General features: G+C 70.2%; 45 protein-coding genes (2 of these 45 running past the window's edge). 25 read left to right on the top strand and 20 right to left on the bottom strand.

The features are described from left to right. Window positions 1-68, bottom strand: the 5' portion of a protein-coding gene (locus tag M3M27_RS05025) for an acetyl-CoA hydrolase/transferase C-terminal domain-containing protein (RefSeq protein WP_434027354.1). The gene continues 1,888 nt to the left of window position 1, outside the view; the window shows 68 of its 1,956 coding nt (coding positions 1-68); the start codon lies at window positions 66-68; its stop codon lies beyond the left edge, outside the window. A gap of 172 nt (window positions 69-240) precedes the next feature. On the opposite strand from M3M27_RS05025, the gene M3M27_RS05030 reads away from it, so the two are divergent. From M3M27_RS05030 to M3M27_RS05040, 3 genes are read left to right on the top strand one after another with little or no spacing between them, the layout of a single operon-like run. Further along, window positions 241-609: a BlaI/MecI/CopY family transcriptional regulator gene (locus M3M27_RS05030; RefSeq protein ID WP_140719450.1), complete on the top strand. Its 369-nt coding sequence runs from the start codon at window positions 241-243 to the stop codon at window positions 607-609. Further along, window positions 599-1,987, top strand: a complete 1,389-nt coding sequence (locus tag M3M27_RS05035) for a TonB family protein (protein WP_434027355.1) — start codon at window positions 599-601, stop codon at window positions 1,985-1,987. Before M3M27_RS05030 ends, M3M27_RS05035 begins: the two co-directional genes overlap by 11 nt. After that, a complete protein-coding gene (locus M3M27_RS05040; protein ID WP_434027356.1) occupies window positions 1,984-2,565 on the top strand; it encodes a hypothetical protein in 582 nt (193 codons plus the stop codon). Before M3M27_RS05035 ends, M3M27_RS05040 begins: the two co-directional genes overlap by 4 nt. A gap of 38 nt (window positions 2,566-2,603) precedes the next feature. On the opposite strand, the gene modC is transcribed toward M3M27_RS05040, so the two are convergent. The 6 genes from modC to M3M27_RS05070 form a co-directional block, all read right to left on the bottom strand. Beyond that, window positions 2,604-3,218: a molybdenum ABC transporter ATP-binding protein gene (modC, locus tag M3M27_RS05045; protein WP_434027357.1), complete on the bottom strand. Its 615-nt coding sequence runs from the start codon at window positions 3,216-3,218 to the stop codon at window positions 2,604-2,606. Next, window positions 3,218-3,904 carry a molybdate ABC transporter permease subunit gene (gene modB / locus M3M27_RS05050; protein WP_177497575.1) on the bottom strand — a complete coding sequence of 229 codons (687 nt, stop codon included), beginning with the start codon at window positions 3,902-3,904 and terminating at the stop codon, window positions 3,218-3,220. Before modB ends, modC begins: the two co-directional genes overlap by 1 nt. Before the next feature lie 9 nt (window positions 3,905-3,913). Continuing rightward, complete coding sequence (gene modA, locus M3M27_RS05055; RefSeq protein ID WP_434027358.1) at window positions 3,914-4,678, bottom strand: molybdate ABC transporter substrate-binding protein; 765 nt, start codon at window positions 4,676-4,678, stop codon at window positions 3,914-3,916. A 64-nt stretch (window positions 4,679-4,742) separates the two neighbouring features. Next, the gene (locus tag M3M27_RS05060) at window positions 4,743-5,567 is read right to left on the bottom strand and encodes an MBL fold metallo-hydrolase (RefSeq protein ID WP_140719437.1); all 825 of its coding nucleotides are present in this window, start codon (window positions 5,565-5,567) and stop codon (window positions 4,743-4,745) included. A gap of 11 nt (window positions 5,568-5,578) precedes the next feature. Then, the gene (locus M3M27_RS05065; protein WP_434027956.1) at window positions 5,579-6,388 is read right to left on the bottom strand and encodes a S1/P1 nuclease; all 810 of its coding nucleotides are present in this window, start codon (window positions 6,386-6,388) and stop codon (window positions 5,579-5,581) included. Window positions 6,389-6,493: 105 nt separating this feature from the next. Continuing rightward, window positions 6,494-7,135, bottom strand: coding sequence for an OmpW/AlkL family protein (locus M3M27_RS05070; RefSeq protein ID WP_434027359.1), 642 nt, complete (start codon window positions 7,133-7,135; stop codon window positions 6,494-6,496). A gap of 196 nt (window positions 7,136-7,331) precedes the next feature. Between M3M27_RS05070 and gap the strand changes: the two genes are divergently transcribed. The 7 genes from gap (at window position 7,332) to M3M27_RS05105 (ending at window position 17,531) form a co-directional block, all read left to right on the top strand. After that, a complete protein-coding gene (gene gap / locus M3M27_RS05075) occupies window positions 7,332-8,336 on the top strand; it encodes a type I glyceraldehyde-3-phosphate dehydrogenase (RefSeq protein ID WP_140719431.1) in 1,005 nt (334 codons plus the stop codon). A gap of 209 nt (window positions 8,337-8,545) precedes the next feature. Beyond that, window positions 8,546-11,176 (top strand): DUF2339 domain-containing protein, encoded by a 2,631-nt coding sequence (locus M3M27_RS05080; RefSeq protein ID WP_434027360.1) that lies wholly within the window; start codon window positions 8,546-8,548, stop codon window positions 11,174-11,176. Next, window positions 11,173-12,495: a DUF3999 domain-containing protein gene (locus M3M27_RS05085; protein WP_434027361.1), complete on the top strand. Its 1,323-nt coding sequence runs from the start codon at window positions 11,173-11,175 to the stop codon at window positions 12,493-12,495. Before M3M27_RS05080 ends, M3M27_RS05085 begins: the two co-directional genes overlap by 4 nt. Window positions 12,496-12,589: 94 nt before the next feature. Then, a complete protein-coding gene (locus M3M27_RS05090; RefSeq protein ID WP_434027362.1) occupies window positions 12,590-13,762 on the top strand; it encodes a phosphoglycerate kinase in 1,173 nt (390 codons plus the stop codon). Window positions 13,763-14,012: 250 nt separating this feature from the next. Continuing rightward, complete coding sequence (locus tag M3M27_RS05095; RefSeq protein ID WP_140719423.1) at window positions 14,013-14,651, top strand: HAD family hydrolase; 639 nt, start codon at window positions 14,013-14,015, stop codon at window positions 14,649-14,651. Window positions 14,652-14,852: 201 nt separating this feature from the next. Further along, on the top strand, window positions 14,853-16,319 hold the full coding sequence (gene pyk, locus M3M27_RS05100; RefSeq protein WP_140719421.1) for a pyruvate kinase: 1,467 nt from the start codon (window positions 14,853-14,855) through the stop codon (window positions 16,317-16,319). Window positions 16,320-16,526: 207 nt separating this feature from the next. Then, window positions 16,527-17,531, top strand: coding sequence for a class I fructose-bisphosphate aldolase (locus M3M27_RS05105; protein ID WP_140719419.1), 1,005 nt, complete (start codon window positions 16,527-16,529; stop codon window positions 17,529-17,531). Between the two features lie 199 nt (window positions 17,532-17,730). Here the strand turns inward: M3M27_RS05105 and M3M27_RS05110 are convergent, their stop codons facing one another. After that, window positions 17,731-18,276: an O-acetyl-ADP-ribose deacetylase gene (locus M3M27_RS05110; RefSeq protein WP_434027363.1), complete on the bottom strand. Its 546-nt coding sequence runs from the start codon at window positions 18,274-18,276 to the stop codon at window positions 17,731-17,733. 584 nt (window positions 18,277-18,860) lie between these two features. Between M3M27_RS05110 and M3M27_RS05115 the strand changes: the two genes are divergently transcribed. Then, window positions 18,861-19,046, top strand: coding sequence for a DUF6624 domain-containing protein (locus M3M27_RS05115; protein ID WP_434027364.1), 186 nt, complete (start codon window positions 18,861-18,863; stop codon window positions 19,044-19,046). A gap of 58 nt (window positions 19,047-19,104) precedes the next feature. On the opposite strand, the gene cysK is transcribed toward M3M27_RS05115, so the two are convergent. Both cysK and cobA read right to left on the bottom strand, forming a co-directional pair. Beyond that, a complete protein-coding gene (cysK, locus tag M3M27_RS05120) occupies window positions 19,105-20,064 on the bottom strand; it encodes a cysteine synthase A (protein WP_140719412.1) in 960 nt (319 codons plus the stop codon). 21 nt (window positions 20,065-20,085) lie between these two features. Continuing rightward, a complete protein-coding gene (gene cobA, locus M3M27_RS05125; RefSeq protein WP_434027365.1) occupies window positions 20,086-21,315 on the bottom strand; it encodes a uroporphyrinogen-III C-methyltransferase in 1,230 nt (409 codons plus the stop codon). Between the two features lie 169 nt (window positions 21,316-21,484). On the opposite strand from cobA, the gene M3M27_RS05130 reads away from it, so the two are divergent. From M3M27_RS05130 to M3M27_RS05150, 5 genes are all read left to right on the top strand, one after another. Then, window positions 21,485-22,465, top strand: a complete 981-nt coding sequence (locus tag M3M27_RS05130) for a LysR family transcriptional regulator (protein WP_140719408.1) — start codon at window positions 21,485-21,487, stop codon at window positions 22,463-22,465. A 258-nt stretch (window positions 22,466-22,723) separates the two neighbouring features. Next, window positions 22,724-23,170 carry a DUF2946 family protein gene (locus M3M27_RS05135; RefSeq protein ID WP_434027366.1) on the top strand — a complete coding sequence of 149 codons (447 nt, stop codon included), beginning with the start codon at window positions 22,724-22,726 and terminating at the stop codon, window positions 23,168-23,170. A 73-nt stretch (window positions 23,171-23,243) separates the two neighbouring features. Then, complete coding sequence (locus tag M3M27_RS05140) at window positions 23,244-25,295, top strand: TonB-dependent copper receptor (RefSeq protein ID WP_434027367.1); 2,052 nt, start codon at window positions 23,244-23,246, stop codon at window positions 25,293-25,295. A gap of 54 nt (window positions 25,296-25,349) precedes the next feature. Further along, a complete protein-coding gene (locus M3M27_RS05145; RefSeq protein ID WP_434027368.1) occupies window positions 25,350-27,392 on the top strand; it encodes a TonB-dependent receptor in 2,043 nt (680 codons plus the stop codon). Then, window positions 27,374-28,813 (top strand): PepSY-associated TM helix domain-containing protein, encoded by a 1,440-nt coding sequence (locus M3M27_RS05150; RefSeq protein WP_434027957.1) that lies wholly within the window; start codon window positions 27,374-27,376, stop codon window positions 28,811-28,813. The genes M3M27_RS05145 and M3M27_RS05150 overlap by 19 nt, the downstream gene beginning before the upstream one ends. Window positions 28,814-29,173: 360 nt before the next feature. Here M3M27_RS05150 and M3M27_RS05155 read toward each other — a convergent pair whose 3' ends face one another. The 3 genes from M3M27_RS05155 to M3M27_RS05165 form a co-directional block, all read right to left on the bottom strand. Continuing rightward, on the bottom strand, window positions 29,174-29,896 hold the full coding sequence (locus tag M3M27_RS05155) for a phosphoadenylyl-sulfate reductase (RefSeq protein WP_140719399.1): 723 nt from the start codon (window positions 29,894-29,896) through the stop codon (window positions 29,174-29,176). Beyond that, window positions 29,893-31,599, bottom strand: a complete 1,707-nt coding sequence (gene cysI, locus M3M27_RS05160) for an assimilatory sulfite reductase (NADPH) hemoprotein subunit (protein ID WP_434027369.1) — start codon at window positions 31,597-31,599, stop codon at window positions 29,893-29,895. The genes M3M27_RS05155 and cysI overlap by 4 nt, the downstream gene beginning before the upstream one ends. An 84-nt stretch (window positions 31,600-31,683) precedes the next feature. Further along, entirely contained in the window at window positions 31,684-33,534 is a 1,851-nt protein-coding gene (locus tag M3M27_RS05165) for an assimilatory sulfite reductase (NADPH) flavoprotein subunit (protein ID WP_434027370.1), read from the bottom strand. A 201-nt stretch (window positions 33,535-33,735) separates the two neighbouring features. Here M3M27_RS05165 and cysD point away from each other — a divergent pair, with 201 nt between their 5' ends. The 5 genes from cysD (at window position 33,736) to M3M27_RS05190 (ending at window position 44,219) form a co-directional block, all read left to right on the top strand. Then, entirely contained in the window at window positions 33,736-34,644 is a 909-nt protein-coding gene (gene cysD, locus M3M27_RS05170) for a sulfate adenylyltransferase subunit CysD (RefSeq protein ID WP_140719393.1), read from the top strand. Continuing rightward, the gene (cysN, locus tag M3M27_RS05175) at window positions 34,644-36,620 is read left to right on the top strand and encodes a sulfate adenylyltransferase subunit CysN (RefSeq protein ID WP_434027371.1); all 1,977 of its coding nucleotides are present in this window, start codon (window positions 34,644-34,646) and stop codon (window positions 36,618-36,620) included. Before cysD ends, cysN begins: the two co-directional genes overlap by 1 nt. Before the next feature lie 430 nt (window positions 36,621-37,050). Continuing rightward, window positions 37,051-38,118, top strand: coding sequence for an efflux RND transporter periplasmic adaptor subunit (locus tag M3M27_RS05180; RefSeq protein WP_434027372.1), 1,068 nt, complete (start codon window positions 37,051-37,053; stop codon window positions 38,116-38,118). Next, on the top strand, window positions 38,115-41,240 hold the full coding sequence (locus M3M27_RS05185; protein WP_434027373.1) for an efflux RND transporter permease subunit: 3,126 nt from the start codon (window positions 38,115-38,117) through the stop codon (window positions 41,238-41,240). Before M3M27_RS05180 ends, M3M27_RS05185 begins: the two co-directional genes overlap by 4 nt. A 300-nt stretch (window positions 41,241-41,540) precedes the next feature. Next, window positions 41,541-44,219, top strand: a complete 2,679-nt coding sequence (locus tag M3M27_RS05190) for a M1 family metallopeptidase (protein ID WP_434027374.1) — start codon at window positions 41,541-41,543, stop codon at window positions 44,217-44,219. Between the two features lie 76 nt (window positions 44,220-44,295). Here the strand turns inward: M3M27_RS05190 and M3M27_RS05195 are convergent, their stop codons facing one another. Then, on the bottom strand, window positions 44,296-46,779 hold the full coding sequence (locus tag M3M27_RS05195) for a glycogen/starch/alpha-glucan phosphorylase (protein ID WP_434027375.1): 2,484 nt from the start codon (window positions 46,777-46,779) through the stop codon (window positions 44,296-44,298). Between the two features lie 120 nt (window positions 46,780-46,899). On the opposite strand from M3M27_RS05195, the gene M3M27_RS05200 reads away from it, so the two are divergent. The 3 genes from M3M27_RS05200 (at window position 46,900) to M3M27_RS05210 (ending at window position 49,990) form a co-directional block, all read left to right on the top strand. Continuing rightward, complete coding sequence (locus M3M27_RS05200) at window positions 46,900-47,448, top strand: GNAT family N-acetyltransferase (RefSeq protein WP_434027376.1); 549 nt, start codon at window positions 46,900-46,902, stop codon at window positions 47,446-47,448. Window positions 47,449-47,613: 165 nt separating this feature from the next. After that, the gene (locus M3M27_RS05205; RefSeq protein WP_434027378.1) at window positions 47,614-49,107 is read left to right on the top strand and encodes an alanine/glycine:cation symporter family protein; all 1,494 of its coding nucleotides are present in this window, start codon (window positions 47,614-47,616) and stop codon (window positions 49,105-49,107) included. Between the two features lies 1 nt (window position 49,108). Continuing rightward, on the top strand, window positions 49,109-49,990 hold the full coding sequence (locus M3M27_RS05210; RefSeq protein ID WP_140719377.1) for a TrmH family RNA methyltransferase: 882 nt from the start codon (window positions 49,109-49,111) through the stop codon (window positions 49,988-49,990). A gap of 112 nt (window positions 49,991-50,102) precedes the next feature. Here the strand turns inward: M3M27_RS05210 and M3M27_RS05215 are convergent, their stop codons facing one another. The 5 genes from M3M27_RS05215 to M3M27_RS05235 form a co-directional block, all read right to left on the bottom strand. Further along, window positions 50,103-51,155, bottom strand: a complete 1,053-nt coding sequence (locus tag M3M27_RS05215; RefSeq protein WP_434027379.1) for a LacI family DNA-binding transcriptional regulator — start codon at window positions 51,153-51,155, stop codon at window positions 50,103-50,105. Window positions 51,156-51,201: 46 nt separating this feature from the next. After that, window positions 51,202-52,623: a M28 family peptidase gene (locus tag M3M27_RS05220; protein WP_434027380.1), complete on the bottom strand. Its 1,422-nt coding sequence runs from the start codon at window positions 52,621-52,623 to the stop codon at window positions 51,202-51,204. A 224-nt stretch (window positions 52,624-52,847) separates the two neighbouring features. Beyond that, a complete protein-coding gene (gene mscL / locus M3M27_RS05225) occupies window positions 52,848-53,261 on the bottom strand; it encodes a large-conductance mechanosensitive channel protein MscL (protein ID WP_434027381.1) in 414 nt (137 codons plus the stop codon). Window positions 53,262-53,323: 62 nt separating this feature from the next. Next, window positions 53,324-54,037 carry a fumarylacetoacetate hydrolase family protein gene (locus M3M27_RS05230; protein ID WP_434027382.1) on the bottom strand — a complete coding sequence of 238 codons (714 nt, stop codon included), beginning with the start codon at window positions 54,035-54,037 and terminating at the stop codon, window positions 53,324-53,326. 112 nt (window positions 54,038-54,149) lie between these two features. After that, window positions 54,150-54,431 carry a hypothetical protein gene (locus tag M3M27_RS05235; RefSeq protein WP_434027383.1) on the bottom strand — a complete coding sequence of 94 codons (282 nt, stop codon included), beginning with the start codon at window positions 54,429-54,431 and terminating at the stop codon, window positions 54,150-54,152. 173 nt (window positions 54,432-54,604) lie between these two features. On the opposite strand from M3M27_RS05235, the gene M3M27_RS05240 reads away from it, so the two are divergent. Then, entirely contained in the window at window positions 54,605-54,946 is a 342-nt protein-coding gene (locus tag M3M27_RS05240; protein ID WP_140719961.1) for a Rieske (2Fe-2S) protein, read from the top strand. Window positions 54,947-55,290: 344 nt separating this feature from the next. On the opposite strand, the gene M3M27_RS05245 is transcribed toward M3M27_RS05240, so the two are convergent. Further along, window positions 55,291-57,097, bottom strand: the 3' portion of a protein-coding gene (locus M3M27_RS05245; protein WP_140719365.1) for an SLC13 family permease. Its footprint extends 56 nt past the window's final position; 1,807 of the gene's 1,863 nt are visible here — the last part of the coding sequence; the start codon falls outside the window, past its right edge — the gene reads right to left on this strand; it ends in the stop codon at window positions 55,291-55,293.

Here is a 57,097-nt window from a genome sequence, read left to right on the forward strand (position 1 = left end):
AATTCGCCGGGACGCCGTTCGAGGATGCGGCTGGCGGCGGCGTCGAGATCGGTCGTCAGGTCGGTCATGCATCCAGCCCGGGCTTCGTGTCCTGCGGGAACTCTAAGCGGTCGTTCCGTGAAGCGGTAATCCACGCGAGGCCGGGACCGGGCATCTTCGGCGTCCCGGGCGGACGCGGGCAGGGGGTTGACAGGGCGAATATTTACGCGCGTAATCATTAAAAATTACGAGCGTAATCGTATGGCCATCAGCGAAGCCGAAGCCGTGGTGATGCAGGTGCTGTGGGAGCGCCACCCGTTGGGTGCGGACGAGGTGGTCGCGGTGCTGGCCGAGCGCAGCGATTGGGCGGAGCCGACGATCAAGACCCTGCTCAATCGACTGCTCAACAAAGGGGCCGTCCGCGCGGCCAAGCAGGGACGCCGCTACCTGTACTCGCCGGTGCTGCAGCAGGCGCAATGGGTGGCGCAGCAGAGCGAAGGCCTGCTCGAACGCCTGTTCGGCGGCCGCGTGACCCCGCTGGTCGCGCACTTCAGCGAGCGAGGCAAGCTGTCGCGCGAGGACATCGCCGAACTCAAGCGCCTGGTCTCGGAGCTGGACGATGAACCCTGATCCGATCATCGCCGCATTGGCGAAGTCCATGCTTGCCGCGGGCGCGGCGGTACTGATGGTATTGCCGCTGCGCTGGCCGGTCCGCCGCGTGTTCGGTGCAGGAGCGGCGTATGCCTTGTGGTGGTGCGTGCCGGCGGCGATGCTCGCCGTGCTGTTGCCGGCGCGGCGCATCGTGGCCGCGGCGGTACGCCCGGAGCTGGCGGTTCCCATCCACGACGCGGCGTTTCCTGCCGGAAGCGCCGGCATCGCCGGCGCATGGGGGCTGTTGGCGCTCTGGCTGTCCGGCGCGCTGCTCGCGGCGGTGGCGCTCGCGCGCCGCCAGCGCCGTTTCGTGCGCGGGCTTGGAGCCTTGCACGCATGGGAAGGAAGCCGGGTGTTCCGCGCCGAACGTGGCGACGGACTGCCGGCGCTGGTGGGATTGCTGCGCCCGCGCATCGTGGTGCCGCACGATTTCGCCGAACGCTACACCGCGGACGAACGGCGGCTGGTGCTTGCGCACGAGTGGGCGCACCTGCGCCGTGGCCACGGCTGGGCCAATGCCGCCGCATCGCTGCTGCTCTGCGTCCATTGGTTCAATCCGCTGCTGCACCTGGCCATGCGTCGCTTCCGCCTCGACCAGGAACTGGCCTGCGATGCGCTCGTGGTCGCAAGCCATCCCACGGCACGCAAGGCCTACGGCAGCGCGCTGCTCAAGACCCAGGTCGCGGGCCCGCTCGCGCCGGTCGCATGCCAGTGGGCGCCCCGCCATCCGCTGAAGGAGCGTATCGCCATGTTGAAAAGGAAAACCCCCTCGCGTGCGAACCGGATGTCCGCCCGCGCGCTGGTGCTGGGATTGTGGGTCGCCAGCGGTTATGCGGCGTGGGCGCAACAGCCGGCGCGGGTCGTCGGCCCGCCACCGGGCAACGCGATGGCCGGGCCTGCCTCGAACGAAGCAGGCGCATCCTCCCGGGGGGCGCCACCGCAGCCGTCCCAGCCGCCCAGGTATCCCGCCGCCGCGCTCAAGCAGGCGCAGAGCGGCAAGGTCATGCTGCTGATCGACATCGACGCGCAGGGCGTGCCGACGAATGTGCGGGTGGAGAGCAGCCAGCCCAAGGGCGTATTCGATGCCGCGGCCATCGAAGCGGCATACAAGTGGCGCTTGCGGCCGGAGACCAGGGACGGACAGCCCGTTGCCGGCCGCGTACGCGTGCCGGTGTCGTTCGACGCCCAGATGCAGCCGGTGGCGGCGCCTGCCGGTCATGCGGGCGACGCATACGCCTGGTACCGGGTGAACTGGGATCCCTCGGGCAAGCAGATATGCGACCTGGTGTTGTCCGAGCCGGGCGGCGGTCCCGATGCGCCGCCGCTGTGCGGCATCCGCAAGGTGGCGAAGAAATGAGCCTGCGGCTGCCGTGGCCGATACTCGCGACATGCTTGCTGGCGGCCTGTGCCGGCCGGCCCGTGCGCGAGGCCGAACAGGCGGTGTACCGGCAGGACGTGGCCATGCAGATGCTGCCGCCGTCGTCCGGCGGGATGGGTACGGGAGCGGCGCAGAGTTATTCGTTGCAGCCGGGCGAACGTTTCCGCATGCCGGAGCCGTTGGTGGATACGGCGCCGGTGCTGCCGGAACCGGTGTTGACTCGCGAGCTGGCCCCGACCCGGATCTGCGCGCGGGTGGCGATCGGCGCGGATGGCGCGGTGATGTTCGCCGACAGCCTCACGGCACGCGAGGCGTGTACCGCCGGTGACGATCCGGCCAATGCGGCCCTGGTCGAGGCGGCCTTGGCCGCGGTGCGCAGCTGGCGGTTCCGTCCGGCGGCGCTATGCCGGTTTGCGGCCGGTGCGCCGCTGCCGGACGGTGACGGTTGCGACGGCGCGCGGGAGGTCGAGCCGGTGCCGGTGACGCTGCAGTTCGCCTTCACCTTCGCGGTGCACGCGGGGCGCGCCGAGGTGCATCGCGACGGCATGGCACGCTGAAGGCCTTGGGCCCGGGGCAGCAGCCTGCGAGGGAAGCGTCATTCCAATCGATGCACCGTCTCGGCGATGCGCTCCACCTCGTCGATGTGGTGGCTGACGTAGAGCATCGGCAGCCGTACTTCGTCGCGCACGCGCTGCAGGTAGGGGATCAGTTCCTCGCGGCGCGCGCGGTCCAGCGCGGACAGCGGCTCGTCGAACAGCAGCAGCGCCGGCTGCGCGAGCAGGGCGCGGCCGATCGCCACCCGCTGCGCCTCGCCGCCGGAGAGGTTGCGTGGCCGCCGTGCCAGCAGCGCGCCGATGCCCAGCAGCGCCACCACGTCGTCGAAACGGAAGCCAGCGTCGCGGTTGCCGTGGCGGCCGTAGCGCAGGTTGCCGCGCACGTCCAGGTGCGGGAACAGCCGTGCGTCCTGGAACACGTAGCCGACCCGGCGCCGGTGCGCGGGCAGGTCGATGCGCGCGGCGCTGTCGTACAGCACGCGCCCGTCCACCGCGATGCGGCCGCGCTGCGGGCGCACCAGCCCGGCGATCGCGTTGAGCACGCTGGTCTTGCCGGCGCCGGAAGGACCCACCAGCGCCAGCACGCGCGAGTCGCCGCGGATGGCGACGTGCCGCCGGAAGCTGCCGCGCTGCAGTTCGACGTCGATCTCGAGCATCAGTCCTCCCGCCGGGCGGGGTGCCGTCGGACCAGCCATTCGGAAAGTAGCAGCGCGGCCAGCGAGATCGCCAGCGCGACGCAGGCCAGGCGCCAGATCCCGGATTCCATCCCCGGCACCTGCATCAGGCCGTAGATCGCCGCCGACAGCGTCTGGGTCTCGCCGGGGATGTTGGAGACGAAGGTGATGGTCGCGCCGAACTCGCCCAGCGCCTTGGCGAAGGCGAGCACGGTGCCCGCGACCAGTCCCGGCCAGGCCAGCGGCAGGGTGATGGTGAGGAACACGCGCCATGGCGCGGCGCCCAGCGTGGCCGCGGCCTGTTCCAGGCGGCGGTCGGTGGCCTCGATGGACAGCCGGATCGCGCGCACCATCAGCGGGAATCCCATCACCGCGCACGCCAGGGCGGCGCCGGTCCAGCGGAACGCGAACTGGATGCCCAGGTGCTCCAGCAGCCAGCGCCCGACCGGCCCTTGCGTGCCCAGCGTCACCAGCAGCACGTAGCCGGTCACCACCGGCGGCATCACCAGCGGCAGGTGCAGCAAGGCGTCGAACAGCGCCTTGCCGGGAAAACGCTTGCGCGCCAGCAGCCAGCCGCAGGCGATGCCGGCCGGCAGGCTGGCCAGGGCCGCCGCCACCGCCACTTTCAGGCTCAGCGCGATGGCGGTGGCTTCTTCCGGCGTGAACAGGGCCAATCGTCAATCCTGCAGCGAAAAGCCGCGGCGCACGAAGATCGGCTTCGCCGCCGGCGTCGCCAGCCATTGCACGAATGCGCGCGCCGCCGGGTTGCGGGCGTTCCTCAACGGCGCCACCGGGTAGACGATCGGCGCATGCGAACTGGCCGGGAAGGTGGCGACCACGCGCACCTTCGGCTCGGCCTTCGCATCGGAGCCGTAGACGATGCCGAGGGGGGCTTCGCCGCGGGCCACCAGCATCAGCGCCGCGCGCACGCTTTCGCTCTCGGCGAGGCGACCACCCAGCGCATCCCATTGGCCGAGCTTCTGCAGCGCTTCCTTGGCGTACTTGCCGGCCGGCACGCTGGCGGTCTGGCCGACCGCCAGCCGGCCGGAGGCGCCGAGCGCGGCGGCCAGCGACCCGGCCTTGGCCAGATCGACCCGTGCGGTGCTCGCGGCCGGCGCGACCAGCACCAGCGTATTGCCGAGCAGGTTGCGGCGCTGCGTCGCATCGACCTGGCCGCGCTGCTGCAGGTAGTCCATCCATTCCAGGTCGGCGGAGAAGAACACGTCGGCCGGCGCGCCCTGTTCGATCTGGCGGGCGAGCGCGGAACTGGCCGCATACGAGACGCGCACCGGCGTGCCGGTCGCCTGCTGGTAGGCCGCGGCGGCCTCGTCCATCGATTCCTTCAGGCTGGCGGCGGCGAACACCGTCAGCGGGGATTGCGCATGCGCCAGCATCGGCAGCGCGATGGCCAGCATGCACGACAGGCGCTTGGACCAGGACATGGCGTGGGCTCCTCGGTGGGGATTGCCGGGATGATGACAGGGCCGGCCCCGGCGTGCATGTGGATCAATCTCCCAGGGAAGGATGGCGCCCGCCCTGCAGGTTGGCGCGCAGCGCCGGGCGCATCAGGCGCGGTTGCGGCAGCGTGGCGTCGCGTGCGCGGCGCCGCGCGACGAAGGCGGCCTCGTCGCTGCCGTCGTGCACGTGCACGTTGCCGCGGCGTTGTTCGCCGATGCTGGTCTCGCAGGCCACCGCGCGCCCGCCCGGGCCGTAGTCGTGGCAGACGAACACGCGGGTGGCGTCCGGCAGGGCGAACAGGCGCTGGATCGAGCGATACAGCTGGCCGGCATCGCCGCCGGGGAAATCGCAGCGCGCGGTACCGCCGTCGGGCATGAAGATCGAGTCGCCCGGGAACAGCGCATCGCCGATGAGGTAGGCGATGCTGTCCGGCGTGTGCCCGGGTACCGCGATCACGCGCGCCTGCAGCGTGCCCAGCTGGAACGCCTCGCCGTCGGCGAACAGGCGGTCGAACTGCGCGCCGTCGGGCTCGAAGCCGTCCGGCAGCGCATGCTGCGCGGCGAACGTGCGTTGCACGTGGCGGATGCCTGCGCCGATCGCCAGGCGCGCCTGCGGGCGCTGGCGCCGCAACCAATGGCCGGCGGAAAGATGGTCGGCGTGCGCATGCGTCTCCAGCAGCCAGCGCAATTGCCAGCCCCGTGCATCGAGCGCGTCCAGCAAGGCCTGCGCGGACGCGGTCGAAGCCTGGTCGCGCTCGGCGTCGTAGTCCAGTGCAGGATCGACGAGGGCCGCCTCGCCGGTGGCGGGATCGGCGACGAGATAGCTGAAGGTGTTGCTCTCGGCATGGAAGAACGGCAGGACCTCGGGCGACATGGCGGGCTCCGTCAAGGCGCGCCGAGCGCGGCATCGAGGATCGCGGCGAGGCGGTCGCCGGCCAGGCGCAACTGGGTTTCGGCGACCGGCCGCCAGGTCGCCACGTAGCCGTCGGGCAGCACGTGGCGCGCAGGGTACACGCCTGGCGTGACCGCGATGCGGCACGAGGCCCGTGCCCAGTCGGCGGCCGGCGGCGGCAGCGCGGGCCTATTGCCGGGGGCAGGGCGCGGCAGCGCGAGCAGTCGCGCCAGGTAGGCGTCGTCGTCCACATGGCGGTCGTAGAGCATGCCGCTGTCCCACAGGGCGTGCAGGTTGGTGCCCTTGCCATCGAACTGCAACTGGAAATCGTTGCCGCCCTTGTCGTGCGCGTAGCCGGCGTGCATGGGCTGGTGGATGTCGCCGACGAGATGGACGACGAACTTCAGCGCTTGCCGGCGCACGGCGAGCGGCTGGCTGCGGTCGGCGAGGAGGGCGGTCTGGGTCCTGAGCGCCTCCACCACGCAGTTGCCGTCCGGGCAGTCGCGCGCCGGCTCGTAGGCGCAATCGTGCTCGCCGAGATTGACGTAGTGCCAGGACGCACTGCGCTTGCCCAGATCGGGATCGGACTTGCGCAGCTCGTCGGCCCAGGAGGCGATGCCGGCCAGCGTCGGGTCGGGTTCGCCGGCGAGCAGGCGGGCGACTTCGGCATGCGCCTGCGGCGTCAGCTCGCGGTCGGCGATGCGCGCGACCAGGCGATGGCCCTGGCCGCCCCAGGCGTGCGCCTGCGGCGAGGGGAAGGAAAGCGCCAGGACGGCGCCGAGCGAAACGATGGCTGAGAACATGTTCATCGTTTCGATTCTAAAGGGCGCGGGAAGACCGGCGCGGGAGGAACCGAAGTCCCTCCCATCGCAACGAGCCCGTAGCGGGCTCGCACGGGATGTCGAACGTCAGAACCGGAAGACGTAGGACGCGCCATAGATCAGCGGGTCGATCCTGGCGGTGCCCAGGCGCGCGCCGTCGACCTTGACCTGTGTGTCGATGTCGGCCCAGCGCAGGTCCACGCGCAGCGCGCCCTTGCCGGGCAGCGCGAAGTCCAGGCCGGCATGCGCGGCGATGCCCCAGGAATCGCCAAGGTCCAGCTTGGCGCCTTGCAGCGCGCCCTTGCCGTCGGTGTCGAAGAACCGGGTGTAGTTCACGCCCAGGCCGAGGAACGGCGTGATCTTGCTGCGGTTGGCGAAGTGGTACTGCAGCGACACGACCGGCGGCAACTGCCTGGTACGGCCGATCTTGCCGAGGCCCTGGATGCCGACCTCGTGCTCGAACGGCAGCGCGCCCAGCACTTCGAGGCCGATGTTGTCGGCGATGAAGTATTCGAACGTGATGGTGGGCTTGGCGTCGCTGTCGACCTTGGCCGGCAGCGCGCCCAGCCCGAGCGCGGAACCGTCGAGGTCGCCGGCGCCGGACCTGGGATCGACCACGCCCATGCCCACGCCGAGCGTCCAGTCGCCCTTGGACTGGGCCATGGCGGGCGCGGCGGCGAGCAGGGCGGCAGCCAGGGAGGCGGCCAACAGGGAGGAAGACTTGCGCATTGCGGTGCTCTCTTGGGGATGAACCAGGGACGGGCACAGCTTTCGGCTTCCTTAACGCCGCCGCCATGATCCTGATCAAGGCGGCGGCCGGGCGGTTTCCGGCCGACGCGGTCCGGACCTTGCCGGGGGCGGCCTGCTAGAATCGAGATCCCTTTCCATCCCGCCGCGACGGTCGCGGCCGCAGGAGCTCGTGAACATGGCTATCAAGGTCGGCATCAATGGTTTCGGTCGCATCGGTCGCAACGTGCTGCGTTCGGCGGTGCAGAACTTCGGCAACGACATCGAGATCGTGGCCATCAACGACCTGCTGGAGCCGGATTACCTGGCCTACATGCTGCAGTACGACTCGGTGCACGGCCGCTTCAAGGGCGAGGTGTCGGTCGAGGGCAGCACGCTGGTCGTCAACGGCAAGAAGATCCGCCTGACCCAGGAGCGCGACCCGGCCAACCTGAAGTGGGACGAGGTCGGCGCCGAGGTGGTGATCGAGTCCACCGGCCTGTTCCTGACCAAGGAGACCGCCGAGAAGCACCTGGCCGCCGGCGCCAAGAAGGTGATCATGTCGGCCCCGTCCAAGGACGACACGCCGATGTTCGTCTATGGCGTGAACCATGAGACCTATGCCGGCGAGGCGATCGTCTCCAACGCCTCGTGCACCACCAACTGCCTGGCGCCGCTGGCCAAGGTCGTCCACGACAAGTGGGGCATCAAGCGCGGCCTGATGACCACCGTGCACGCCGCCACCGCGACCCAGAAGACCGTCGACGGCCCGTCCAACAAGGACTGGCGCGGCGGCCGCGGCATCCTGGAGAACATCATCCCGTCCACGACCGGCGCGGCGAAGGCGGTCGGCAAGGTGATCCCGGCGCTCAACAAGAAGCTGACCGGCGCGAGCTTCCGCGTGCCGACCTCGGACGTGTCGGTGGTCGACCTGACCGTCGAGCTGGAGAAGCCGGCCAGCTACGAGGAAATCTGCGCGGAGATGAAAGCCCAGAGCGAGGGCGCGCTGAAGGGCATCCTCGGCTACACCGAGGACAAGGTGGTCGCCACCGACTTCCGCGGCGATGCGCGCACCTCGATCTTCGACGCCGAGGCCGGCATCGCGCTGGACAGCACCTTCGTCAAGCTGGTGTCGTGGTACGACAACGAGTGGGGCTATTCGAACAAGTGCCTGGAACTGGCCAAGGTCGTGATGGCGAAGTAAGCGCTGCCACCGTCGTTGTACTCCGAAGACCCCGGCCTTGGCCGGGGTCTTCGCGTTCGTGGGAGGGACTCCGGTCCCGACGGGCATTGCCGGTGCTTCTTGGGGCCGATGCGCCCGTCGCGGGCAAGCCCCCGGGAAACCGCATCCCGGCGGCGCTCGCGGTAGCATGGCCGCATACAAGGGAAGGCGCCTGGCGGCGTGGGGTACGTTTGGAAACGATCATCGTGGCGGTGGTATTGGCCGTGCTGGCGGTGCCGGTGCTGTTGCTGGTGGCGCTGGTCTCGATATCGGGCCTGAAACGCCGCGTTTCCGAACTGGAGCGGCAATTGGCCGAACTCCGGCAGGCAGCGCCTCGGCCGGTGTCCGCGCCGGTACCGCCAGCGCCTGTCCCGGTATGGGACGGGCCGGCCCCGGTTTCGCCGCGGCCCGCGGAAGCCGGGTCCGAAGCGGCGGCCGAGTCCCCGGAACCACCCGCCCCCGAACCTGTCGCGCCGCCTCCGCTGCCTTCGCGCCCTGCCATGGACGTACCGCCCAGCGGTCCTGGCTTGCTGGAACGGGCGGCGAGTGCGCTCAAGCGCTGGTTCACCGAAGGCAACGTGCCGGTCAAGGTCGGCATGCTGGTACTGCTGGCCGGCGTGGCGGCGCTGCTCAAGTACGCCGGCGACCAGGGCTGGCTGGCGCTGCCGCTGGAATTGCGCTACGCCGCGATCGCCGCGGCGGCCCTGGGCGGGTTGGTGTTCGGCTGGCGCCAGCGCGAGCGGCGGCGCGGCTTCGCCCTGGCGTTGCAGGGTGGGGCGATCGGCGTGCTGCTGCTGGTGGTGTTCGCGGCGTTCAAGTTGAGCGGCCTGCTGCCCGCGCCGGCCGCGTTCGCGCTGAGCGTGGCGCTGGTGGCCGGCCTGTGCGTGCTGGCGGTGTTGCAGGAATCGCGAACGCTGGCGCTGCTCGGCATCCTGGCCGGTTTCCTCGCGCCGATCTGGCTGTCCACCGGCCAGGGCAGCCACGTCGCGCTGTTCTCGTACTACGCGGTGCTCAACGCCGCGGTGTTCGCGATCGCGTGGTTCCGTTCCTGGCGCGTGCTGAACCTGGTCGGCTTCGGTTTCACCTTCGGCATCGGCACGTTGTGGGGCGTGCTCGCCTACCGGCCGGAACACTTCGCCACCACCGAACCGTTCCTGCTGCTGTTCTTCGCGTTCTACCTGCTGATCCCGGTGCTGCATGCGCGGCGCGGCGACGGGCAGGCCCGGGCGATCGACGGCAGCCTGCTGTTCGGCACGCCGCTGGTGGCGTTCTCGCTGCAGGCCGGGTTGCTGCATGGCGACCGGCTGGCATTGGCGCTGTGCGCGCTTGGCCTGGCGGCGATCCATGCCGCGCTCGCGGCGTGGCTGCTGCGCGGCGAACGCACGCGGTTGCTGGGACAGGGGCATGCGGTACTCGCGGTCGCGTTCGCCACGCTGGCGGTGCCGCTGGCGTTGTCGGCACGCGCGACCGCCAGCGTGTTCGCGCTGGAAGGCGCCGGCTTGCTGTGGCTGGGCCTGCGCCAGCGGCGCCTGTTGCCGCAGGTCGCCGGGCCGTTGCTGCAGCTGGCGGCGGCGGTCGGTTTCCTGTGGGGCGTGGCTGCCGGACCGGACGACCTGCACGCCATCGCCAACCCGACCTTCATGAGCGCGCTGTTGCTCGCGGCCGGCGGTCTTGCGAGCGCGTGGTGCCTGCGCGACCACGCTCGTTCCTCCCTTGCCCTGGTCGCCTATCTGTGGGGACTGGGGTGGTGGACGTGCGCTTGGCTGGCCGACATCGGCCGTTTCGCGCCCGGGCGCGTCGCGCCGGACCTGGTGCTGGCCTGGCTGGCGGCGAGCGCGTGGCTGGCGGCGGAGGCGCACCGCCGGCGGCCGGCCGGCGCACTGGCCTGGACCTCGATGGTCGCGCTGGCGCTGGCCTTGCCGGTAACCGGGTGGCAGACGCTGGCGCATTCGCAGCCCTTCGGCGATTACGGCGTTTGGGCGTGGCTGGCGTTCGCGCTGCTGGGCGTGCGTACGTTGGCCTGCCTGCGCGACACCCTCGGCGCGGCCCGTGGCGCGGCGCAGTTCGCCTGGCTGTTGCTGTGGCCCGCGGCGCTTTCGTTGGCCGGCGCATGGCTGGCCGATCGCCACGGCCTCGCCGGAGGTTGGCAATGGGCCTTGCTCGGCTGGCCGTGGTTGCTGCTGGCCGCGCTCGCGCTGCTGCGCTGGGCATGGCTGCGCTGGCCGCAGGGTCGGAGTTTCGACGGGCTGCGCGTCGCGTTCGCCTGCGTGGTGTTCGGCGTGATCGCGCTGGGCTGGTTGCTGGCGCTGTCCGCACCGGTGCCGCCGGCGCCCCTGCCGTGGTTGCCGCTGCTCAATCCGGCCGAACTGGCGCAGTTGGCGGCGCTGGTCTTGCTGGCGTATTGGTTGCGCTCGCCGCATGCGCCGGCGGCGTTGCGGGGCCGGCGCGCGTTCGTGCTGGCCGGTGCCGGCCTGGTGCTGGTGACCGTGACGGTATTGCGCAGCGTCCACCACTGGGGCGGCATCGCCTGGAACGGCGCGCTGCTGTCGTCCAGCCTGGCCCAGACCAGCCTTACCGTGACCTGGAGCATCCTGGGCGTGATCGGCTGGGTGCTCGGTTCGCGGCGCGGCCAACGTGGCGTATGGCTGGCCGGCGCGTTGCTGATGGCGCTGGTGCTGGCCAAGCTGGTGCTGGTCGATCGCCAGCACCTGGGCAACCTGCTCGGCATCGGCTCGTTCATCGCGTACGGCCTGCTGTGCACGGCCGTAGGCTACCTGGCGCCGGCACCGCCGCGCCAGGGCAATCGGGAGGAGGTGGCATGAAGCGCCTGGGATGGTTGTTGCTGGTGCCGCTGGCGGCATGGGCGGACGTGCGCGGCGACTATGTGCGGCAGTGGCCGCTGCAACTCGACGACCCGGATGCGGGCGCCTATCGGGTGGCCTTGACCGGGCCGGTCTATCGCACGGTCCGCCAGGCGACGCTGGCCGACCTGCAACCCCTGGACATGGCCGGCAATCCGCTGCCGTCGGCGCTGTTGCCGGCGGACGCGCCATCGCAGGCGCCGCGCCTGCGGGCGTTGCCGTTGTTCGCCTTGCCGCCGGTGCCGGCCGGGGGCGGCGAACTGCAGGTGATCGCCGAGCGCGACGCCAGCGGCGCGGTGCGACGGATCGAGACGCGCACGGGGCAGGCCGCGCGCGAGGGCCTGCCGGCCTGGTTGCTCGATGCCAGCGCCTTGCGCGAGCCGTTGCAGGCGATCCGGCTGGACTGGCCCGCCCAGCAGCGGTTGCAGGCCGAGCTGCGCATCGAGGGCAGCGACGATCTGAACACCTGGCACCTGCTCGATCCGCACGCCACGCTGGTGGAACTGGACAACGGCAGCGAACGCCTGCGGCAACGCCGCATCCCGCTCGATACGCGTTCCCGCTACCTGCGCATCACCGCGTTGTCGCCGCAGGCGCCGGCACTGACCGCGGCCGAGGCCGAACTGGCGCCGGAGCACCGGAGCGCGCCGCTGCAATGGCTGACGCTGGGCGGGCGATCGCGCGAGGGCGGGTTCGAGTTCGAGATGGATGGCCGGTTCCCGATATCGCGGGCCGATGTCGCCAGCGACGGCAACGACGCCGTGGAATGGCGGCTGCAGAGCCGCGACGCCCGCGACGGCACCTGGATCACGCGGGCCGGCCCCTGGCTGGCCTACCGGGTGGGGGCTGGCGCAGGCGGACGTTCCGAGCCGCAGGTGCTGGCCACGACGCGCGACCGCTACTGGCGGCTGGTGCCCGCCGCAGGCACGACGGTCTCCACGCCGCCGCGGTTGCGCCTGGGCTGGCAGCCGGAGGCGCTCGTGTTCGTCGCCCGCGGACAGGCGCCGTACGCGCTGGCCGCAGGCAGCACGCGGGCGTTCCGCAGCGATGCGCCGCTGCAGCCCTTGCTCGATGGCTTGCGGCGCGAACGGGGGCCGCAATGGCAGCCGGCACGGGCCGCGGTGGGCGAACCGGCGCGCGAGCTGGCCGGCGATGCCGCGCTGGCGCCGGTCCGCGACTGGAAGACGTGGATCCTGTGGGGACTGCTGGTGCTGGGCGCGCTGGTGGTCGGCGGTTTCGCGCTGAGCCTGTTGCGACGATCCGGGCCGTCCGGGCATTGAGTCCCGCCGGCAGGGCGTCGCGAGTCGCCCGTGCGTTTGCCGCTCGGCCGCCGAGGCCGGACAATAGCGGTCTGTCTCCGCCACGGGAAAACGCATGTCCATCCTCCGCATGACCGACCTCGACCTCGCCGGCAAGCGCGTATTGATCCGGCAGGACCTGAACGTGCCGATCGAGAACGGCCGCATCACCTCCGAGCAGCGCATCCTCGCCTCGGTGCCGACGATCAAGGCGGCGTTGGAGAAGGGCGCGGCGGTGATGGTGACCTCGCACCTGGGCCGCCCGAAGGAAGGCACCTGGACCGAGGAGGACTCGCTGGCGCCGGTGGCCGCGCGGCTGTCCGAACTGCTCAAGACCGAGGTGCCGCTGGTGCGCGACTGGGTGGAGGGCGTGCAGGTCCAACCGGGCCAGGTGGTGCTGCTGGAGAACTGCCGCATGAACGTCGGCGAGGGCAAGGACGACGAGGCGCTGGCGAAGAAGTACGCCGCGCTGTGCGACGTGTTCGTGATGGACGCCTTCGGCACCGCGCATCGCGCCCAGGCCTCCACGCACGGCGTGATCCGCTTCGCGCCGGTGGCGGCCGGCGGCCCGTTGCTGATGGCCGAGCTGGACGCGCTGGCCAAGGCGCTGCAGCACCCGGCCAAGCCGTTGCTGGCGATCGTCGCCGGCAGCAAGGTCTCGACCAAGCTGGAGCTGCTGACCAACCTCGTCGAGAAGGTCGACCAGCTGATCGTCGGCGGCGGCATCGCCAACACCTTCATCGCCGCGGCCGGCTACGGCGTCGGCAAGTCGCTGTGCGAACCGGACCTGATCGACACCGCGAAGAAGATCGTCGCCCAGGCCAAGGCGCACGGCGCCGACATCCCGCTGCCGACCGACGTGGTGGTGGCCAAGCAGTTCATGCCGGACGCGGAGGCGACGGTGAAGGCGGTCGACGCGGTGGCCGAGGACGACCTGATCCTCGACATCGGCCCGCAGACCGCGGCGGCGTACGCGGCGCTGATCGCCAAGGCCGGCACCGTGGTGTGGAACGGCCCGGTCGGCGTGTTCGAGTTCGAGGCGTTCGGCAAGGGCACCGAGACGCTGGCGAAGGCGATCGCCGAATCGCCGGCGTTCTCCATCGCCGGCGGCGGCGACACGCTGGCGGCGGTGGACAAGTACGGCATCGCCGACCGGGTGAGCTACATCTCCACCGGCGGCGGCGCGTTCCTGGAGTTCCTGGAAGGCAAGACCCTGCCGGCCGTCGCGGCGCTGGAAGCGCGCGGCTGACGCCGCTTTGGCGTCTCCGTTGGATTTGGCCCCTCTCCCGGTGGAGAGGGGTGAGGGTACGGACGAAGCTTCGCGCACTTGAGTTGCTCAAGCCCCATGCCCGGATCGTTTTCCTATCGGGCGCGTGGCGGCGCGTCCATCGTTGCTCCACTGCAAGTTCCGTGCGGCGCGACTCCGCCCGTACCCCCATCCGGCGCTTCGCGCCACCTTCTCCCGCCGGGAGAAGGGAACAGCCTGGATCTCGTTCCCCATGCAAACCCTCTTCTTCGACCTCGACGGCACCTTGATCGATTCCGAGCCCGGGATCATCGGCGGGCTCGTCCATACCTTCGGCGAGCTGGGCCATGCCCTGCCGTCCATGCAGCAGCTGCGCAGCTGGATCGGTCCGCCGCTGCGCGACAGCTTCCACCAGCATTTCGCCGGCGACGCGGCGCTGGTGGGGCAGGCGCTGGCGCTGTATCGCGACCGCTACGACAGCGTCGGCTGGACCGAGCACAGCGTGTTCGACGGCATCCCCGAAACCATCGCGGCGCTGCGCGCGGCGGGCCATCGCATGGCGGTGGTCACCTCGAAGAACGAGCGTTTCGCCCGCCGCATCGTCGAGCACCTGCCGTTCGGCGACTGCTTCGAGGACGTGATCGGTACCAGCGACGACGGCAGCCGCCGCTTCAAGGTGGACCTGATCGCCGAGGCGCTGCGCCGGTTGTCGCTGCAGCCGGCGCAGTGCGTGATGATCGGCGACCGCCGGATGGACATCGAAGGCGCGAACGCACACGGCATGCGCAGCATCGGCGTGCTGTGGGGCTTCGGCGACGAGGCCGAACTGCGCACGGCCGGTGCCGGGGCGCTCGCGACCGTTCCGTCCGAGCTGCGCGCACTGGTGGCATAGAGGGCGCCTGCGGCAGGCCGGCGTGCCGGGGCGGGCACTTCGCCATCGGCGCCAGGCGCGGGTGTCGCGCGATGTCTCCATGCGGTCCCGCATGGCATGCAAGACATGCCGCATTCGCGTCGGGGCTATTCCGCAATGCCATCCTGCAAAGCGTGCAGCTGTGCTACTTTTCCGGACTTTTCCGGGGGAGCCCACACCGCCATGATCGAACGCCAGCGCCGCACCAGAATTCTCGCCACCCTCGGCCCGGCCACCGATCCCCCGGGCGTGCTCGAGGAGCTGTTCCGCGCCGGTGTCAACGTGGTGCGCCTGAACTTCAGCCACGGCGATCCGTCCGGGCAGGCCAAGCGTGCCGCGGAAGTCCGCGCCGCCGCCGCGCGCGTCGGCGCCGAGGTCGGCATCCTGGCCGACCTGCCGGGCCCCAAGATCCGCATCGAGCGCTTCGCCGAAGGCAAGGTCGTGCTGAAGGCGGGCGACCGCTTCGACCTGGTCGCCGACGCCAACGCCGCTCCCGGCGACGCCACCCAGGTCGGCGTGAGCTACCTGGGCCTGCCGAAGGACGTCGGCCCCGGCGACGTGCTGCTGCTCGACGACGGGCTGATGCAACTGCGCGTGGTCGAGGTACAGGGCGAGCGCATCGTCACCACGGTGCTCAACGACGGCGTGCTGTCCGATCGCAAGGGCCTGAACAAGCAGGGCGGCGGCCTGTCGCTGGGCGCGCTGACCGAGCGCGACAAGGAGCTGATCGGCATCGTCGCCAAGATCGGCGTGGACTTCATCGCGGTGTCGTTCTGCCGCAACGCCGACGACATGAACGAGGCGCGCCGCATCGCCCAGTCGCACGGCAGCGATGCCTGGCTGGTGTCGAAGATCGAGCGCACCGAGGCGATCGAGAACCTCAGCGAGATCGTCGAGGCCTCCGACGTGGTGATGGTCGCGCGCGGCGACCTCGGCGTGGAGATCGGCGACGCCGAGCTGCCGGGCCTGCAGAAGAAGATCATCAAGGAGTCGCTGGCGCGCAACAAGATCGTCATCACCGCGACCCAGATGCTGCAGTCGATGGTGGAGAGCCCGATCCCGACCCGCGCCGAGGTGCTCGACGTGGCCAACGCGGTGATCGACGGCACCGACGCAGTGATGCTGTCGGCCGAGTCCGCCGCCGGCGCCTATCCGGTCAAGGCGGTGGAGGCGCTGGCGCGCATCTGCCTGGGCGCCGAGCGCCAGTTCGAGATGGACACCGACTTCGAGGCCGCCCAGCGCAACCTGGAGCGTGCCGACCAGGCGATCGCGATGGCGACGATGTTCCTGTCCGAGCACATCAACCTGGGCGGCGTGGTCGCGCTGACCGAGAACGGCGGCACCCCGCGCTTCCTGTCGCGGTTCCGCTCCAACGTGCCGATCTACGCGTTCACCCGCCACGACGGCGCGCGCCGGCGCATGGCGCTGATGCGCGGCGTGTTCCCGATCAGCTTCGACAGCCGCGGCCTGACCCCGCGCGAGGCCGCGCGCGCGGCGATCCGCCTGCTGGTCGACGGCGGCCGCATGGGGCCGGGCGACCGCGTGGTGTTCACCAGCGGCGAGCACATGGAAACCCACGGCGCGACCAATACCCTGCGCCTGCTCGAGGTCGGCCCGGACGGCCGCGCCAGCGGCCTCGGCGAGCTGTAATCCGAGGCGGGGCCATCCGCGGGAGCGGCTCGTAGAGCGGCTCCTGCGGAACCCTGCCTATCCTTGTGCGGTGATTGCGGGTGCAGACAGCGCAGCCGCTCACATATCCAATTGAGCTGTAATCGTTTGCACGCCATTCCATGACGGAATGTGTACGTTCCGCCCGGCTATAATTGCGGTCTCCCCCGCTGCTGCCACAGGAACTACATGAGCATCGAACAGCTTGCCGAAACCGCACAGGCCATGGTTGCCCCTGGCAAGGGCATCATCGCCATCGACGAGTCCACCAGCACCATCGCCAAGCGCTTCGCCGGGGTGGGCATCGAGAACATCGAGGAGAACCGCCGCGCCTACCGCGAGCTGCTGCTGACCACGCCGAAGCTGAGCGACTACATCTCCGGCGCGATCCTGTTCGACGAAACCATCCGCCAGTCCACCAAGGACGGCGTGCCGTTCCCGAAGTACATGGCCGAGCACGGCATCATCCCGGGCATCAAGGTCGACAAGGGCGCCCATCCGCTGGCCGGCTGCCCGGGCGAATTGGTGACCGAGGGCCTGGACGGCCTGCGCGCGCGCCTGGAGGAGTACTACAAGCTCGGCGCGCGTTTCGCCAAGTGGCGCGCGGTGATCAACATCGGCGAGGACATCCCGTCGGGCACCTGCATCGAGGCCAACGCCCATGCGCTGGCGCGCTACGCTGCGCTGTGCCAGGAGCAGGGCCTGGTGCCGATGGTGGAGCCCGAGGTGATCATGGACGGCGACCACGACATCGAGACCTGCTACGAGGTCACCGAGGCCACGCTGCGTTCGCTGTTCGGCGCGCTGTACGAGCAGAACGTCGTGCTCGAGGGCACCATCCTGAAGGCCTCGATGGTGATCTCCGGCAAGGACTGCCCCGAGCAGGCCGGCGTCGAGGAAGTGGCCGAGTCCACCGTGATGTGCCTGAAGTCGACCGTGCCGGCGATCCTGCCGGGCATCGTGTTCCTGTCCGGCGGTCAGACCGACGAGCAGTCCACCGCGCACCTCAACGCGATGAACAAGCTCGGCAACCTGCCGTGGCCGCTGAGCTTCTCCTACGGCCGCGCGATGCAGCAGGCCGCGCTGAAGCTGTGGTCGCAGGACATGAAGGGCAACTTCGCCAAGGCCCAGCAGATCGTCTACGAACGCGCCAAGGAGAACGGCCTGGCTGCCCAGGGGCAGTGGAAGGGCTGATCCAGCAAGAACAGGAACGCCGGCGCAAGCCGGCGTTCTCGTATGTGTCCCGCGCTGGCGGGAATCTCGTGGAGGGCCCCTCGCAGAACGGCGCTCGACGGGGACATCGCCCCGCGTGGCGACGCGGCGGGTGCCACGGCTCACTGACCCTGCGGGGCGGACTGAAGCCCCCTTCCATACACAACGGAAAGCCGCGGCCTCAGGCCGCGTTGCTCTCGCGCTGGGCCATCAGCACGGCCTGTTGCAATGCCTTGGCGGTGGCCTCGTTGTAGGCGACCAGCAGGATGCGCTTCGGCACCGCGTGCGACTTCTGCCAGGCCAACGTTTCGGTGGCGGCGATCCTGGCCGCCTGGTGCAGCGGATAGCCGAACACGCCGCAACTGATCGCGGGAAAGGCGATCGAATGCAGGCCCATCTGTTCGGCCAGCTTCAGCGACTGCCAGTAGCAATTGGCCAGCAACGCGGGCTCGTCGTGGTGGCCGTCGCGCCACACCGGCCCGACCGTGTGCAGGACATGGCGCGCCTTGAGCCGGTGCCCGCCGGTCGCGCGCACCTCGCCGGTGGGGCAACGCACGCCCGGCCGGAGTTCCGGCAACTGGCGGCATTCCTCCAGCAGGCCCGGGCCGGCCGCGCGATGGATCGCGCCGTCCACGCCGCCGCCGCCGAGCAGGGACTCGTTGGCGGCGTTGACGATGGCGTCCACGTCCAGGTCGGTGATGTCGCCCTGCCAGACTTCGACGTTCATGCGGCGATCTTCATGCGATGAGGATGAGCGAACCGTGAGCGGAAGCCGGCCAGCATGAGCCGAAGCTGTCTCCCGGAGTGAGACGCCGGGAGAGGCGAGCGGGGGAACTTGCATGGGTCGCGGTGGTCCGTCGTCCCGGGCCCGGCGCCGCTGCCGCCCAGGCCGCTTCGTTCACAAGGACCGAGACCGATGAAGCACCGCACCGTTTTCCTTCGCCCTGCCGCCATGGCCCTGTTGCTGTCGTGCGCTTTCCCGGCCGCGCATGCCGGCGAGCGAGCCGACGCATCCTACGCGGCGGCGCTGCTGGAGCTGGGCAGGACCGACCAGGACGCCCGCGAGGCATGGCGGGCGCGCCATACCCCGGCCGAACTGCAGCGGGATCCCGCGCTCGCCAGGCAGGCCGCGCAGGAGCTTGCGCAGGTGCAGCGGCGGAACGAACAGGCCCTGCGCACGCTGGTCGAACGGCGGGGTTTTCCGGACCGGGACACGGTCGGGGCCGAGGCGGCCGGGGCGGCGTTCCTGGTCGCCAGCATTCGACCGATCGCGCGTACCGCGCCTGGTTCCTCGAAGGGATGCAGGCCGCGGTGGACGCGGGACACTACGACCGGGCCGACTGGGCGATGTTCGTGGACCGCGACCGCGTCCTGGCAGGACAGCCGCAGCGTTTCGGCACCCAGCGCCGGGCCGACGGGACGCTGTTCCCGGTCGAGGCGCCGGAAGCGCTGGCCGGACGCCGCGCGGAAGTCGGCCTGCCGCCGCTCGAACGATGACCCATGCGCAGACGCCGCCCGAGGGCGGCGTCTGGCGGGGCGGGACGTTGCGGCGCGCTCAGGGCAGGCCGGCCAGCCACTCGTCGTCGCTGCCCTCGTTGATGTCGGCGAACAACGGGGTGGAGAAGTAGCGCTCGCCGGTGTCGGGCAGCACGGCCAGCAGCACCGAGCCCTCCGGCGCCTTTTCCGCCACTTCCAGCGCGGTGGCGACGGTCGCGCCGGCGGAGATGCCGACGAAGATGCCTTCCTCGGCGGCGAGCCGGCGCGAGGTCTCGATCGCACGCTCGTCGCTGATGCTGTACAGCTCGTCGTAGACCTCGCGGTCGAGCACGTCCGGCACGAAGTCCGGGGTCCAGCCCTGGATCTTGTGGGGTTTCCATTCGTCGCCCTTCAGCAGCGCGGCGCCGGCTGGTTCGGTGGCGACGATCTTCACCTCGGGGCGGGCGACCTTGAGCACCTGGCCGACGCCGGTGAGGGTGCCGCCGGTGCCCCAGCCGGTGACGAAGTAGTCCAAGCGCTGGCCGGCGAAGTCGCGCAGGATTTCCGGCGCGGTGGTGTTGCGGTGGTACGCCGGGTTGGCGGGATTCGCGAACTGGCTGGCGAGGAACCAGCCATGCTTCTCGGCCAGTTCCCTGGCCTTGCGGACCATGCCGCTGCCGCGTTCGGCGGCCGGGGTCAGGATCACCTTGGCGCCGTAGGCGCGCATCAGCTTGCGGCGTTCGATCGAGAACGTCTCCACCATCGTGGCGACGAACTTGTAGCCGCGCGCGGCGGCGACCATCGCCAGCGCCACGCCGGTGTTGCCCGAGGTGGCCTCGACGATGGTGTCGCCGGGCTTGAGCAGGCCGCGCTGCTCGGCGTCGAGGATGATCGCCAGGGCCAGGCGGTCCTTGACCGAGCCGCCGGGGTTGAACGACTCGACCTTGGCGTAGAGGGTCTTGCCCGTGGGCGCGATGCGGTTGAGCTTGACCACCGGAGTGCGGCCGATGGTGTCGAGGATGCTGTCGTAGATGGGCATGCGAGGGTCTCCGTGGACAGGTCAGGCGGCGTTCGCCAGCGTGGGCGAGGCGGGCTTTGCGGAAGGTGAGGACGAGGCGGCGAGCGGGGCAGGGCCGAACCAGTGCAGGCGGCCGGCCAGCGCGGCGACTTCGCCGACCACCAGCAGGGCGGGCGAGCGCACCGCGTGCAGGCGTGCGGTGCCGGGCAGGTCGGCGAGCGTCCCGGTGACGACGCGCTGCTCGGGCCGCGAGCCGTTCTCGACGATCGCGAACGGCGTGGCGGCGCTGCGGCCGGCCTGCAGCAGGCGCTGCTGGATCGTGTCCAGCCCGGCCACTCCCATGTAGAACGCCAGGGTCTGCCGGTCCTGGCCCAGCGCCTGCCAATCCAACGTGTCCAGCGAGTCCTTGCAGTGCGCGGTGACCAGGCGCAGCGATTGCGCGTGGTCGCGGTGGGTGAGCGGGATTCCGGCGTAGGCGCCGCAGGCCAGCGCGGCGGTGATGCCGGGCACGACCTCGAAGGCGATGTCGTGGTCGTGCAGGAATTCCAGTTCCTCGCCGCCGCGGCCGAACACGAACGGGTCGCCGCCCTTGAGCCGCACCACACGCCGGCCGCGCCTGGCGTGTTCGAGCATCAGTGCGTGGATGTGTTCCTGGCGGGTGCTGTGGCCCTGCGCCGACTTGCCGACCTCGATGCGCTCGGCGCCAGGCCGGGCCAGGCGCAGTACCGCCTCGCTGACCAGCCGGTCGTGCAGGATCACGTCGGCCTCGCCGAGCGCGCGCAACGCATTGAGCGTAAGCAGCCCGGGATCGCCGGGGCCGGCGCCGACCAGCGTCACCGAACCGGGACGGGCGCGGCGCGACGGGGCGGCGGCCGGGGTATCCGTGCTCCTTTCGACCAGCAGCCGGCGGGGCTCGGCGGCGGCGGCGACCGCGCCGGCGAGCCGGGCATCGGCATCGGCGAGGACCACCAGCCAGACCGGCTCGTCCAGCCATGCTTCGTCGAACTCGCCGGCCAGCCAGCGTACGCGACCGGCCTCGGCCCAGCGCCCCAGCGCCGGGGTGAGCGCCGGCGCGCCGACCAGCGGACGCGCGCCTGCCTGCAACAGCGCCTCGGTCCGGCGCTCGGCCACTGCGCCGCCGCCGACTACCAGCACCGGGCGATCACGCAGGTCGGCGAACAGGGGGAACGGGGCGGCGGTCACAGGGGCGAATGGCGGGAAGGGAAGGCCGTGACCGTAAACCCCGCTTATAGCCGTCGGAAATGACTTCATGAATGCAGTAAATAGCTTTCGGTTATAAGCTGCACGAGCGAACTCCACTACAGTCTCTGGAGCGAATTCCCCACAAGAACCCGGCATATCCACGTACCGGGTCCTGGTGCGACTCCCTCACGAAGCACGGCACCTCCGCGTGCCGGTCTCTGGACTCCGAACCACGCCGATGACGCTGACCCAACTTCGCTACCTGGTGGCCATCGCCGATGCCGAGCTGAACATCACGCTCGCCGCCGCGCGCGTGCATGCCACCCAGCCCGGCCTGTCCAAGCAACTCAAGCAGCTCGAGGACGAGCTGGGCTTCCTGCTGTTCGTGCGCAAGGGGCGCAGCCTGGAGTCGGTGACCCCGGCCGGCGTGGAGGTGATCGAGCGTGCCCGCGCGGTGCTGGCCGAGGCCAACAACATCCGCACCTACGCCGCCAACCAGCGGCGCGAGGCCCAGGGCCAGCTGACCCTGACCACCACCCATACCCAGGCGCGCTTCGTGCTGCCGCCGGCGGTGGCGCAGATCAAGCACGCCTATCCGCAGGTCAGCGTGCACCTGCAGCAGGCGGCCGAGAGCGATGCGCTGGACCTGCTCAGCCAGGGCGACGCCGACATCGCGGTGGTCAGCACCGCCGGCGGCGAGCCGAGCGCCGGCGTCGCGGTACCGCTGTACCGTTGGCGGCGACTGGTGATCGTGCCGCGCGGGCACGCGCTGGACCGCAAGTCCGCGCCGGACATGCAGGCGCTGGCGGAGCAGCCGTTGATCAGCTACGAATCCTCGACGCGGCCGGGGTCGTCCCTGCAGCGCGCCTTCGCCCAGGTCGGGCTGGAGCCGCGGCTGGCGCTGACCGCGCTCGATGCCGACCTGATCAAGACCTACGTGCGCGCCGGGCTGGGGGTCGGCCTGGTCGCCGAGATGGCGATCACCGCCAACGACACCGACCTGCGCGCGTGGGCGGCACCGGCGCCGATCGCCGAGTGCATCGCGTGGGCGGTGCTGCCGCGCGATCGCGTGCTGCGCGACTACGCGCTGGAACTGGTGCACGTGCTGGCGCCGCAGATCGACAAGCGCGACCTGCGGCGGGTGCTCGACGGCAACCAGGAAGCGAACTGGCCGGAGCCGCCGAGCTGGGAATCGCTGACCCAGACGATCACCAGCTAGTCGCGGGTTCCGCGCGGCGGCGCCATGATTCGTGCCCGGAACCGGGAGGGAGTCCGATCCGCGCCGCGGAAGCGCCGATGCGCCAGGGGCCCAGCAAAGCCTTGTGGGAGGGACTCCGGTCCCGAGGGGCATTGCCGAGGTATTGCACCAGGCGGGATGACCCCTTCGACGCAGGGTCGTGAAGCACGCCCACGACCGCCGGGAACCTGCGACCGTTCGTCGCATCGGACGCACGGACCGGATGGCTATCATGCCGGGATGATCCGCTCCCGGCCGTTCCTCGCCGCCATGCACCGGTTCGCGTTCGTCGCGACGCTGCTGATGGTGTGCGCGCCGCTGGTGAGCCGATGGCTGCAAGCGGCGCCTCCCGATCCGCAGGCGCTGTGCACCACCGAGGGCTTGCGGGTGGCCGCGCTCGCGTCGCCCGCGATGGACAGCGCGCATGCCGGCCACGCGATGGCAACGGCCGCCGGCGAGGCGCACGGCGGCGGGCATGCGCCGGACGACGGGTCCGGCCATGCCGAGCATGGCTTCGCCTGCGATTACTGCGTACTCGCCGCGCGGTTGTTGCTGTGGCTCGCGGTGGCCCCGCTGGTGCTGCCGCTGCTGCGTGCGATGGCGCCCGGGTTGCGCTTCGCCGCGATCGCCCCTGCTTCGACGTACTGGCCGGCGGCGGTGCCGCGCGGTCCTCCGCTGCACGCCTGACGACACGCCTGCATTTTCCGCGCGGTGCCCGCAGGGCGCCGTGCGCATCCGCGTTCTTCCGGAGTGCATCGCAATGATTGCCCGTTTCCAAGCGCCAGCGCCGGTGGCGTTGTCCTGTTGCATCCTGCTTTCCCTGGGTTCGCCGCCGGCGCGTGCGGACGACCCGGCCAAGACCCTCGATACGCTGGTGGTCACCCACAGCGCGCCGTCCACGCCGTTGACCTGGACCACCGACCCGAAGCTGCCGCGCCAGCCGGTGCCGGCCAGCGATGGCGCCGACTACCTGAAGACCGTCCCCGGCTTCGCGATCGTCCGCAACGGCGGCACCAACGGCGATCCGGTGCTGCGCGGGATGTTCGGCTCGCGGCTCAACGTGCTCAGCAACGACGGCAGTCTCGTCGGTGCCTGCCCGGCGCGCATGGACAACCCGTTGTCCTACATCGCGCCGGAAACCTACGACCGGCTGACCATCGTCAAGGGGCCGCAGACCGTGCGTTGGGGCCCGGGTGCCTCGGCGGGAACGGTGCGCTTCGAACGCGATGCGCCGCATTTCGAAACCGCCGCGCTGGAAGGCAACGCCAGTGCGCTGGCCGGCTCGCGCGACCGCAACGACCAGGCACTCGGGGCGACCGCCGGCGGCCCGCTCGGTTACGTGCGCCTGGACGGGAACCGTTCCGAGTCCGACGACTACACCGATGGACGCGGCGACGTGGTGCCGTCGCGCTGGCGCAAGTGGAACAGCGACGTCGCCGTGGGATGGACGCCCGATGCCGATACGGTGCTGGAACTGTCGGCCGGTACCGGCGATGCGCTGGCGCGCTATGCCGGGCGCGGCATGGACGGGGCCCGGTTCCGCCGCACCAGCTACGGCGCGCGCTTCGAGAAACGGCACTTGTCGGAAACCTGGCAATCGCTGTCGGCCAACGCCTACTACAACGAGGCCGACCACGTGATGGATAACTACACGCTGCGCAGGCCCAACCCGGATTCGTCGATGCCGATGGCGATGGCCGCGAACGTGGATCGCCGCACGACCGGAGGACGCATCGCGTCCGAGTGGCGCTGGGGCGATGTCGAGCTGGTCGCCGGCATCGACGTCCAGGACAGCCGCCATCGCGACCGCAGCGCGATGGGGCGCGGCGCCTACCGGGCGATGCCCTGGCGCGTGGACGCGCGCCTGGCCAACCTGGGAGCGTTCTCGGAGATCACCTTCGGCGCCGGTACCGCCGCGCGCTGGGTGGCGGGTTTGCGCGTCGACCGCGCGGAGGCGAGGGACGAGCGCGCCACCATCGGCATGATGGCGATGCCCAATCCCACCGCCGGGCAGGCCCGCAAGGAGCGCCTGGGCAGCGGCTTCCTGCGCCGCGAAGGAGATCTTGGCGGTGGCATCGGCTGGTATGCCGGGTTGGGCCACAGCGAACGCATGCCGGATTACTGGGAGCTGTTCTCCGCGGACCGCGGCCCGGACGGGGCGGCCAATGCCTTCGCCGGCGTGCGGCCGGAAAGGACCACCCAGCTCGATCTCGGCCTGCAGTATCGCGGCGAGCGCGTGGATGCCTGGGTCTCTGCCTATGCCGGCCGCATCGACGACTACATCCTGTTCGCCTACGCCGCGGGCGGGATGATGGGGACAAGCAGCACCGCGCGTAACGTCGATGCAAGCATCGCCGGGGCCGAAGCGGGACTGGACTGGCGCCTGCGGGGCGGCTGGAAGCTTGGCGGGACGCTCGCCCATGCCTGGGGCGAGAACCGCAGCGACGGTTCCGCCTTGCCGCAGATGCCGCCGCTGGAGTCGCGCTTCAGCGCGGACTGGCAGGGCCGGCGCTGGTCGGCCGGCCTGTTGTTGCGTGCGGTGGCGCGCCAGGGCCGGGTGGCGGTGGGCGAAGGCAACGTGGTCGGGCAGGATCTCGGCGAGAGCGCCGGCTTCGCCACGCTTGCGCTCAATGCCGGCTACCGGATCAGCGACGCGATGCGCGTGACCGCCGGCGTGGACAACCTCCTCGACCGCGATTACAGCGAGCACCTGAACCTGGCCGGCAGCGCGGACTTCGGCTATCCGGCCGATCCGGTGCGCATCCACGAACCCGGGCGCAATGCCTGGCTGAAGCTCGACTACACCTTCTGATCCCGTCCGCGGCGCGCCGGCATTGCGCCGCCGCGGACGGGAGGAGTCTTTCGCATGAACCGCCATGTCCATCCCGCTCCAATACCGTTGGCCGGTGCCGTGCTGTGCGTGCTCGCCTGCACCGCGCATTCCGCCCCGCAGGACGATTCCGTGCTCACCCTGGGCACGGTGCGCGCCGAGGCCCGCGCCGCGGGCGAGCGTAGCTTGCCGGTGGGGCGGGTGTTTTCCTCGGTCGACGTGCTCGGCGCCGACCTGGTGCAGGACCAGCGCGTCGACTACAGCTGGGAACTGTTCGCGCGCGCGCCTGGCGTGCAGGTGACCCAGTTCAAGATGGGGACCGACGCCGGCCGCATCTCCTTCCGCGGCTTCAACGGCGAGGGCCGCATCAACGCGGTCAAGCTGCTGATCGACGGCGTGCCGTCCAACGACAACGCAGGCGGGATGCCGTACCTGGACGCGGTGTTCCCGCTCGACATCGCCGCGATCGAGATCGTGCGCGGCACCAACGATCCGCGCTACGGGCTCAACGCCATCGCCGGCGACGTCAACGTCGTCACCCGCAGCGGCGGCGACGAGGGCGCGCTGAGCGTCACCGCCGGCAGCTTCGGCACGCGCGACGTGCAGCTCGCCAAGGGCTTCGAGCAGGGGCCGTGGAGCCAGGACTATTTCGCCGGCTGGCGCGATTCGGACGGGTATCGCGAGCATGCGCGGGCGATCAAGCGCACCTTCGCCGGCAAGTGGTTCTATGCCGATCCCGAGGATCGCTGGCGTGCCGGGCTCAGTACCCGCTATTTCCACAACGATGCGCAGGAATCCGGCTACCTGGCCTATGCCGACGCGGTGGCGCGCCCGCGCAGCTCGCCGGCGTATTCCGACCAGGATCGCAGCGAGCGCCAGACCGTGCAGACCGCGCTGCACCTGGATGGCCGCATCGGAGCCGACTGGAACTGGAACGCCAAGGCCTACGTCAACCGCTACACCAACGACCGGGTGGTGAAGTTCACCGCTGCCGGCGCGCGGCAGGAGCGCTACAACGACGAGACCCACCGCGGCCTGCTCGCCAACGCGACCTGGACGCCGCAGGTGGCATGGGCGCGCGAGTTCGCGCTGGAGGGCGGCGTGGACGCGCAGTGGCAGGACAACGTCGCGCGCCGCTTCGGCATCGTCGACGGCGCGCGCGGCACGGTGCTGCGCGACTGGGCCTACGCGCTGGACACGCGCGGCGCCTACGTGCAGGCGGTGATCCGCCCGGGCGAGCGGCTCAAGCTGGTGCCGGCCTATCGCATCGACCGCGTCCACGGCGATTTCGACGACGTCGCCAACGGCGCACGCTATCCGGTCTACGGCTACGGCACGATCCGGCAGCCGAAGTTCAGCGCCGCCTACCGCCTGGGCGAGACCTCCACCGCCTATGCCAACTGGGGCCGCAGCTTCCAGATCGGCACCGGCAACGGCGCCTACCGCACCGGGGCCAACGACCTGGCGCCATCGATCAACACCGGGTGGGAAGCCGGCCTGAAGTTCCGGCCGGGGCCCTGGGCGGACGCACGGCTGGCCTATTGGGAGCAGCGTGCATCGGGCGAGGTCGCCACGGTGCTCGGGGTGAACGGCAGCGTCGCGGTCGGCGACGTGGCCAACGTCGGCAAGACGCTGCGCAGGGGCTGGGACGCGCAGTTCAACCTGCAGCCGGGCGAGCGCTGGCGCGCGTGGCTGGCGTATTCGCGGCAGAAGGCCACGATCGTGGCGCCGGACCCGGGCGCGCCCGACACGCGCGGCAAGGAGATCGAGAACGTGCCCCGCTGGTTGGCGAACGCGGGCGTGGAATGGCAGGCCGGCGCCCGGCTCAAGCTCAGCGCCTGGGGCAACGGCCAGGGCGATTACTACGTCGAGCGCACCAATACGCTCGGCCGCTACGGTGGCTACGTGCTCGGCAACCTCGGCGCGACCTGGACGCCGGATGCGCGCAATGCGTTCTCGCTGCAGCTGAAGAACGTGACCGACCGCTTCTACGCCTACGCCTGGTACGACAGCGGGTCGTCCGGCTATTCCCCGGGCGATGGCCGTGCGTTCTACGTGAACTGGACGAGGCGCCTGTGAGCCGGTCGCGCGAAGGCGAGGCGGCGCCCTGGCGCTTCTACCGTGCGGTCTGGCGCTGGCATTTCTATGCCGGCCTGCTGGTGCTGCCGTTCCTGGCCTGGCTTGCGTTGACCGGCGCGGCGTTCCTGTACCAGAAGCCGATCGACCGGTTCTTCCACCACGATCTGAAAGTGGTGGCGCCGGCGGATGGGCCGCGGCAGCCGGCCCGGACGCAGTTGGAAGCGGCGTTGCGCAGGCAGGCCGGGCAGGTCTTCCGCTACGTCGCGCCCGAGCGGGCGGATGCCAGCGCCGAGGTCGGCATCGTCGCGCCGGAAGGGAGCCGGCAGGTGGTCTATGTCGATCCGTACCGGGCGCGCGTGCTCGGCACCTTGCCCGAGCACGGCACGGTGGCCTGGACGATCCGGCGCCTGCACAGCCTGGACCTGCTCGGCGTGCCAGCCAACGCGATGATCGAGGTCGCGGCGGGATGGGCGATCCTGCTGGTGCTGACCGGCTTCTACCTGTGGTGGGCCTCGGCGCGAGCCCCTCGCAAGCGCCCGCACGGCCCCGCGCGGGGATTCGGGTTCGCGCCGCGTGGGCGGCCGCGGCAGCGGCTGTTCTGGCGCGACCTGCACGCGACGCTGGGCGTGTCCGTCGGCGGCGTGTTGCTGTTCCTGGCGCTGACCGGGCTGCCGTGGTCGTGGCTGTGGGGCGCCAAGGTCAACGCATGGCTCAACGGCCATGACTACGGCTATCCCGCCGGGCTGCGCGTGCAGGTGCCGATGTCCGACCAGCGCCTGGCCGATGCGACGGTACCGGCGTGGTCGTTGCGGCAGGCGCGGCTACCGCGTTCCGAACCGCATGCCGGGCACGAGCCGGCGGCACATGCGGCGCATGCCATGGCCGCCGGCGCGGGCGACTACGCGCCGCAGCCCGGCGCGATCGGCCTGGACGCGGCGCTCGCGCGCTTCGATGCGCTGGATGTCGCGCCGGGCTATGCGGTGTCGTTGCCGCGCGGCGCGGAAGGGGTCTATACCGCTTCGGTCTACCCGGCCGACCTGGCGCGCCAGCGCGTGGTCCATCTCGACCAGTACAGCGGCCGGGTGCTGCTGGACATGCGCTATGCCGACTACGGCGCGCTGGCGCGCGCGGCGGAGTGGGGCATCAACGTGCATCTCGGCCAGCAGTACGGGGTCGCCAACCAGCTCGTGCTGCTGGTGGCGTGCCTGGGCATCGTCGTGTTGTGCGCCAGCGCCGTGGCGATGTGGTGGAAGCGCCGGCCGGCAGGGCGGCTCGGCGTGCCGCCGGCACCGGTGGACCCGCGCACCTTGCGCGTGGTGACCGCGCTGCTGGCGATCGGCGGCGTGCTGTTCCCGCTGACCGGGCTGTCGATGCTGGTGGTGCTGGGATTGGACCGTTTGTGGCCGGGGCGGCACCGCTGATCGTCGGCCGCTGAGCAGGCCGGAACAATCATTGTGGGAGCGACTTCAGTCGCGACGGGGCTTTACCGGTAAGGCCCGTCGCGACTGAAGTCGCTCCCACAGGTGCGTGGTGGAGCGCGTACTGGTGATGGGGCTGCTCCGATGACAGAGGTGCCGCTGCCGGCGGCGCTGGAAATGATTGTGGTTGGGCTGGTGTGCCTGCTCGCCGGCCATCGAGGGCCTGAATCATCGTGGGAGCGACTTCAGTCGCGACAGGGCTTTATCGGTAAGGCCTCATCGCGACTGAAGTCGCTCCCACAGAAGCCGCTGCCACAGGAGTCATTGCCATAGGAGTCACCAGGCGCTTGTCCGCCGGGCCGCTCAGATGTCCTCGTGGATGCCGCACTCGCGCTTGAGGCCGAAGAAGCGGGTGTCCTCTTCGCGCATGCCCGGTTCCCAGCGGCGGGTGGTGTGGAAGTCGCCGATCGAGACGTAGCCCTGTTCCCACAGCGGGTGGTAGGGCAGGTCGTGCGCCTTCATGTACTGCCAGATGTCGCGGTCGGTCCAGTCGGCGATCGGGCTGATCTTCCAGCGCTCGCCGCGCTGCTGCACGATCGGGGTGTTGGCGCGGCTGGTGGCCTGCTGGCGGCGCAGGCCGGTGAACCAGGTGCCGACCTGCAGTTCGTCGAGGGCGCGGCGCATCGGCTCGACCTTGCGCAGGTTGTTGTATTGCTCGATGCCGACCACGCCCTGTTCCCACAGGCGGCCGTGGCGCGCCTCCATCCAGGCGCGGCTGACCAGCGGGCGGTAGACCTTGAGGTTGAGGCCGAGCCGTTCGGTCAGCGCGTCGGCGAAGCGGTAGGTCTCCGGGAACAGGTAGCCGGTATCGATCAGGATCACCGGGATGTCCGGCTTCTGCCGGGTCAGCATGTGCAGCGTGACCGCCGACTGCGCGCCGAAGCTGGAGGAGAGCGCGGCCTGCTTCGGTCCGTGCTCGAGCGCCCAGGCCACGCGTTCGACGGCATCGAGCTTCTCGAGCCGCGCGTTGACCGATTCCAGGTCGTAGGGGGCGTCGTGGTCGTTGGAGGCGGGACGGGCGGTCATGCGCGCAGTTCCAGTGAGATTTCGCGATGGGTGGGATAGGCGGGCAGGGCGATCTCGCCGCTGCGGTGCAGGAAATCGCCGAAACCCTCGTCGCCGCCGCGCTCGGCGGCGTAGCGGGCCAGCAGCGGGTCGAGCGCGGCCAGGATCTCGGGTTCGGTGATGTTTTCTCGGTACAGCGTGTTCAGGCGCTGGCCGCGGTGGTCGCCGCCGAGCATCAGGTTGTAGCGGCCGGGCGCCTTGCCGACCAGGGCGATCTCGGCCAGGTACGGGCGCGAGCAGCCGTTGGGGCAACCGGAGATGCGCAGCAGGATCGGCGCCTCCGCCAGTCCGTGTTTTTCCAGCAGGGGCTGCAACCTGGCGTTGAAGTCGGGCAGGTAGCGCTCGGCCTCGGCCATGGCCAGCGCGCAGGTCGGCAGCGCGACGCAGGCCATCGAGGCGCGCGCCAGCGCGGTCGGGGCGCGGTTGTCCTGGTCCAGGGCATGGGCGCGGACCAGGGCGTCGATGCGTTCGCGCTCGCCGGCCGGCACCCCGGCGACGATCAGGTTCTGGTTGGCGGTCAGGCGGAACTCGCCGCGGTGTACCCGGGCGATCTCGCGCAGGCCGCTCAGGTGCGGCGTGCCGGGGCGGTCCGCGATGCGGCCGGTCGGCAGCGACAGGGTCAGGTGCCAGCGCCCGTCCTCGCCCTCGACCCAGCCGAAGCGGTCGCCGTTGTGGTCGAAGCGGAACGGCCGTGCCGGCTGCAGCCGGAAGCCGGCGCGTTCCTCCATCAGCGCGACCACGGCATCCAGGCCGAGGTCGTCGATGGTGTACTTGAAGCGCGCATGCTTGCGTTCGACGCGGTCGCCGTGGTCGCGCTGCACCGTCACCGCGGCCGCGGCGATCGCCAGTACCTGGTCGGGCGCGACGAAGCCGATCACGCTGCCCAGGCGCGGATAGGTCTTGGGGTCGCCATGGCTGGCGCCCATGCCGCCGCCGATGGTCACGTTGAAGCCGGCCAGGCCGCCGTCCGCATCGACGATGGCGATCAGGCCGAAGTCGTTGGCGAACACGTCCACGTCGTTGGTCGGCGGCACCGCCACGGCCATCTTGAACTTGCGCGGCAGGTAGGCCTTGCCGTAGACCGGGTCCTCTTCCTCGCCGCTGTCGGCCAGCTTCTCCTGGTCCAGCCAGATCTCGTAGTAGGCGCGGGTCCTGGGCAGGAACTCGGCCGACAGGCGCTGCGCCCACGCGTGTACCTCGGCATGCAGGCGCGACTGCAGCGGGTTGCTGGTCGACAGCACGTTGCGGTTGACGTCGCCGCAGGCGGAGATGGTGTCCAGCGCGGCGGCGTTGATCGCCTGCATGGTCGCCTTCAGTTCGCGCTTGATCACGCCATGGAACTGGAAGGTCTGGCGGGTGGTGACGCGCAGCGAGTGGTTGGCCCAGGTGGTGGCGATGGCGTCCAGCTTCAGCCACTGCTCGGGGCTGAACACCCCGCCCGGGGCGCGGATGCGGATCATGAACTGGTGTGCGGGCTCCAGCTTCTGCCGGCGGCGCTCGTCGCGGATGTCGCGGTCGTCCTGCTGGTAGGTGCCGTGGAACTTGACCAGGCGCTGGTCCTCGAACGACAGCGAGCCGGTGACCGGGTCGGCCAGGCCTTCCAGCAGCGTGCCCCGCAGGCCGCGGCTGTTGATCTTGATGTCTTCGACGGAAGGATGGCTCATGGGGCTTGCATTCCGATGTGGAGGGCGGCGACCGGTCGCGCGGGTTCTCGTTCCTGCGGATCCGGACCGCCGTGCCGGCTTCTTTCAGTAGACGTCGCGGCCGTAGCGGCCCTCCGCCTGCAGGGCGGCGAGGTACTCGGCCGCGGCTTCGGCGTTGCCGCCGTTGTGCGCGGCCACCACGTCCAGCAACGCGGCGTGCACGTCCTTGCCCATGGCGATGGAGCCGCAGACGTAGAAGTGCGCGCCGCCCTGCAGCCAGGCGTACAGCTCGGCGCCGCGCTCGCGCAGGCGGTCCTGGACGTAGACCTTGCGCGGCTGGTCGCGCGAGAACGCCAGGTCCAGGCGGTGCAGCTCTCCGCGGTGCAGCGCTTCCTGCCACTCGGTCTGGTAGAGGAAGCCGGTATTGAAGTGCTGGGCGCCGAAGAACAGCCAGTTGCGGCCGCGGGCGCCGGTCTCGGCGCGCTCCTGCACGAAACCGCGGAACGGCGCGACGCCGGAGCCGGGGCCGACCATCACGATGTCGCGCTCGCCGTCGGCGGGGACGCGGAAGCGCTCGTTGGCCTCGACGTAGACCGGCACGCTGTCGCCCTCGGCCAGCGCGGCCAGGAAGCCGCTGGCGCTGCCGACGTGGGGGTGGCCGTGCGCCTCGTAGCGCAGCTCGTCGACGGTGAGGTGGACTTCCTCGCCGACCCGCTTGCGGCTGGAGGCGATCGAATACAGGCGCGGGGCGAGCGGGCGCAGCGCCTCGAGCAGGCCCTGTGGGTCCCAATCCGCCGGCCAGCGGCGCAGCACGTCGACCACTTGGTGGTCGGCCAGCAGCGCTGCCAGGCCGGCGGTCTGGTTCGGGTCGAGCAGGCGCTTCAGCTCCTCGGCGCCGCTGCGCTCGGCATGCGCGGCCAGGAACGGCCGCGACAGCTTGGTCAGCTCGCGGCGTGCGGCCAGCCATTCGGCCAGGCGCTGGGTTTCCTTGCCGAGCGCGACCTCGGTACCGGCATCCAGGCGCGCGGCCTGCAGCACGGCCTCGACCAGCACCGGCGGATTGCGGTGCACCACGCCCAGGGCGTCGCCGGGTTCGTAGGCCAGGCCGCTGCCTGCGATCGACAACTCGAGGTGGCGTACGTGCTTGGATGCAGGACCGTAGACGCGGAACGCCGGCCCCTTGAACTCGCGGCCGCTGATCGGCTGGTTGGCCAGCACCTCGGCGGCGAACGGGTGGGTGGGCGACCAGGCGTGCGCCGCCGGCGCGGCATGGCGCAGCGGGGTGACGTTGCCGGCCGGCGCGGTGTCGAGGAATTCGCGGGCCCGGGCCAGCGCCTGCTGGCGCCACGGCGCGGCCACGGTGTCGATGTCCAGGTCGGCCTCGCCCAGCGGCTGCAGGCGGGTGGCGCCGAGCTCGGCCAGGCGCGCGTCGATGCGGCGGCCGATGCCGCAGAAGTCGGCATAGCTGGAATCGCCCAGCGCGAGCACCGCGTACTTCAGGTCGGGGAGCTTGGGCGCGCGCCGGCCGGCCAGGAACTCGACGAAGCCGATCGCGTCGTCCGGCGGGTCGCCCTCGCCCTGGGTGCTGATCACCACGTACAGCAGGCGCTCGCCGGCCAGCTCGCGGGTGGGGTAGGCATCGGCGCGGACCAGCCGGACCGACAGCCCCGAGGCCTCCGCCTCGGCGACCAGCTGCTCGGCGGCACGGCGCGCGTTGCCGGTCTGGCTGCCGTACACGACGGTGAGGCGCTGGCCGGCCGTGGCCGCCACCGCACCGCCGCCGCCCGGCACCAGCGCCAGCGAAGGCGGCGCGGCATGGCCCTGGGCGAGCCCGGCGGTATAGCCGGACAGCCACCACAGCGATGGACCATCCAGGCCCTCGACCAGCTTCGCCAGCAGGGCCCTGCGGTCCTCGGGCAGGGGACTGGGAAGCGATGGGGCGGTGGCGGCGGTCATTCCCGTTCCGGATACAAAAGGAGGACGTCCGATGTTAGAGAAGCGTTTTTCCGTTCAGAAAGGACCAGCGGTTATCCGCTTATGCCCGTCGCTTATTTCGCCGCGTGACGGCCGGACGACACACTGCCGGTCCCGGTCGCCTGGCCGGGCGTGGCCGCTGCTACGCTGGGCCCTGCCTTTATCCGCCTGCTTCGTGGTTCGATGAGCGCTCCTTCCCTGTCCCACCTCGACCGGCTCGAGGCCGAAAGCATCCACATCCTGCGCGAGGTCGCCGCCGAGTTCCGCAACCCGGTGCTGCTGTATTCGGTCGGCAAGGACAGTTCGGTGCTGCTGCACCTGCTGCTGAAGGCGTTCGCACCCGCCCCGCCGCCGATCCCGCTGCTGCACGTGGACACGCGCTGGAAGTTCCGCGAGATGATCGCCTTCCGCGACCGCCGCGCCGCCGAGACCGGCGTGGAATTGCGCGTGCACATCAACCCGGAGGGCGTCGCCCAGGGCATCGGGCCGATCAGCCATGGCGCCGCGATCCACACCGACGTGATGAAGACCCAGGGCCTGAAGCAGGCGCTGGACAAGTGGAAGTTCGACGCGGCCATCGGCGGCGCGCGCCGCGACGAGGAGAAGTCGCGCGCCAAGGAACGGGTGTTCTCGTTCCGCAACGACAAGCACCGCTGGGATCCGAAGAACCAGCGCCCGGAGCTGTGGAGCGTCTACAACGCCCGCATCCACCCCGGCGAGAGCGTGCGGGCGTTCCCGCTGTCGAACTGGACCGAGCTGGACATCTGGCTCTACATCTACCGCGAGAACATCCCGGTGGTGCCGCTGTACTTCGCCGCCGAGCGCCCGGTGGTCGAGCGCGACGGCGCGCTGATCCTGGTCGACGACGAGCGCCTGCCGTTGCGCGAGGGCGAGGTGCCGCAGCTGAAATCGGTGCGCTTCCGCACCCTGGGCTGCTATCCGCTGACCGGCGCGATCGAGTCCACCGCCGACACGCTGGAGGCGATCATCGCCGAGATGCTGGTCGCGACCAGCTCCGAGCGCCAGGGCCGGGTGATCGACCACGATCCGGGCGCGTCGATGGAGAAGAAGAAGCTGGAGGGGTATTTCTGATGAAGAGCCGTCATTCGTCATTCGTGATTCGTGATTCGGAAAGGCAAAGTTCGGCGAGCGTAGGGGCCGCTTTTGCGAATCACGAATCACGAATCACGAATCACGGCGACGACGACGTCGCCGCCTACTTGCGCCAGCACGAAGACAAGCCCCTGCTGCGCTTCATCACCTGCGGCAGCGTGGACGACGGCAAGAGCACCCTGATCGGGCGGCTGCTGTACGACAGCAAGCGCCTGTTCGACGACCAGCTCGCCGCGCTGGAGAAGGACAGCCGCCGCCACGGCACCCAGGGCGAGCGCATCGACTATGCGCTGCTGCTGGACGGGCTGGCCGCCGAGCGCGAGCAGGGCATCACCATCGACGTGGCCTACCGCTACTTCGATACCGACAAGCGCAAGTTCATCGTCGCCGACTGCCCGGGCCACGAGCAGTACACCCGCAACATGGCCACCGGCGCTTCCACCGCCGACCTGGCGGTGGTGCTGGTGGACGCGCGCAAGGGCTTGCTGACGCAGACCCGGCGGCACAGCTACATCGTCTCGCTGCTGGGTATTTCGCACGTGGTGCTGGCGGTGAACAAGATGGACCTGGTCGGCTACGACCAGGCCGCGTTCGAGGCGATCGCCGAAGGCTACCGCGCGCTGGCCGCGCAGCTCGGCATCGCGCACGTGCAGGCGATCCCGCTGTCGGCGCTGGAAGGCGACAACCTCTCCACGCGTTCGCCCAACACGCCGTGGTACGGCGGCCCGTCGTTGCTCGAGCACCTGGAAACGGTGCGGGTCGAAACGCACGGCGAGGCCAGCGGCCTGCGCCTGCCGGTGCAATGGGTGAACCGGCCCAACCAGCATTTCCGCGGCTTCTCCGGCACGATCGCGGCGGGCGAGGTGCGGCCGGGCGATGCCGTGGTGGTGCTGCCGTCGGCGCGGCGCTCGAGCGTGGCGCGCGTGCTGGATGCCAATGGCGACGCCGAGGTCGCGCGCGCCGGGCAGGCGGTGACGCTGACGCTGGCCGACGAGATCGACGTCAGCCGCGGCGACGTGATCGCCGCCGCCGGCGATCCGCCGGAAGTGGCCGACCAGTTCGCCGCGCACGTGCTGTGGCTGGACGACGCGGCGCTGCTGCCGGGCCGGCCTTACTGGCTGAAGATCGGTGCGCGCACGGTCTCGGCCAGCGTCAGCGAGATCAAGCACCGCGTCGACGTGAACACGCAGGAGCACCTGGCGGCCAAGCGACTGGAACTGAACGAGGTCGGCTACTGCAACCTGTCGCTGGACGAGCCGATCGCGTTCGAGCCCTATGCGCGCAACCACGTGCTGGGCGGCTTCATCCTGATCGACCGCCAGAGCAATGCCACCGTGGCCGCCGGCACGCTGGAGTTCGCGCTGCGCCGCGCCGGCAACGTGCACTGGCAGCACCTGGACGTGGACAAGGCCGCGCGGGCGCGGATCAAGGGCCAGTCGCCCAGGGTGCTGTGGTTCACCGGCCTGTCCGGCGCGGGCAAGTCCACCATCGCCAACCGGGTGGACAAGCGCCTGCACGCGCTCGGCTACCACACCTTCATCCTCGACGGCGACAACGTTCGGCATGGATTGAATCGCGACCTGGGCTTCACCGAGGAGGACCGCGTGGAGAACATCCGCCGCGTCGCCGAGGTCGCCAAGCTGATGACCGACGCCGGCCTGATCGTGCTGGTGAGCTTCATCTCGCCGTTCCGCGCGGAGCGGAGGATGGCGCGGGAGCGCTTCGCCGAGGGCGAGTTCGTCGAGGTGTTCGTCGACGTGCCGTTGGAAGTGGCCGAGGCACGCGACGTGAAGGGGTTGTACGCGAAGGCGCGCGCAGGGCAGATCCCGAATTTCACGGGCATCGATTCGCCGTACGAGGCGCCGGAGCATCCGGAGCTGCATCTGCGGGCGGATGGCGAAAACGTGGAGGCATTGGCGGCGCGGGTGCTGGAGTACCTGGGGCTGGATCGCTGAGCCTGGCCGGGCATCCGCCGCGCGGCGAACACCTTCCGCCGGCGCGAAGCAGTGCCCCGGCTTTCCCGTCGAGGCCATTCGCGTCGCTCTTGCAGGCGCCGTTGTCGTAGGCTCCGCCATGAGTCCCGAAAAGCGGAAAAGCCAGGTGGAATCATGAACAGCAGGGGGGCCTGGGCGAGGCATGCAGCGCCTACGGCGGCCTTGCTGCCGTTGTCCCTCGACGGAAGCCGGGCGGCTAGCCTCGACACGCCTGCCGCCTTCCCCCTGTATAAAGAAGCTCTCTCGTGAGGAACGGCAGCGGGCCGCGGCTGCCTGGTCGGGAAATGCACCATGGCAAGGGTCTTTGGTCATGGCGATTCAGGGGCGTTCCGGGGCGGCCGGTGCCATGTCCTCTCGTTAAACTCGGGGCAACCGTAGTCAGGACCTCTCGATGCTTTCTCGACACCGCGCGCGCGCCGTGGTTGCCGGGCTGCTGGCCGTCGGGCTGGCGGCGTGCGGCCGCCAGGCCCACGAGCCAGCCGCCAGCGCTCCGATCCCCGTCACGATCCAGGCGGTGGCGGCGCAGCCTTGGCATTCCACCGTCCAGTCGATCGCCACGGTACGGGCGCGCGAGTCGGTGGCGTTGACCGCGGCGGTCAGCGACGTGGTCGAGCAGGTCCACTTCGAAAGCGGCGACGAGGTGAAGGCCGGGCAACTGCTGGTGTCGCTGCGCGGCAATTCGCAGCAGGCCGCGCTGGCGGCGGCCCAGGCCACCTTCGAGGAAGCCGACCAGCTCTATCGGCGCCAGCAGGAACTGATCGGCCAGCAACTGGTCGCCCGTTCCACCCTCGATACCCAGCGCGCCCTGCGCGATGCCGCGCTGGCGCGGGTGCAGCAGATGCGCTCGGACATCCGCGACCGCGAGGTGCGGGCGCCGTTCTCGGGCGTGCTCGGCATCCGCCAGGTCAGCCCCGGCTCGTTGGTGACCGCGCAGACGGTGATCGCCACCCTCGACGACATCGAGCGCATGCACGTGGATTTCCAGGTGCCGGAGGCGCAACTCGGGTTGGTGCGGATCGGCCATGCCGTCACCGGCAGCGCGGCCGCCTATCCTGGCGAGCGGTTCGAGGGCACCGTCGCGGCGATCGATTCGCGCGTGGACGAGGCCACCCGCGCGGTCACCGTGCGCGCCGACTTCGACAACGCCGATCGCCGCCTGCGCCCGGGCATGCTGCTCGACGTGCGGCTGTACCAGCCGGCGCGGCAGGCCTTGGTGATCCCGGAGATCGCGGTGGTGCAGGTCGGGCGCGATTCGTTCGTCTACCGGGTCAAGGACGACGGCAGCGTCGAGCGTGCCGACGTGCGCACCGGCGAGCGCCGCGACGGCAAGGTCGAGATCGTGGACGGCCTGGCCGCCGGCGAGCGGGTCGTGGTCGACGGTACCGGCAAACTGCGCCCGGGCCTGAAGGTCCGCGACGGCGGCGAAGCCGCGCAGGCCGCGGCGAAGGAAGCCGGATGAAACTCTCCGACGTTTCGATCGCCCGCCCGGTGCTGGCGGTGGTGATGAGCCTGCTGCTGGTGGTGCTGGGGGTGATGTCGTTCACCAGGCTGACCCTGCGCGAGCTGCCGGCGATCGATCCGCCGATCGTCTCGGTGGACGTGGAGTACACCGGCGCCTCCGCCTCGGTGGTGGAAAGCCGCATCACCCAGGTGCTGGAGGATGCGCTCGCCGGCATCGAGGGCATCGAGACGATCGAGGCGCGCAGCCGCAACGGCAGCTCGGACATCAGCATCGAGTTCAAGCCGAACCGCGACGTCGAGGCCGCCGCCAACGACGTGCGCGACGCGGTCAGCCGCGTCACCGACCGCTTGCCCGACCAGGCGCGGCCGCCGGAGATCTCCAAGGTCGAGGCCGACGCCGACCCGATCCTGTGGCTCAACATGAGCTCCTCGACGATGGACACGCTGCAGCTGTCCGACTACGCCGAGCGCTACGTGGTGGACCGCTTCTCCAGCCTGGACGGCGTGGCGCAGGTACGCATCGGCGGTCGCCAGCGCTACGCGATGCGGATCTGGCTCGACCGCGACCAGCTCGCCGCGCGCGGGCTGACCGTGGCCGACGTGCGCACCGCGCTCGGCCGCGAGAACGTCGAACTGCCGGCCGGCAGCCTGGAATCCGAACAGCGCGACTTCACCCTGCGCGTGGAGCGCAGCTACCTCAAGCCGGAGGATTTCGCGCGGCTGCCCCTGGGCAAGGGCGGCGACGGCTACGTGGTGCGCCTCGGCGACGTGGCCAAGGTCGAGTTGACCTCGGCCGAGCGCCGCGCCTACTTCAAGAGCAACGGCGTGCCCAACATCGGCCTGGGCATCGTGCGCAACTCCACCGCCAACGCGCTGGACGTGGCGCGCGCCGCGCGCCAGGAAGCCGAGGAGGTGCAGAAAACCCTGCCGCAGGGCACCAACATCTTCGTCGCGTTCGACACCACCACCTTCATCGACGCCTCGGTCGAGCGCGTCTACCACACGCTGGTGGAAGCGGTGATCCTGGTGCTGGTGGTGATCTGGGTGTTCCTCGGCAGCGTGCGCGCCGCGCTGATCCCGGCGGTGACGGTGCCGGTGTGCCTGGTCGCCGCGTTCATCGCGCTGTACGCGTTCGATTTCTCGATCAACCTGCTGACCTTGCTGGCGTTGATCCTGTGCATCGGCCTGGTGGTGGACGATGCGATCGTGGTGGTGGAAAACGTGCAGCGCCGCATCGATCTCGGCGAGCCGCCGCTGGTCGCCGCGCGGCGCGGCACCGCGCAGGTGGCGTTCGCGGTGATCGCCACCACCGCGGTGCTGGTGGCGGTGTTCCTGCCGGTCGGCTTCCTCGAAGGCAGCACCGGGCGCCTGTTCCGCGAGCTGGCGGTGGCATTGGCGGCGGCGGTGGCGATCTCGGCGTTCGTGGCGCTGACGCTCACGCCGATGATGTCGTCCAAGCTGCTCAAGCCGCACGCGAAGGAGAAGCCTAACCGGTTCCATCACTGGTTCAATGCGCGCATGGAGCGGGTCAGCGCCGCCTACCGGCGCTCGCTGGAGCGCAGCGTGGGCCGCAGCTGGCTGTTTGGACTGTTGATGCTGGGGGCGCTCGGCGCCAGTGCCTGGTTGCTGACGCGGATCCCCTCCGAGCTGGCGCCGGCCGAGGATCGCGGCAGCTTCCAGATCATGATCGACGGCCCGGAAGGCGCCGGTTTCGACTACACCGTCGGGCAGATGCACCAGGTCGAGGCGATACTCGCGCCCTACATCGGCCCGGACAAGCCGATCGTGCGCGCCAACCCGCGCGTGCCGGGCGGCTGGGGCAGTAGCGAGGAGATGCATACCGGCCGGGTCAGCGTGTTCCTGCAGGACTGGGACAAGCGCGACCGCCCGACCACCGAGGTCGCCGACGAACTGCAGCGGCAGTTGTCGGTGCTGACCGGCGTACGGGCGCGCACGCAGGTCGGCGGCGGGTTGGTGCGCGGGCGCGGCCAGCCTTTCCAACTGGTGCTGGGCGGACCGGAGTATGCCGAGATCGCCCGGTGGCGCGATCGCATCCTGCAGCGGATGGAGCAGAACCCGGGGCTGATCGGCCCGGATTCGGACTACAAGGAGACCCGGCCGCAGATGCGCGTGAACATCGACCGCCTGCGCGCGGCCGATCTGGGCGTGCCGGTCACCGAGATCGGCGGTGCGCTGGAAGCGTTGATGGGTTCGGTGCGCGTCACCACCTTCGTCGACAACGGCGAGGAGTACGACGTGATGCTGCAGGCCGGCCGCCAGGGGCGAATGTCGCCGGAAGACCTCGCCGCGATCCGCGTGCGCTCGGCCAGCGGCGAACTGATCCCGTTGTCCAACCTGGTCACGCTGGCCGAAGTGGCCGAGGCGGGCACGCTCAACCGCTTCAACCGGCTGCGTTCGATCACCATCAATGCCGGCCTCGCACCGGGCTACCCGCTCGGCGAGGCGATCGCCTGGGTGCAGCAGGTGGCCGCCGAAGAACTGCCCGATTACGCCCAGCTCGACTGGAAGGGCGAATCGCGCGAGTACCTGCAGTCCGGCAGCGCCGTGCTGCTGACCTTCGCGATGGCGCTGCTGATCGTGTACCTGGTGCTGGCGGCGCAGTTCGAGAGCTTCGCGCATCCGCTGGTGATCATGCTGACGGTGCCGCTGGCGGTGCTCGGCGCGCTGGTCGGGCTGTGGGTCACTGGCGGCACGCTCAACCTGTTCAGCCAGATCGGGATCGTCATGCTGGTCGGCCTGGCGGCGAAGAACGGCATCCTGATCGTCGAGTTCGCCAACCAGTTGCGCGACGAGGGCCGCAGCGTGCACGAGGCGATCGTCGAATCGGCGGCGGTGCGCCTGCGCCCGATCCTGATGACCTCGATCGCGACCGTGGTCGGCGCGATCCCATTGGTGGTGGCCGGCGGCCCCGGCTCGGCCAGCCGCGCGACCATCGGCGTGGTGGTGATCTTCGGCGTGTCGCTGTCGACGCTGTTGTCGCTGTACGTGGTGCCCGCGTTCTATTCGCTGATCGCGCCGTTCACCAAGTCGCCGGAAGCCCTGGCGCGCGAGCTGCAGGCGCTGGAGGCGCGCACGCCGTCGGTCGGCGGGCATGCGTGAGGGCGGAAAGGCATTGCGACGTCATGCCGTGGGGAGTGCTTTCCGCCTCCTTCACGGCACGATCGATCCATCTGCGGGCCATCGTTCCGGCGGGTGTGCCGGCGGCCGCGCCGGTTCCTGCGCATAGCCAAGCGACAAGGCCCGTTGCAGCGCGGATGCGGCGATCCCGGCCGCGCATGTCCGTTGATCCTGTGCCGGTGGAGCCGGCAGCGCTTTGCATTTGCACCATGCCTTCCGGCACGGGTGGTGCCTGGGCGGATGTGGTTCGCTGGGCCGATGTCTTTCCAAGGATGCCACCCGATGATCCCGATTCTTCGCCCACTGATCGTATCGGCGCTTTCCCTGTGCTGTGCCGCCGCGCTGGCGCAGGCGCCGGATGCCGTGCCCGCCGGTCGCCTGCCGGAATGGGCGGTGCCGGAGCACTACACGCTCGACCTGAAGATCGATCCGGACCAGCGTGACTTCGGGGGCACGACTACCATCCGGATCCGGCTGGAGCGGGCGTCCGATCATCTCTGGCTGCATGGCAAGGAACTGTCGGTCGCCAAGGCGACGGTGGCGCCGGCCGGCGGCGAGCCGTTCCCGGTCCGCTACATGCAGGCCGATGCGCAGGCCGGCGTGGCGCGCATCGAGTTCGGCCGCGAGCTGCAACCGCAGGAACTGACGCTCGCGATTACTTACACTGCGCCGCTCAACCAGCAGTTGCAGGGCCTGTACCAGGTCAGGCACCAGGGGCATGCGTACGCGATGACGCAGATGGAGCCCATCAGCGCGCGCTACGCCTTTCCCGGTTTCGACGAGCCGTCGCTGAAGACGCCTTTCGACATCCGCCTGACGGTGCCGGAAGGCGAGCAGGCGCTGGCCAATACCCGGGCCGTGTCCAGCGTGCCGGACGGCAAGGGCTGGAAGACGGTGACGTTCGCGCCGACGCTGCCCCTGCCGACCTACCTGGTGGCCTATGGCGTCGGCCCGTGGGACGTCGTGGACGCACCGGCGATGCCGCCGACGCCGCAGCGCGACCGGGCGACGCCGCTGCGCGGCGTCACCGCGCTCGGCCAGGGCGGACGCATCCAGCAGGCCCTGGCGCAGACGCCCGCGATCATCGCCACGCTCGAGGATTACTACGGCTTCGGCTATCCGTTCGACAAGCTCGACCTGGTGGCCGCGCCGGACTTCTCCGCCGGCGCGATGGAGAACCCCGGTTTCGTCACGTTCCGCGACTGGCTGCTGCTGCTGGACGAAGGCTCGCCGCAGCGCAACGTCAAGGGGTCCTTCAACGTCACCGCGCACGAACTGGCGCACCAGTGGACCGGCGATACGGTGACGATGGCCTGGTGGGACGACCTGTGGCTCAACGAGGCCTTTGCGACCTGGATGCAGCAGAAGATCACGATGAAGCTGCGGCCGGAGTACCGCGCCGACCTCGACCGCATTGCCGGGGCGCAGCGCGCTATGGACAACGACAGCCTGGTCAGCGCACGCAAGATACGCCAGCCGATCACCGGCAACGGCGACATCGAGACCGCCTTCGATGGCATCACCTACCAGAAGGGCGCGGCGGTGCTCGCCATGTTCGAGAGCTTCGTCGGCCAGGACGCCTTCCGTACCGGCATGCGCAGGTATATCCGCGATCACCGGTTCGGCAACGCCACCGCCGACGACCTGGTCGACGCGATCGCCGCTGCGGCCGGCAAGGACGCGGCGTTCAAGGCAGCCTTCCGCAGCTTCCTCGACCAGCCCGGCGTGCCCTACCTGCAGGCCGGCCTGGAGGCGGCTCCTCAGGGCGCCGTGCTGAGGTTGCAGCAGCAGCGATACCTGCCGCTCGGGTCCGGTGGCGATCCCGCGCGCCGTTGGGGCGTGCCGGTGTGCGTGAAGTACGGCACCGCGCAGGGCGTGCGGCGTGCCTGCGAGATGATCTCCGGCGCGGACGGCAGCATCGTGCTTGAGGGGGGCGGCGAGGACAGTTGGGTGTTGCCCAATGCCGACGGCGCCGGTTACTACCGCTTCAGCCTGCCCAAGGCGCAGCTGGCCGCGCTCGGCCGGCACGTAAATGCACTCAACGACGCGGAGAGGCTGGCCTATGCCGATGCCATCGACGCGGCCTTCCGCCGTGGCGACGCCGACACCGCGGACGTTCTGGCGGCAATGAAGCAGTTGGCATCGGCACCGGCCGAGCCGGTAGCGACCGCACTGGTCGACCGCTTCGGCTGGATCTGGCGCGTGCTGGCCCGCGACGATGCGCAGCGCGAGACGCTGCGACGGGCGGCCACGGATGCGTTCGGTGCGCGCCTGCAGGCACTGGGTTACCAACGTCGCGCCAACGACAGTGCCGACGACGTGGCGTTGCGCTCGGTGCTGGCCAACCTGCTCGGCGTGGACCTGCGCGTGCCTGCGGTGCGCCGGGAACTGTTGGCACAGGGCGATGCGGTGCTGGCCGGCAAGGACGGCGGGCTCGACTTCGGTGCCGCCGATCCGGACCTGCTCGGCAGCGTGCTGGCGGTGGCGGTGCAGGAACGCGGCGCGCCGGCGGTGGATCGGCTGGCCGCCGCGCTGCGCACCCATGGCGAGCCGGCCCAGCGGAATGCAATGATCGCGGCGTTGTCGGCGGTGCGCGACCCGGCCCTGCTGCGGCAGGTGCGCGACTTCGCGCTGACCGATGCGATCAAGGTCGGCGAGATGTCGCAGTTGCTGATGGGCGGCCATGCCGAGCAGGAGGGCCATGCTTCCATGTGGGACTGGTACGTGGCCCACTTCGACCGCATCGTCGCGCGCAGCGGGTCGTTCGATGGCGGGCGCCTGCCGGCGCTGGCGGCCGCGGGAGGTTGTGATGCCGCCGAAGCCGATCGTCTGGAGGCGTTCTTCCGGCCGCGCCTAGGGGAACTCAGCGGCGCCGACCGCGGCCTGGCACAGATGGCCGAATCGATCAGGCTGTGCAGTGCTCTGAAGCAACGCCAGGAGGCGGCGCCGGTCGCGCGCTGATCGGCGCGGGAGAGGTCGCGCCGGCTACTGCCCCGACCCGCAAGCGCCTCCGGCAGGCGCAGCCTGGGGAGGGGCCTCAGCCCGGCGCCTCCACTACCACCGGCTGCACGTCCCAAATCTCGCGCGCGTACTCGGCGATGGTGCGGTCGCTCGAGAAACGGCCGGACGCGGCGATGTTGAGCACCATCTTGCGCGACCACGCCTCCGGATCGGCGTACAGCGTGCCGAGCCGCGCCTGCGCCGCCGCATAGCTGCCCAGGTCGGCCAGGTGCCGGTAGTGGTCCACGTGCAGCAGCGTGTCCAGCAGCGGGGCGAACACGCCCGGTTCGTCCGGACTGAAGTGGTTGGAGGCGATCAGGTCCAGCGCAGCGCGTGTATCCGGATCGTTCTCGTAGTGCCAGCGCGGGTCGTACCAGCCAGCGCCGTCGCGGACCTGCCTGGCGTTGAGGCCGAACAGGAACAGGTTGTCCTCGCCGACGGCCTCGGCGATCTCGATGTTGGCGCCGTCGCGGGTGCCGATGGTCAGGGCGCCGTTCATCATGAACTTCATGTTGCTGGTGCCGCTGGCCTCGTAGCCGGCGGTGGAAATCTGCTCGGACACGTCGCTGGCCGGGATCAGCTTCTCGGCCACCGATACGCGATAGTCCGGGATGAACACCACGCGCAGTTTCTGCGCGATCGCGGGGTCGCGATCGATGGTCGCGGCGAGATTGTTGATGAACTTGATCACCAGCTTGGCCAGCGCGTAGGCGGGCGCGGCCTTGCCGGCGAACAGGAAGGTGCGGCGTGGCAGCGGCGCATCCGGCTGCTCGCGCAGCCGCCGGTACAGCATCACGATGTGCAGCGCGTTGAGCAGCTGGCGCTTGTACTCGTGGATGCGCTTGATCTGGGTGTCGAAGATCGTCTCCGGGTCGAGCGCCGGTCCGCCGGCATGCCGCAGCCATTCGCAGAAGCGCAGCTTGGCCTCGTAGCGGGTGACGCGCAGCTGTTGGCGGAAGTCGGGGTCGTCGGCGAGCGGGGCGAGCTGCTCCAGTTGCTCCAGGTCGGTGATCCAGCCCTCGCCCAGGCGCGCGGTCAGCAACCGCGCCAGCGCTGGGTTGGCCACGCGCAGGAAGCGGCGCTGGGTGACGCCGTTGGTCTTGTTGTTGAAGCGCTCCGGGAACATCTCGGCGAATTCCGGTACCACCCGCTGCTGCAGCAGTTGCGTGTGCAGCGCCGCCACGCCGTTGACGCTGTGACTGCCGAGGATCGCCAGGTGCGCCATGCGCACGCGCTTGCCGTTGCCTTCCTCGATCAGGCTCATCCGGCGCAGCCGTTCCAGGCGGCCCGGCCAGCGCATGCTCACCTGGTCGAGCAGGCGGCGGTTGGCTTCGTAGATGATCTCCAGGTGCCGCGGCAGCATCGCCTCGAACCAGCCCACCGGCCATTGTTCCAGCGCTTCCGGTAGCAAGGTGTGGTTGGTGTAGGCGAGCGTGCGGCGCGTGAGGTCCCAGGCCAGGTCCCAGTTGAGTCCCGCCTGGTCGAGCAGGATCCGCATCAGCTCCGGCACCGCCAGCGCCGGGTGGGTATCGTTGAGCTGGATCGCGGCCTTGTCCGGCAGTTGCATCCAGTCGTTGCCGGCGGCGCGGAAGCGGCGCAGCAGGTCGGCCACCGAGCAGGCGACCAGGAAGTATTCCTGCAGCAGCCGCAGCGCCTGGCCGGAGACCGTGCTGTCGTCCGGATAGAGCACGCGGGTGATGGTTTCCGCGCCCAGCGAGGCGGCGAACGCGCCGACGAAATCGCCGCTGCTGAACTGCGCGAAGTCGAACGAGACCGGCGCCTGCGCCGACCACAGCCGCAGCGTGTTGATGGTCCTGCCGCCATAGCCGACCACCGGGCGATCGTAGGGGATGCCGAGCATCGTCCAGGGCTTGCCCGGTACCGCGCGCAACACGCCGCCGCGCAGTTCCAGCGCGCAGTGCAGGGTCACCTCGACCGCTTCGCCGGGGCGGGCGATCTCCCAGGGGTCGGGCCGGGCGAGCCAATGGTCGGGCGTTTCCCGCTGCCAGCCGTTGGCGATCTGCTGGTGGAAGATGCCGTATTCGTAGCGCAGCCCGTAGCCCATGCCGGGCAGGCCGAGCGTGGCCATCGAGTCGAGGAAGCACGCCGCCAGGCGGCCGAGGCCGCCATTGCCCAGCCCGGCATCCGGCTCTTCCTCTTCCAGCTGCGCCAGCGCCGAGGCGTGGTGCTGCTGTTGCAACTGCTCCAGCGCCAGGTCCAACTGCAGGTTGATCGCGTTGTTGGCGAGCTGGCGGCCGATCAGGAACTCCATCGACAGGTAGTACACGCGCTTGGCGTTGCGTGCCCGGTAGGTCGCCTCGGTGGCGATCCAGCGCTGGCTGAGGACGTCCCGCAGCGAGGCCGCCGCGGCCTCGTAGCGCTCGCGCATCGTCGCGGTCTCGGGACGCAGGATGTGATCGAAGGTGAGGTGGCGCTCGAACAGGGCGTTGGGGTCGCCGGAAAAATCCACCGGACCGGCGCCGTAGCGATTGATCAGGTCGGCGAGGCTGATGCGGGTCATGCGGGATCTCCGTGGGGGAAGGAGTGCGGTGCCGCTTGCATCCGCGAGCTTGCCTGCATCCATGTGACCGGTAAATCCTGTCGGCCCGCGGCGGTGCCGCGAATCGGGCCGGGAGGCGGCATGTACGAGGCATTGCGGTTGCAGGGCGGGGGATTCCTGTTGCGGCGCTGGCAGGCCGGCGACCTCGAGGCGCTGCTCCGGCATGCCGACGATCCGCAGGTGGTGCGCGGGCTGAGCGAGCGTTTCCCGCATCCGTACACGCGCGCGGACGGCGAGGCCTTCCTGTCCGGGCGGGTGGTGGACCTGACCCAGCCCGTGCTGGCGATCGAGATCGACGGCGAGGCCGGCGGGGGAATCGGATTGCGCCAGGGCAGCGGCGAGCGCGCGCATTCCGCCGAACTGGGCTACTGGCTGGGGCGGCGGCATTGGGGAAAGGGCTGGATGACCCGGGTCGTGGCGACCTATCTGGAATGGGCGGTGCCGGCGCTGGCGCTGGCGCGCATCGAGGCGCACGTGCTGGACATCAATCCCGCCTCGGCCCGGGTACTGCTCAAGAACGGGTTCCAGGAGGAGGGCGTGCGCCGCTGCGCGATCGCCAAGCCCGACGGGCTGCACGACCTGCGCGTGTTCGGGCGGATCCACCCGCCGGCGGTCCCGGCCCCCGCATGAGGCCGGGATCCTCGTAGGAAGGGTTTCAACCCGACTCCAAGGAGCCCGTCGGGATTGGGATCCCTCCCGCAGTCGCCCGGATCAGCGCGTTCCAGGCGATTCATGCACAATCAGGGTCAGCCCCGCATTCCGGGGCGATTCTGTAACCATCTTCCGGGGAACTGCATGGAATCCATCATCAACGCCGTCAACGGCGTCATCTGGAGCAAGGCATTGATCGCGATATGCCTGGGCGCCGGCCTGTTCTTCAGCTTCCGTACCCGATTCATGCAGGTGCGCGGGTTCTTCGAAATGTGCCGCCTGACCGTGCGCGGCCAGAAGTCCGAGGCAGGCGTGTCCTCGTTCCAGGCGCTGGCGATGTCGATGGCCGGCCGCATCGGCATCGGCAACATCGCCGGCGTGGCCACCGCGATCGCCTTCGGCGGACCCGGTGCGATCTTCTGGATGTGGGTGATGGGCTTCCTGGGGGCGTCCACCTCGTACGTGGAAAGCACGCTGGCGCAGATCTACAAGGTCAAGGACGCCGATGGCCGCTACCGTGGCGGCCCGGCCTACTACATCGAGCGGGCCATGGGCCTGAAGTGGTATGCGATGGCCTTCGCGGTGGTGACCATCGTCGCCGCCGGCTTCCTGATGCCCGGGGTGCAGGCCAACGCGATCGCCGACAGCGCCGCCAACGTCTGCGCCGGCAGTGCGCTGTGCGGCCCGATGGACGGGCAGTGGCTGGGGATGCCGGCCCGCGACGCGTTCAAGCTCGGGGTCGGCGCCGTGGTGGCGCTGCTGCTGGGCATCATCATCTTCGGCGGCGTCAAGCGCATCGCCAATTTCGCCGAGGTGGTGGTGCCGTTCATGGCGGCGGGCTTCATCCTGATGGCGATCACGGTGATGGTGCTGAACGTCGAGCGCGTGCCGGAGATGTTCGCGACGATCATCAGCAGCGCCTTCGGCGCGCATGCGGCCTTCGGCGCCATCATGGGCCTGGCGGTGGAGTGGGGCGTCAAGCGCGGCATCTACGCCAACGAAGCCGGCCAGGGCACCGGCCCGCACGCGGCGGCCGCGGCGGAGGTGTCGCACCCGGCCAAGCAGGGCTACGTGCAGGCCTTCGCGATCTACTTCGACACGATGATGGTGTGCACCTCGACGGCGTTCCTGGTGCTGTCCACCGGCATGTTCAACGTGTACTCGCCGGGCGGCGGCGCACCGTTGTTCAACGGCGTGCCGGGCGTGGAGGAAGGCCCCGGGTTCGCCCAGGCCGCGGTGGAATCGGTGCTGCCCGGCTGGGGCGCCATCTTCGTGGCGGTGGCGCTGTTCTTCTTCGCGTTCACCACGATCATGGCCTACTACTACATGGCCGAGACCAACCTGAGCTATGTCAACCACAACCGGCACCGGCCGCTGACCGTGCTGCTGCTGCGCCTGGGCATCATCGCGATGGTGGTGTTCGGCGCCTGGCGCAACGCGCAGCAGGCCTGGGCGCTGGGCGACATCGGCGTGGGCCTGATGGCGTGGCTGAACATCATCGCCATCCTGATCCTGCACAAGCCGGCGATGCTGGCGTTGCGCGACTACGAGCGGCAGAAGAAGCTCGGCCTGGACCCGGTGTTCGACCCGGACGTGGCCGGCGTCCGCAATGCCGATTTCTGGAAGAAGAAACCCTGACATGAGCAGTCCCTGGAATACCGGGCCGCGCCGCCCCGGCGGCGGGGCCCCTCGCCATCCCGGCAAGCGCGGCGGCAGCGACGAGCGCGCGCCGCGGCAGTCCCCGGCCGAAACCGGCGAGCGCATGCCCGCGCCGGCCGGACGCCGGCACGAGGAGGTGCGGCTGTATGGCCTCAACGCCGTGCGCGCGGCGTTCCAGGCGCGCCCGCAGGCGCTGCGCAAGCTGTACCTGGCCGAGGCGCGCATCCCCGAACTCAAGCCGCTGCTGGCATGGTGCGTGAAGCAGCGCGTCGGCTACCGCGTGGTCGCCGACGAGGACCTGCGCAAGCTGGCCGGCAGCGAGCACCACGAAGGCGTGGTCGCCGACGTGGCCAGGACCGAGCCGTTGCCGCTGGCCGAATGGCTGGAGACGCTGCGGCCCGGTCCGCAACTGCTGCTTTGGCTGGACGGGATCGGCAATCCGCACAACTTCGGCGCGATCCTGCGCTCGGCCGCTCACTTCGGCGTGGCGGGCATCCTGTTGCCGGCCGAATCCACGCTGACCCTGTCCGGCGCGGCCGCGCGCATCGCCGAAGGCGGTGCCGAGGCGGTGCCGCTGGTCCGCTTGCCGAAGACCTCGTTGGCCGACGAACTGCTGCACGACGCCGGCTTCGTGCTGGCCGCGACGTTGGTGGGAGGCGGGCAGGACCTGTTCGCCACGCCGCTGCCCCAGCGCCTGGTCTATGTGATGGGAAGCGAAGGCGAGGGCATGGACCGGCGCCTGGCCGATGCCTGCGACCTGCGCGTGTCGATCCCCGGCACCGGCGCGGTCGAGAGCCTCAATGTCGCCGCCGCGACCGCGGTGTTGCTGGCGAGCTGGCGCGCGCGCCTCGGCGGGAACTAGGCATCTGCGGCCGCGGGCACCCATGTGGGAGCGACTTCAGTCGCGACGGGGCTTTCCCGGCGAAGCCTGGCGCGACCGAAGTCTTTCCCACGGAAAAGCCTGAGGCCTGGGCTCAGCCCCCGGCCGGCGGCGCGGTCGAGCCGCGCCGCACCAGGCTGTAGCGCATCGTGTGCCGGACCGGCTCGGCCGCCTCGCCCTGGCGGCGCCGGCGGATGTCCTCGACCAGTTGGGTCACCGCGGTGCGGCCCATCGCGGTCACCGGCTGGCGGATCGTGGTCAGTTCCGGCCAGACCGTGGTCGCCACCGGCGTATCGTCGAAGCCGGCCACCGAGAGCTCTTCCGGCACGCGCAATCCCATGCCGTGCGCCACCGCCAGCGCGGCGGCAGCCATGTCGTCGTTGCTGCAGAACAGGGCGGTAGGGCGCCGCGCGCGGTCGAGCAAGGCCTGTGCCGCCGCCAGGCCCGAGCGATAGGTGAACAGGCCTTCGGCGACATCCTCCGGCGGCACCTCCAATCCGGCCTCGGCCATCGCGTCGAAGAAGCCGGCCGCGCGCAGCGCGCTCGGCGCATGCGTCGGATCGCCACGCACGAAGCCGATGCGGCGATGCCCGAGTTCCAGCAGGTAGCGCGTCATCGCCTGCGCGCCCTGGTAGTCGTCGATGCGCACCGCGCTGACCTCGGCGACCGGCGCGCCGCCGGCCACCGCCAGCACCGGCATGCCGCGCGCACCCAGCGCGGCGATGGTGAAGCGCGAGTCGCACAACGGCGGCGGCAGGATCACCCCGTCGACGCCGGCGGCGAGCAGGCGCTCGGTGGCGGCGCGCTGGCTGCGCAGCGAGCCGCACTTCTCCACCAGCACCTGGTGCCCGTCCAGGCTGCTCTGCTCCAGCACGCCCAGCATGAACTGGTTGAGGTAGGCCGCGCTGGGATTGCTGTAGAGCAGCCCGATCCTGATCTGCTGCGCGGTGCGCAGCGAACGGCCGGCGAGGTTGGGGCGATAGCCCAGCGCGCGTACCGAGGCCTCCACGCGCTGGCGCATCTCCTCGCCGACCTGCGGGTGGCGGTTGATCACCCGCGAGGCCGTCATCGGCGAGACGCCGGCGTGTTGGGCCACGTCCAGCAGGGTCACTGCACCACCTTTGCGGCGTCGCTGTCGTACCGCCATCTCGGAGTCGTCGGACGTTGCGCCGCGCAGCGCGGCAGCGCCGAGCTTACTCGCTCGGCGGCACCGTCGGCTTGGCCTCGCTGCCGAAGCCGCCATCGGCCTCGGCGGCCAGGTAGGCGAACACCGCATAGGCCGCGACGTTCTGCGCCAGCGCCTTCGGATCGATCTTGTCGAGCGTATCGTCGGCGGTGTGGTGCAGGTCGAAGTAGTCGGTCCCGTCCTGCGCCAGCCAGGCCCAGGCGCCGCCCTTGGCCGCGATCGGGCCGATGTCCGGGCCGGGGCCGCCCTTGTCGGGCGCGTACTCGATGCCGAGCGGCGCCAGCGCCTCGGCGATCTGCCGGGTCGCCTCGCGCGAGCCTTCCGGCGCCGGCGAACCGGTGTTGAAGGCGTAGATGCGGCCCGCGCCGAAATCGCTCTCCGCGCCGATCTGGTGCAGCTTCAGGTCGTCGGCATTCCTGCCGTGCGCTTCGGCATAGGCCTTGCCGCCGTACAGGCCCTGCTCCTCGTTGGCGAAGGCGACCACGCGGATGGTGCGCTTGGGCGCCTGCTTGAGCTGGCCGATCAGGTGGCCGGCGGCCATCGTGATGCCGACGCCAGCGCCATCGTCGATCGCGCCGGTGCCCAGGTCCCACGAATCCAGGTGGCCGCCGATCACCACGACCTCCTTGGGCTTCTCCCGCCCGGTGATCTCGCCGATCACGTTGTACGAGGTCGCGGTGCCATCCCAGCCGCAGTCCAGGCTCAGGCGGATGCGGGTCGGGCCGCGTTCGACCAGGCGCGCGAGCTGGTTGGCGTCGGGCACCGACAGCGCCGCCGCCGGCACCGGCGCCAGGCCGTCGTCGAAGCGTGTGATGCCGGTATGCGGCACGCGATGCGAGTCGGTGCCGGCCGAGCGCATCACGAAGCCGACCGCACCCTTGCGGATCGCTTCCGACGGCGCACGGCTGCGGATCGCGCCGCCGTTGCCGTAGTCCTTGCCGTCGCGCGCCTTGACCATCTGGTAGTCGACGAAGGCGATCTTGCCCTTCAACGATCCCTCGGGCGCGGCCTTCAGCGCCGCCAGGTCGGCGAAGCGGACGACCTCGCCCTCGACCGTGCCGCCGGGGCTGCCGCCCAGCGCGGTGACCTTGAGCGGCTGCGCGTGCGGGCCGATCACCTCGGCCTTCTCGCCGCGGCGCTCCCACTTGGGAAAGGTCACCGGCTCGGTCCAGACCTTGTCGAAGCCGAGCTGCTCGAACTTGGCCTTGGCCCAGGCCACCGCCCGCGCATCGGCCTCGCTGCCGGCCAGGCGCGGGCCGACCTCGGTGGTCAGCGACTCGACCACCTTCCATCCGGTATTGTCGGCGAGCGCCTGCTCGCGCAACTGCGCCGCCGTGGCCAACGCCTTGTCCGGGATCCGCGTGGCCGGCGCGGCCTGCGCGCTGGAAGTGGCAAGGAGGGCGGCGATGGCGACGGCTAGGTAACGCATGGGCGACTCCAAGTAAGGGGAGAAGGAAAGGGTTGTCGCGAGGGCCCCGCACCATTGGGATCCCCGCACATGGATGCGTGGCCTGTTGCGAGGGACTCGCACCATTCTGGATCCCCGCACATGGATGTGCGGGCTGTTGCGAGGGACTCGCACAACAAGAAGGCCACGAGCCTAGCAGCCCGTGGCCTCGCCGTTCCTGTGCGGGAGGTCATCCCTCCCGGGCATCACTTGCGGAGCGAATCGCGGATCTCGCGCAGCAGCACCACTTCCTCGCTCGGCGGCGCCGGCGGCGCGGGTTCCTCGGCCTTCTTGCGGCTCAGCCTGTTGATCGTCTTGACCACCATGAAGATCGCGAACGCCACGATCAGGAACTGGATCACCGTGTTGATGAAATCGCCGTAGCCGATCACCACGGCGGGCACTTCCTTGCCGGCGGCGTCCACGCTCGCCGCCTTCAAGGTCCAGGACAACTTGGAGAAGTCGATCCCGCCGATCAGCAGGCCGATCGGCGGCATGATGACCTTTTCTACCAGCGACGTGACGATCTTGCCGAACGCGGCGCCGATCACCACGCCCACCGCCAGGTCGATCACGTTGCCGCGCATCGCGAATTCCTTGAATTCGCTCATCATTCCCATGGTCCTCTCCTTCATTGCCGGTCGCGGCAGGCTCGCCGCGACGGCATCCTAGCCTGTTCAGGTCAATCGGCGGTGATGACGCCGTGCCTTTCGGCGACATTTTCCAGGCGGGCGCTGAAACGATCGCCGGGCTGGAGCGCGGCCACGCCGGCCGGGGTCCCCATGAACACCAGGTCGCCGGCCTTGAGTGCGTACAGCTTGGACAGTTCGTGCAGGATCTCCGGCACGCTCCAGATCATCTGGTCGAGCAGCGACTGCTGGCGCACCGTGCCGTTGACCTCCAGGGACAGGTTCAGCGCATCCAGCTCGCCCACTTCGCCAGCGTGCACCAGCTCGCTGACCGGCGCCGAGTGGTCGAAGCCCTTGGCGATGTCCCAGGGCAGGCCCTTGGCCTTGGCGGCGGCCTGCAGGTCGCGGCGGGTCAGGTCCAGGCCCACGCCATAACCATAGACCAGCGCCTCGGCCTGTTCCACCGGCAGCACGCCGGCGGGCGCGTCCTGGCCGAGCGCGACCACCAGCTCGACCTCGTGGTGCAGCTCCCGGGTGCCGGGCGGGTAGGGAATCGGATCGCCGTGGCCGACCACGATGGCATCGGCAGGCTTCATGAAGAACACCGGCTGGCCGCGCTCCGCCTTCGAGGCGGGCGCGTTGGCGCCCATCTCGCGGGCGTGGTCGGCGAAGTTGCGGCCGACGCAATAGATGCGGCGCACCGGGAACGTGCCGCCGCCCACTACAGGGATGCGTGGAATCTGGGGGGCGGGGATCACATCGCTCATGCAGGGAGCCTCGTTGCGGGGAGGCGCGAGTCTAGCAACTGCACGGCATGGTGGCGGCTTCCCGCCGGGTCCGCGCAACGGACGTGCGCGGACGTTGCGAGGGACCCGCGCTTCAGCGCGAGAGCGGCAGCACCGGCTTGCTGACGACGCGGTATTCGCCTTCGACGATGGTGCCCGCATTGGCGGCCGCGGTGCGCTTGCCCGGCTTGCCGAGCAGCTTCCACGCCACGCCGCCCAGGATCATCGCCGCGCCCACGAACACGCCCACGAACACCAGCAGGGCCAGGATGGCCAGGCCGAGCAGGCCGAAGCCCAGCCGGACCAGCGGATGGCGCGGCTTGCGGGGTTCGAACCACTGGCGTAGGTGGCTGAAGTTAAGGAAACGTACGCGCATGATGACAGTTGTCTGTCGGAACGGACTGGGCGGGGAGTATCGTTGCAGTCGCAAGTTACTGCGTCAAAAAAACGTTAATCGCGCGGGCGGTGTTGCCGGCCGATCATGTATGGCGGGGCGTCCGTCCGGGGACGCATGCCAGAATGCCGCTCCTTTTCACGATCCCGTTGGCGATGGCGACTCCCCCGATCCGTTTGCTTGCCCGAGACCAGATTCCCGAGGGCGGTTTCGCCGAGGTGGAGGCGCCGGTCGACGGCGCCGCCGAATCGCTGGTCCTGTACCGCGAGGGCGGCGTGGTGCGGGGATGGCTCAACGTGTGCCCGCACGCGGGACGGCGGTTGGACTGGGCACCCGGCCAGTTCCTCAAGAGCCGCGAAGGCCAGCTGGTCTGTGCCGCGCACGGGGCAGCGTTCGAGCTGGAGGGCGGGACCTGCGTCGCCGGGCCTTGCCGGGGCGATGCGTTGCGGGCGGTGGAGCTGCGGGTCGAGGGAGAGGACGTGGTGTTGGTAGGGTAGTGGCTGGGGTCGTGGTGGGTGGATTCCCACGATCATTTCCATGCGGATGGCTGGGTGCTTGCACCTTCTTTCCACCGTCGTCCCCGCGAAGGTGGGCAGTGTTTTTCAGCAGCCGAACGGCTGATCGTCCAGGGACGTTGCTTTGCTTTTGGCTTTGGGCCTTGGGCAATAAAAAAGCCAAAGCTTTCGCCTTCGGCGAGTTACCTTGATCAGCCATGACCAGCCATTCGGCTTCGTGTTTTTCCCGCCGTCTCCGCCGTAGGCCATGGAGGCTGGCGCGCCGCCGCGCGAGGAGGCGTCACCCAATCCAGAGCACAATCACGAGCAACAGCAACAATGCCTGCCTACCGGCCGGTCCACCAGAACAGCAAATTGATCACCGGCACCATCACCAGCACGTAGATCAGCGACAGCGGGCCGCCCACGCGCCATAGCTCGCGCGGCTGGTAGTTGGCGGGGCCGGTGACCATCGAGATCACCGGGTTGGAGGCGGTCATCAGGTTGTTGGAGGCCGACAGCGCCACGATCAAGGCGAAGGCGGTCGGATTGCCCCCGGCCGCCAGGGCCAGATTGACCGCGATCGGCACCATCACGATGGTGGCGCCGACGTGGCTGATCACCAGCGAGAACGCCGTGGTCAGCAGCGCGAGCGCCAGTTCGATCACCCAGATCGGGATGCCCTGGGGCAGGCGGTCGATGGTGTGCCCGGCCACCCAGGCGGCGGTGCCGCTGCTGTCCATCGCCCAGCCGAGCGGGATCAGCCCGGCCATCATGAAGACCGTCTTCCAGTTGATCGAGGCATAGGCCTCGTCCATGCGCAGCACGCCGGTGACCAGCATGAAGGCCACGCCGGTCATCAGCGTCAGTGCCACCGGCAGCTTGGAGGTCAGCGCGATCAGGATGGTCAGCAGGAAGATCGCCATCGCGATCTTGAACTTGTGCGGGCGCTGTTCGCCCTTGGGATAGTCGGTGACCGGCACGAAGTCGCGGCTGTCGGCCGCCTGCGCCAGGTCCTGCCAGATGCTGTGCAGCACCAGCATGTCGCCGGCGCGCAGCGGCACCTTGCGCACGTCCTCGCGGATCACCTGCTTGTCGCGGTTGATCGCCAGCAGGCTGAGGCCGAACTGCTTGCGCAGCCGCAGGTCGGCCGCGCTCTTGCCGATGAAGCGCGAATTCGGCGGGATCACCGCCTCGGAGATGCCCGCGCGCGCCGGATTGAACAGGTCGCCCAGGTTGCGCAGCCGCGAGGACATGCGCAGGAAATGGTTCTGCGCGAAGTCGGCCACGGTCTGGCGCGCGCCCATCACGCCGAGCACGCTGCCGACCCAGATGCGCATGTCCGCCGGCGGCGACAGGCGAGTGTCGTCGCCGGTCTTCAGCGCCAGCAGCAGCGGCGCGTCGTGCATCGCCTCGGCCTCGCCCAGGGTCATGCCGACCAGCGGGCTCTCGGCGCTGACGACCAGCTCGAACACGTCGCCCTCGATCCCGTAGGTCTTGGCGAAATAGCTTTCGGTGCGCGCGGGCGTGACGCCTTCGTTGACCAGCGTCTCCTCTTCGATCAGCTTGCGGTCGCCGTAGAAGCGGAAGTACAGCAGCGCCGCGGCCAGCAGCGCGACGCCGACCGGCAGCGGCGCGAACATGGTCAGCGGCTCGATCGTGGCCATGCCCGAGGGCAGGTTGTTGTTGGCCGAGACCAGCAGGTCGTTGAGCAGGATCAGCGGCGAGTTGCCGACCATGGTCAGCGCGCCGCCCATCACGATCGCCGCGGCGATCGGCAGCAGCAGCCGCTGCAGGGTGAGCCCGGTGCGTGCGGCCAGGCGCGAGGCCACCGGCAGGTACAGCGCCATCACCGACGGGTTCTGCATGAACGAGGAGTTGAGCCCGGAGATGCCAAGCGTCAGCATCATCAGCCGCTTCTCCTTGCCGCGGGAGCGCCGCAGCAGCCACGACGCCAGCCGGTTCAGCGCGCCGGTGCGCTCCAGGCCCGCGCCGAGCACCGTGGTGGCGATGATGCTCATCACCGCGTTGCCGGAGAAACCGCCGAAGATTTCCTCCGGCGCGATCAACCCGGTCACGCCGAGCACCACCAGCACGATCAGCGCGACCACGTCGGCGCGGATGCGCTCGAACAGGAACATCGCCATCGTGAAG

It is taken from the genome of Xanthomonas boreopolis, from assembly GCF_046529185.1.
Taxonomy (GTDB): Bacteria; Pseudomonadota; Gammaproteobacteria; order Xanthomonadales; family Xanthomonadaceae; genus Pseudomonas_S; species Pseudomonas_S boreopolis.

Coding starts and splice junctions, on each gene's coding strand:
- pyk (WP_140719421.1), top strand. CDS start 14,853: ATGATCGAACGCCAGCGCCGCACCAGAATTCTCGCCACCCTCGGCCCG.
- M3M27_RS05190 (WP_434027374.1), top strand. CDS start 41,541: ATGATCCCGATTCTTCGCCCACTGATCGTATCGGCGCTTTCCCTGTGC.
- M3M27_RS05035 (WP_434027355.1), top strand. CDS start 599: ATGAACCCTGATCCGATCATCGCCGCATTGGCGAAGTCCATGCTTGCC.
- M3M27_RS05140 (WP_434027367.1), top strand. CDS start 23,244: ATGATTGCCCGTTTCCAAGCGCCAGCGCCGGTGGCGTTGTCCTGTTGC.
- M3M27_RS05215 (WP_434027379.1), bottom strand. CDS start 51,155: ATGGCGGTACGACAGCGACGCCGCAAAGGTGGTGCAGTGACCCTGCTG.
- M3M27_RS05130 (WP_140719408.1), top strand. CDS start 21,485: ATGACGCTGACCCAACTTCGCTACCTGGTGGCCATCGCCGATGCCGAG.
- M3M27_RS05065 (WP_434027956.1), bottom strand. CDS start 6,388: ATGTTCTCAGCCATCGTTTCGCTCGGCGCCGTCCTGGCGCTTTCCTTC.
- M3M27_RS05060 (WP_140719437.1), bottom strand. CDS start 5,567: ATGTCGCCCGAGGTCCTGCCGTTCTTCCATGCCGAGAGCAACACCTTC.
- M3M27_RS05105 (WP_140719419.1), top strand. CDS start 16,527: ATGAGCATCGAACAGCTTGCCGAAACCGCACAGGCCATGGTTGCCCCT.
- M3M27_RS05200 (WP_434027376.1), top strand. CDS start 46,900: ATGTACGAGGCATTGCGGTTGCAGGGCGGGGGATTCCTGTTGCGGCGC.
- M3M27_RS05180 (WP_434027372.1), top strand. CDS start 37,051: ATGCTTTCTCGACACCGCGCGCGCGCCGTGGTTGCCGGGCTGCTGGCC.
- cobA (WP_434027365.1), bottom strand. CDS start 21,315: ATGAAGTCATTTCCGACGGCTATAAGCGGGGTTTACGGTCACGGCCTT.
- M3M27_RS05090 (WP_434027362.1), top strand. CDS start 12,590: ATGTCCATCCTCCGCATGACCGACCTCGACCTCGCCGGCAAGCGCGTA.
- gap (WP_140719431.1), top strand. CDS start 7,332: ATGGCTATCAAGGTCGGCATCAATGGTTTCGGTCGCATCGGTCGCAAC.
- M3M27_RS05205 (WP_434027378.1), top strand. CDS start 47,614: ATGGAATCCATCATCAACGCCGTCAACGGCGTCATCTGGAGCAAGGCA.
- M3M27_RS05135 (WP_434027366.1), top strand. CDS start 22,724: ATGATCCGCTCCCGGCCGTTCCTCGCCGCCATGCACCGGTTCGCGTTC.
- M3M27_RS05040 (WP_434027356.1), top strand. CDS start 1,984: ATGAGCCTGCGGCTGCCGTGGCCGATACTCGCGACATGCTTGCTGGCG.
- M3M27_RS05230 (WP_434027382.1), bottom strand. CDS start 54,037: ATGAGCGATGTGATCCCCGCCCCCCAGATTCCACGCATCCCTGTAGTG.
- M3M27_RS05030 (WP_140719450.1), top strand. CDS start 241: ATGGCCATCAGCGAAGCCGAAGCCGTGGTGATGCAGGTGCTGTGGGAG.
- M3M27_RS05145 (WP_434027368.1), top strand. CDS start 25,350: ATGAACCGCCATGTCCATCCCGCTCCAATACCGTTGGCCGGTGCCGTG.
- M3M27_RS05110 (WP_434027363.1), bottom strand. CDS start 18,276: ATGAACGTCGAAGTCTGGCAGGGCGACATCACCGACCTGGACGTGGAC.
- M3M27_RS05195 (WP_434027375.1), bottom strand. CDS start 46,779: ATGACCCGCATCAGCCTCGCCGACCTGATCAATCGCTACGGCGCCGGT.
- cysK (WP_140719412.1), bottom strand. CDS start 20,064: ATGCCCATCTACGACAGCATCCTCGACACCATCGGCCGCACTCCGGTG.
- M3M27_RS05235 (WP_434027383.1), bottom strand. CDS start 54,431: ATGCGCGTACGTTTCCTTAACTTCAGCCACCTACGCCAGTGGTTCGAA.
- mscL (WP_434027381.1), bottom strand. CDS start 53,261: ATGGGAATGATGAGCGAATTCAAGGAATTCGCGATGCGCGGCAACGTG.
- M3M27_RS05220 (WP_434027380.1), bottom strand. CDS start 52,623: ATGCGTTACCTAGCCGTCGCCATCGCCGCCCTCCTTGCCACTTCCAGC.
- M3M27_RS05155 (WP_140719399.1), bottom strand. CDS start 29,896: ATGACCGCCCGTCCCGCCTCCAACGACCACGACGCCCCCTACGACCTG.
- M3M27_RS05165 (WP_434027370.1), bottom strand. CDS start 33,534: ATGACCGCCGCCACCGCCCCATCGCTTCCCAGTCCCCTGCCCGAGGAC.
- M3M27_RS05070 (WP_434027359.1), bottom strand. CDS start 7,135: ATGCGCAAGTCTTCCTCCCTGTTGGCCGCCTCCCTGGCTGCCGCCCTG.
- cysD (WP_140719393.1), top strand. CDS start 33,736: ATGAGCGCTCCTTCCCTGTCCCACCTCGACCGGCTCGAGGCCGAAAGC.
- modA (WP_434027358.1), bottom strand. CDS start 4,678: ATGTCCTGGTCCAAGCGCCTGTCGTGCATGCTGGCCATCGCGCTGCCG.
- M3M27_RS05085 (WP_434027361.1), top strand. CDS start 11,173: ATGAAGCGCCTGGGATGGTTGTTGCTGGTGCCGCTGGCGGCATGGGCG.
- modC (WP_434027357.1), bottom strand. CDS start 3,218: ATGCTCGAGATCGACGTCGAACTGCAGCGCGGCAGCTTCCGGCGGCAC.
- M3M27_RS05210 (WP_140719377.1), top strand. CDS start 49,109: ATGAGCAGTCCCTGGAATACCGGGCCGCGCCGCCCCGGCGGCGGGGCC.
- M3M27_RS05240 (WP_140719961.1), top strand. CDS start 54,605: ATGGCGACTCCCCCGATCCGTTTGCTTGCCCGAGACCAGATTCCCGAG.
- M3M27_RS05095 (WP_140719423.1), top strand. CDS start 14,013: ATGCAAACCCTCTTCTTCGACCTCGACGGCACCTTGATCGATTCCGAG.
- cysI (WP_434027369.1), bottom strand. CDS start 31,599: ATGAGCCATCCTTCCGTCGAAGACATCAAGATCAACAGCCGCGGCCTG.
- cysN (WP_434027371.1), top strand. CDS start 34,644: ATGAAGAGCCGTCATTCGTCATTCGTGATTCGTGATTCGGAAAGGCAA.
- M3M27_RS05185 (WP_434027373.1), top strand. CDS start 38,115: ATGAAACTCTCCGACGTTTCGATCGCCCGCCCGGTGCTGGCGGTGGTG.